Source organism: Sinorhizobium sp. Y406 (assembly GCF_058732025.1).
In genome coordinates, this window is the sequence record NZ_CM178974.1 from 113,167 (window position 1) to 169,854 (window position 56,688).

Annotated in this window: 50 protein-coding genes, 2 tRNA genes and 1 riboswitch (2 of these 53 cut by a window edge); of the genes, 29 read left to right on the plus strand and 23 right to left on the minus strand. The window is 62.7% G+C overall.

Features of this window, described 5'->3' with window-relative positions; genetic code table 11:
* Positions 1–340, plus strand: the 3' portion of a protein-coding gene (locus AC4P1R_RS00530) for a phosphatidate cytidylyltransferase (RefSeq protein WP_151610778.1). The gene continues 602 nt to the left of window position 1, outside the view; the window shows 340 of its 942 coding nt (coding positions 603–942); its start codon lies beyond the left edge, outside the window; it ends in the stop codon at positions 338–340.
* A 76-nt stretch (positions 341–416) separates the two neighbouring features.
* Here the strand turns inward: AC4P1R_RS00530 and AC4P1R_RS00535 are convergent.
* Positions 417–492, minus strand: a tRNA-Thr gene (locus tag AC4P1R_RS00535).
* Positions 493–569: 77 nt separating this feature from the next.
* Positions 570–1,580 carry an NAD(P)H-dependent flavin oxidoreductase gene (locus tag AC4P1R_RS00540; RefSeq protein ID WP_069459603.1) on the minus strand — a complete coding sequence of 337 codons (1,011 nt, stop codon included), beginning with the start codon at positions 1,578–1,580 and terminating at the stop codon, positions 570–572.
* Between the two features lie 280 nt (positions 1,581–1,860).
* On the opposite strand from AC4P1R_RS00540, the gene AC4P1R_RS00545 reads away from it, so the two are divergent.
* Complete coding sequence (locus AC4P1R_RS00545; protein WP_492177282.1) at positions 1,861–3,015, plus strand: biotin transporter BioY; 1,155 nt, start codon at positions 1,861–1,863, stop codon at positions 3,013–3,015.
* A gap of 299 nt (positions 3,016–3,314) precedes the next feature.
* On the opposite strand, the gene ppk2 is transcribed toward AC4P1R_RS00545, so the two are convergent.
* Positions 3,315–4,217: a polyphosphate kinase 2 gene (gene ppk2 / locus AC4P1R_RS00550; RefSeq protein WP_069459601.1), complete on the minus strand. Its 903-nt coding sequence runs from the start codon at positions 4,215–4,217 to the stop codon at positions 3,315–3,317.
* A gap of 145 nt (positions 4,218–4,362) precedes the next feature.
* Here ppk2 and phoR point away from each other — a divergent pair, with 145 nt between their 5' ends.
* The 7 genes from phoR (at position 4,363) to phoB (ending at position 12,082) form a co-directional block, all read left to right on the plus strand.
* Entirely contained in the window at positions 4,363–5,625 is a 1,263-nt protein-coding gene (phoR, locus tag AC4P1R_RS00555; RefSeq protein ID WP_151610780.1) for a phosphate regulon sensor histidine kinase PhoR, read from the plus strand.
* 196 nt (positions 5,626–5,821) lie between these two features.
* Complete coding sequence (locus tag AC4P1R_RS00560; protein ID WP_151610781.1) at positions 5,822–6,862, plus strand: substrate-binding domain-containing protein; 1,041 nt, start codon at positions 5,822–5,824, stop codon at positions 6,860–6,862.
* A 70-nt stretch (positions 6,863–6,932) separates the two neighbouring features.
* Entirely contained in the window at positions 6,933–8,393 is a 1,461-nt protein-coding gene (gene pstC / locus AC4P1R_RS00565) for a phosphate ABC transporter permease subunit PstC (protein ID WP_151610782.1), read from the plus strand.
* The gene (gene pstA / locus AC4P1R_RS00570) at positions 8,390–9,745 is read left to right on the plus strand and encodes a phosphate ABC transporter permease PstA (RefSeq protein WP_069459597.1); all 1,356 of its coding nucleotides are present in this window, start codon (positions 8,390–8,392) and stop codon (positions 9,743–9,745) included. The genes pstC and pstA overlap by 4 nt, the downstream gene beginning before the upstream one ends.
* Positions 9,746–9,790: 45 nt before the next feature.
* Positions 9,791–10,573 (plus strand): phosphate ABC transporter ATP-binding protein PstB, encoded by a 783-nt coding sequence (gene pstB, locus AC4P1R_RS00575; protein ID WP_225191362.1) that lies wholly within the window; start codon positions 9,791–9,793, stop codon positions 10,571–10,573.
* Between the two features lie 50 nt (positions 10,574–10,623).
* Positions 10,624–11,337, plus strand: coding sequence for a phosphate signaling complex protein PhoU (gene phoU / locus AC4P1R_RS00580; RefSeq protein WP_069459596.1), 714 nt, complete (start codon positions 10,624–10,626; stop codon positions 11,335–11,337).
* A 61-nt stretch (positions 11,338–11,398) separates the two neighbouring features.
* Positions 11,399–12,082 (plus strand): phosphate regulon transcriptional regulator PhoB, encoded by a 684-nt coding sequence (gene phoB, locus AC4P1R_RS00585; protein WP_069459595.1) that lies wholly within the window; start codon positions 11,399–11,401, stop codon positions 12,080–12,082.
* Between the two features lie 77 nt (positions 12,083–12,159).
* Here the strand turns inward: phoB and AC4P1R_RS00590 are convergent, their stop codons facing one another.
* Positions 12,160–12,678: a GcrA family cell cycle regulator gene (locus tag AC4P1R_RS00590; RefSeq protein ID WP_069459594.1), complete on the minus strand. Its 519-nt coding sequence runs from the start codon at positions 12,676–12,678 to the stop codon at positions 12,160–12,162.
* 417 nt (positions 12,679–13,095) lie between these two features.
* Between AC4P1R_RS00590 and AC4P1R_RS00595 the strand changes: the two genes are divergently transcribed.
* The 3 genes from AC4P1R_RS00595 to AC4P1R_RS00605 all read left to right on the plus strand — a co-directional run bounded on the left by AC4P1R_RS00595 (position 13,096) and on the right by AC4P1R_RS00605 (position 16,559).
* Positions 13,096–14,295: an aspartate aminotransferase family protein gene (locus AC4P1R_RS00595; protein ID WP_151610783.1), complete on the plus strand. Its 1,200-nt coding sequence runs from the start codon at positions 13,096–13,098 to the stop codon at positions 14,293–14,295.
* 69 nt (positions 14,296–14,364) lie between these two features.
* Positions 14,365–15,282 carry an ornithine carbamoyltransferase gene (argF, locus tag AC4P1R_RS00600; RefSeq protein WP_069459593.1) on the plus strand — a complete coding sequence of 306 codons (918 nt, stop codon included), beginning with the start codon at positions 14,365–14,367 and terminating at the stop codon, positions 15,280–15,282.
* A 281-nt stretch (positions 15,283–15,563) separates the two neighbouring features.
* Entirely contained in the window at positions 15,564–16,559 is a 996-nt protein-coding gene (locus tag AC4P1R_RS00605) for an Hsp33 family molecular chaperone (protein WP_069459998.1), read from the plus strand.
* 152 nt (positions 16,560–16,711) lie between these two features.
* On the opposite strand, the gene apaG is transcribed toward AC4P1R_RS00605, so the two are convergent.
* Positions 16,712–17,104, minus strand: a complete 393-nt coding sequence (gene apaG / locus AC4P1R_RS00610; protein ID WP_069459592.1) for a Co2+/Mg2+ efflux protein ApaG — start codon at positions 17,102–17,104, stop codon at positions 16,712–16,714.
* Positions 17,105–17,217: 113 nt separating this feature from the next.
* On the opposite strand from apaG, the gene AC4P1R_RS00615 reads away from it, so the two are divergent.
* Positions 17,218–17,832, plus strand: coding sequence for a CDP-alcohol phosphatidyltransferase family protein (locus AC4P1R_RS00615; RefSeq protein ID WP_069459591.1), 615 nt, complete (start codon positions 17,218–17,220; stop codon positions 17,830–17,832).
* 58 nt (positions 17,833–17,890) lie between these two features.
* On the opposite strand, the gene AC4P1R_RS00620 is transcribed toward AC4P1R_RS00615, so the two are convergent.
* Positions 17,891–19,075, minus strand: coding sequence for an O-succinylhomoserine sulfhydrylase (locus AC4P1R_RS00620; RefSeq protein ID WP_069459590.1), 1,185 nt, complete (start codon positions 19,073–19,075; stop codon positions 17,891–17,893).
* A gap of 43 nt (positions 19,076–19,118) precedes the next feature.
* A riboswitch (SAM riboswitch) is annotated at positions 19,119–19,197 on the minus strand.
* A gap of 75 nt (positions 19,198–19,272) precedes the next feature.
* On the opposite strand from AC4P1R_RS00620, the gene AC4P1R_RS00625 reads away from it, so the two are divergent.
* The 3 genes from AC4P1R_RS00625 to AC4P1R_RS00635 all read left to right on the plus strand — a co-directional run bounded on the left by AC4P1R_RS00625 (position 19,273) and on the right by AC4P1R_RS00635 (position 21,381).
* Positions 19,273–20,370, plus strand: a complete 1,098-nt coding sequence (locus AC4P1R_RS00625; RefSeq protein WP_069459589.1) for a 2'-deoxycytidine 5'-triphosphate deaminase — start codon at positions 19,273–19,275, stop codon at positions 20,368–20,370.
* A 49-nt stretch (positions 20,371–20,419) separates the two neighbouring features.
* A tRNA-Gly gene (locus tag AC4P1R_RS00630) sits at positions 20,420–20,494 on the plus strand.
* A gap of 44 nt (positions 20,495–20,538) precedes the next feature.
* The gene (locus tag AC4P1R_RS00635; RefSeq protein ID WP_425353242.1) at positions 20,539–21,381 is read left to right on the plus strand and encodes a transporter substrate-binding domain-containing protein; all 843 of its coding nucleotides are present in this window, start codon (positions 20,539–20,541) and stop codon (positions 21,379–21,381) included.
* A gap of 42 nt (positions 21,382–21,423) precedes the next feature.
* Here AC4P1R_RS00635 and AC4P1R_RS00640 read toward each other — a convergent pair whose 3' ends face one another.
* From AC4P1R_RS00640 to AC4P1R_RS00680, 9 genes are all read right to left on the minus strand, one after another.
* Complete coding sequence (locus AC4P1R_RS00640) at positions 21,424–22,245, minus strand: sterol desaturase family protein (RefSeq protein ID WP_151610784.1); 822 nt, start codon at positions 22,243–22,245, stop codon at positions 21,424–21,426.
* A 269-nt stretch (positions 22,246–22,514) separates the two neighbouring features.
* Positions 22,515–22,925, minus strand: a complete 411-nt coding sequence (locus AC4P1R_RS00645; RefSeq protein ID WP_069459587.1) for a tellurite resistance TerB family protein — start codon at positions 22,923–22,925, stop codon at positions 22,515–22,517.
* A 27-nt stretch (positions 22,926–22,952) separates the two neighbouring features.
* On the minus strand, positions 22,953–23,753 hold the full coding sequence (locus tag AC4P1R_RS00650; RefSeq protein WP_069459586.1) for a thermonuclease family protein: 801 nt from the start codon (positions 23,751–23,753) through the stop codon (positions 22,953–22,955).
* Between the two features lie 13 nt (positions 23,754–23,766).
* A complete protein-coding gene (locus AC4P1R_RS00655) occupies positions 23,767–24,405 on the minus strand; it encodes a S24 family peptidase (protein WP_069459996.1) in 639 nt (212 codons plus the stop codon).
* Between the two features lie 345 nt (positions 24,406–24,750).
* Positions 24,751–25,278 carry a winged helix-turn-helix transcriptional regulator gene (locus AC4P1R_RS00660; protein WP_069459585.1) on the minus strand — a complete coding sequence of 176 codons (528 nt, stop codon included), beginning with the start codon at positions 25,276–25,278 and terminating at the stop codon, positions 24,751–24,753.
* 131 nt (positions 25,279–25,409) lie between these two features.
* On the minus strand, positions 25,410–26,015 hold the full coding sequence (locus AC4P1R_RS00665; protein WP_492177283.1) for a LysE family translocator: 606 nt from the start codon (positions 26,013–26,015) through the stop codon (positions 25,410–25,412).
* A 113-nt stretch (positions 26,016–26,128) separates the two neighbouring features.
* Positions 26,129–28,342: an FAD-dependent oxidoreductase gene (locus AC4P1R_RS00670; RefSeq protein WP_069459584.1), complete on the minus strand. Its 2,214-nt coding sequence runs from the start codon at positions 28,340–28,342 to the stop codon at positions 26,129–26,131.
* Between the two features lie 21 nt (positions 28,343–28,363).
* Positions 28,364–29,572 carry an acetyl-CoA C-acetyltransferase gene (locus AC4P1R_RS00675; protein WP_069459583.1) on the minus strand — a complete coding sequence of 403 codons (1,209 nt, stop codon included), beginning with the start codon at positions 29,570–29,572 and terminating at the stop codon, positions 28,364–28,366.
* A gap of 108 nt (positions 29,573–29,680) precedes the next feature.
* The gene (locus AC4P1R_RS00680; protein WP_151610785.1) at positions 29,681–31,477 is read right to left on the minus strand and encodes an acyl-CoA dehydrogenase C-terminal domain-containing protein; all 1,797 of its coding nucleotides are present in this window, start codon (positions 31,475–31,477) and stop codon (positions 29,681–29,683) included.
* 381 nt (positions 31,478–31,858) lie between these two features.
* Between AC4P1R_RS00680 and AC4P1R_RS00685 the strand changes: the two genes are divergently transcribed.
* The 3 genes from AC4P1R_RS00685 (at position 31,859) to AC4P1R_RS00695 (ending at position 37,716) form a co-directional block, all read left to right on the plus strand.
* A complete protein-coding gene (locus AC4P1R_RS00685; protein ID WP_151610786.1) occupies positions 31,859–35,479 on the plus strand; it encodes a peptidoglycan-binding protein in 3,621 nt (1,206 codons plus the stop codon).
* 434 nt (positions 35,480–35,913) lie between these two features.
* Positions 35,914–36,840, plus strand: a complete 927-nt coding sequence (locus AC4P1R_RS00690) for a sulfite exporter TauE/SafE family protein (protein WP_069459580.1) — start codon at positions 35,914–35,916, stop codon at positions 36,838–36,840.
* Positions 36,841–36,900: 60 nt separating this feature from the next.
* Complete coding sequence (locus AC4P1R_RS00695) at positions 36,901–37,716, plus strand: TIGR02186 family protein (RefSeq protein ID WP_069459579.1); 816 nt, start codon at positions 36,901–36,903, stop codon at positions 37,714–37,716.
* 2 nt (positions 37,717–37,718) lie between these two features.
* On the opposite strand, the gene AC4P1R_RS00700 is transcribed toward AC4P1R_RS00695, so the two are convergent.
* The gene (locus AC4P1R_RS00700) at positions 37,719–38,660 is read right to left on the minus strand and encodes a choline sulfate utilization transcriptional regulator (protein ID WP_069459578.1); all 942 of its coding nucleotides are present in this window, start codon (positions 38,658–38,660) and stop codon (positions 37,719–37,721) included.
* 95 nt (positions 38,661–38,755) lie between these two features.
* Here AC4P1R_RS00700 and choX point away from each other — a divergent pair, with 95 nt between their 5' ends.
* From choX to AC4P1R_RS00715, 3 genes are all read left to right on the plus strand, one after another.
* Positions 38,756–39,706, plus strand: a complete 951-nt coding sequence (choX, locus tag AC4P1R_RS00705; RefSeq protein ID WP_425353239.1) for a choline ABC transporter substrate-binding protein — start codon at positions 38,756–38,758, stop codon at positions 39,704–39,706.
* A 137-nt stretch (positions 39,707–39,843) separates the two neighbouring features.
* Complete coding sequence (gene betC / locus AC4P1R_RS00710) at positions 39,844–41,355, plus strand: choline-sulfatase (RefSeq protein WP_492177284.1); 1,512 nt, start codon at positions 39,844–39,846, stop codon at positions 41,353–41,355.
* A 204-nt stretch (positions 41,356–41,559) separates the two neighbouring features.
* Positions 41,560–41,796, plus strand: a complete 237-nt coding sequence (locus AC4P1R_RS00715) for an Lrp/AsnC ligand binding domain-containing protein (protein ID WP_034859316.1) — start codon at positions 41,560–41,562, stop codon at positions 41,794–41,796.
* Positions 41,797–41,802: 6 nt separating this feature from the next.
* Here the strand turns inward: AC4P1R_RS00715 and pdeM are convergent, their stop codons facing one another.
* From pdeM to AC4P1R_RS00735, 4 genes are all read right to left on the minus strand, one after another.
* Positions 41,803–42,528: a ligase-associated DNA damage response endonuclease PdeM gene (gene pdeM, locus AC4P1R_RS00720; RefSeq protein ID WP_069459576.1), complete on the minus strand. Its 726-nt coding sequence runs from the start codon at positions 42,526–42,528 to the stop codon at positions 41,803–41,805.
* A gap of 7 nt (positions 42,529–42,535) precedes the next feature.
* Complete coding sequence (locus AC4P1R_RS00725) at positions 42,536–45,079, minus strand: ligase-associated DNA damage response DEXH box helicase (RefSeq protein ID WP_492177285.1); 2,544 nt, start codon at positions 45,077–45,079, stop codon at positions 42,536–42,538.
* A gap of 75 nt (positions 45,080–45,154) precedes the next feature.
* Positions 45,155–45,790: a YitT family protein gene (locus tag AC4P1R_RS00730; RefSeq protein WP_069459574.1), complete on the minus strand. Its 636-nt coding sequence runs from the start codon at positions 45,788–45,790 to the stop codon at positions 45,155–45,157.
* Between the two features lie 105 nt (positions 45,791–45,895).
* On the minus strand, positions 45,896–46,834 hold the full coding sequence (locus AC4P1R_RS00735) for a class I SAM-dependent DNA methyltransferase (protein WP_069459573.1): 939 nt from the start codon (positions 46,832–46,834) through the stop codon (positions 45,896–45,898).
* A 143-nt stretch (positions 46,835–46,977) separates the two neighbouring features.
* Between AC4P1R_RS00735 and AC4P1R_RS00740 the strand changes: the two genes are divergently transcribed.
* From AC4P1R_RS00740 to AC4P1R_RS00750, 3 genes are read left to right on the plus strand one after another with little or no spacing between them, the layout of a single operon-like run.
* Positions 46,978–47,244 (plus strand): DUF6460 domain-containing protein, encoded by a 267-nt coding sequence (locus tag AC4P1R_RS00740; RefSeq protein WP_069459572.1) that lies wholly within the window; start codon positions 46,978–46,980, stop codon positions 47,242–47,244.
* 2 nt (positions 47,245–47,246) lie between these two features.
* Positions 47,247–47,750, plus strand: a complete 504-nt coding sequence (locus AC4P1R_RS00745; protein WP_492177287.1) for a CAP domain-containing protein — start codon at positions 47,247–47,249, stop codon at positions 47,748–47,750.
* A 50-nt stretch (positions 47,751–47,800) separates the two neighbouring features.
* Positions 47,801–49,162 (plus strand): MATE family efflux transporter, encoded by a 1,362-nt coding sequence (locus tag AC4P1R_RS00750; RefSeq protein WP_151610791.1) that lies wholly within the window; start codon positions 47,801–47,803, stop codon positions 49,160–49,162.
* Here the strand turns inward: AC4P1R_RS00750 and AC4P1R_RS00755 are convergent.
* Both AC4P1R_RS00755 and AC4P1R_RS00760 read right to left on the minus strand, forming a co-directional pair.
* Entirely contained in the window at positions 49,138–50,226 is a 1,089-nt protein-coding gene (locus AC4P1R_RS00755; RefSeq protein WP_069459569.1) for a quinone-dependent dihydroorotate dehydrogenase, read from the minus strand. The genes AC4P1R_RS00750 and AC4P1R_RS00755 overlap by 25 nt on opposite strands.
* On the minus strand, positions 50,223–50,570 hold the full coding sequence (locus tag AC4P1R_RS00760; protein WP_492177288.1) for a DUF952 domain-containing protein: 348 nt from the start codon (positions 50,568–50,570) through the stop codon (positions 50,223–50,225). Before AC4P1R_RS00760 ends, AC4P1R_RS00755 begins: the two co-directional genes overlap by 4 nt.
* Before the next feature lie 165 nt (positions 50,571–50,735).
* Between AC4P1R_RS00760 and AC4P1R_RS00765 the strand changes: the two genes are divergently transcribed.
* Entirely contained in the window at positions 50,736–51,173 is a 438-nt protein-coding gene (locus AC4P1R_RS00765; RefSeq protein WP_069459567.1) for a hypothetical protein, read from the plus strand.
* A gap of 119 nt (positions 51,174–51,292) precedes the next feature.
* Positions 51,293–51,937, plus strand: coding sequence for a response regulator transcription factor (locus tag AC4P1R_RS00770; RefSeq protein ID WP_492177765.1), 645 nt, complete (start codon positions 51,293–51,295; stop codon positions 51,935–51,937).
* Positions 51,938–51,974: 37 nt separating this feature from the next.
* Here AC4P1R_RS00770 and AC4P1R_RS00775 read toward each other — a convergent pair whose 3' ends face one another.
* A complete protein-coding gene (locus AC4P1R_RS00775; protein ID WP_492177289.1) occupies positions 51,975–55,478 on the minus strand; it encodes a PAS domain-containing hybrid sensor histidine kinase/response regulator in 3,504 nt (1,167 codons plus the stop codon).
* Between the two features lie 222 nt (positions 55,479–55,700).
* On the opposite strand from AC4P1R_RS00775, the gene mscL reads away from it, so the two are divergent.
* Both mscL and AC4P1R_RS00785 read left to right on the plus strand, forming a co-directional pair.
* Positions 55,701–56,138 (plus strand): large conductance mechanosensitive channel protein MscL, encoded by a 438-nt coding sequence (mscL, locus tag AC4P1R_RS00780; RefSeq protein ID WP_069459564.1) that lies wholly within the window; start codon positions 55,701–55,703, stop codon positions 56,136–56,138.
* 147 nt (positions 56,139–56,285) lie between these two features.
* On the plus strand, positions 56,286–56,688 hold the 5' portion of the coding sequence (locus tag AC4P1R_RS00785) for a pyridoxal phosphate-dependent aminotransferase (protein WP_492177291.1). It continues 764 nt past the right edge of the window; the window shows 403 of its 1,167 coding nt (coding positions 1–403); it begins with the start codon at positions 56,286–56,288; its stop codon lies beyond the right edge, outside the window.

The following is a 56,688-nucleotide window of genomic DNA, read 5'->3' on the forward strand; positions in this document are numbered from 1 at the left end:
TGTCTTCGGCAAGCTGATGGGGTGGACAAAAGTTGCGCCCGCGGTGAGCCCGTCAAAAACCGTAGAGGGCCTCGTCGGCGGCGGGCTCTCTGCCGTACTGGCGGGAGCCGGACTCTGGTGGATCACGCCTTTCACGCCGCTCGAGGCAGCGGCCATGGCGCTGGCGATTGTCGCCATGGGTTTCCTCGGCGGGCTGGCGCTCTCCGCCGTCAAACGCTCCATGGGTGTGAAGGATTGGGGCACGATGATCAGCGGTCATGGCGGGGTACTGGATCGCATGGATTCGCTGAGTTTCGCCGCACCCGTCTTCTTCCACCTGACGCGGTATTTCTATACATGACTCACTCGCTGGAGCAGCCAGTCCTGTGAGCCGTAACCTTGCGTCACGACCTATACGGCGATGTGCTTGAAAAGAATGGTGCCGCTTACGTGACTCGAACACGTGACCCCATCATTACGAATGATGTGCTCTACCGACTGAGCTAAAGCGGCCCTTGAGGCGGTTCCGCAGATGGCCGCGGAACGGATGTGAGGCGCTGATAAACGCAAAGCGGCAAGAATTCAAGCCATCAGTTTCGAGAACCTGAAAATTCCTTGGAGGCGCGCCGCTCCCCTTGGGGCGAAAGCCCGAGGCGGGCGCGGGCGGCGTCGTATTCGCGCTTCAGCCGATCGACCATTTGGGCGACTGGACCGATCTCACGGACCGCTCCGATTCCCTGGCCGCAGCCCCAGATATCCTTCCACGCCTTGGCGCCGTCGGCGGCATTGCCGAAGTCCATCTTGGACGGGTCTGCCTCCGGCAGGTTGTCCGGGTCCATGCCCGCGGCGCGGATCGAGGCCTTGAGATAATTGCCGTGGATGCCGGTAAAATAGTTGGAATAGACGATGTCGGCGGCGGCGCTGTCGACGATCATCTGCTTGTAGGCGTCGCTGGCTCGGGCCTCTTCGGTGGCGATGAAGGGCGAGCCGATATAGGCCATGTCGGCGCCCATCGCCTCGGCAGCGAGGATTGCGCCGCCGGTGGCTATCGCGCCGGAGAGGAGCAGGGGCCCGTCGAACCAGGCGCGGATTTCCTGTACGAGTGCGAAGGGCGAGAGCGTGCCGGCATGGCCGCCGGCGCCGGCGGCGACCGCGATCAGTCCGTCGGCGCCCTTGCGGATCGCGGAGTTCGCATGGCGGTTGTTGATGACGTCATGCAGCACGATCCCGCCATAGGAATGGATCGCATCGTTCACCTCCGGCACCGCGCCGAGCGAGGAGATGACGACAGGCACCTTGTATTTGACGCAAAGCATCAGGTCGTGCTCGAGGCGGGCGTTCGACTTGTGGACGATCTGGTTCACGGCGAAAGGGGCGGCCGGACGGTCCGGGTTCTTGGCATCGTGCTCGGCGAGCGATTCGGTGATCTCGGCCAGCCAATCTTCGAGCTGCGCCTGCGGGCGCGCGTTCAGGGCCGGGAAGGCGCCGATGACGCCCGCCTTGCATTGGGCAATCGTCAGCTTCGGATGCGAGACGATGAAGAGCGGTGCTGCGACAACGGGCAGTCTCGTCGTTCCGGAAAGGATTGGCGGCAACGGCATCAGGCACCTCTATAAATTGACGTTCGCGTAAACGTCAAAACAGATAGCAGCAAGCGGCGTGCTTTGCTAGGCCCGAGCTCGACGGCAATCGTCTCCCCGAGCGTTATCGGTAGAAGGGAATATCCGCACGTGTCAGCTTTTTCCCGTGCGAGGCAGAGGAAGACGCAGCTGGACTTGCAGTTTGCGAAAGCAGCGGTTACCCAATCCTTAATGAAACCAATGGCGCCGGGAAAGAGACCGGTGATCGTTGGCCCGAGGTCGATGCGCAGAAGGAGCTGACGTGAGCGGACTTGAGACTGCCATCAGGAATGCGCTGGAGCGTTCGGACCGGAGCAATGCGGAGACCCGCGCGCGCATCTATCAGTCGGCACGCCAGGCGCTGGAAAACGGCCTGCAGAAGCAGCAGATCGAGGATCCGGAGATCATCGCCAAACAGCGCCATCGGCTTGAAGCGATCATCCATGCAATCGAGACGGAGGAGCGTGCCGCCCTGAAGGCGCGCACGACGGCACCGCCCGTCGTCAGTTTTGGAGAAGGACGGCCGGGACAGGTGAAGGCAGGCGGCGGTGCCGCCGGCGTCGAGCCGCCGACGCGTCGCGAGCCGGCGTTCGAGGGTGCCCGGCCGGCTGCGCAGGCCGATGCGGGGCTGCAGGCGCTGCGAGCGGACCGGGACGGGCCCATGGTTTCCACGCGCCCGGCCGCCGAGGAGACGAGGCAGGCCGCCGGTGCCCACTCCACTCCCGCGGCGTCCGACCTCGGCGTCACGGACAAGCGTCCGCGCAAGCGCCGGCGCGGACGCTTGCTATCCTTTCTCATGGTTTTCACGACGCTCGCCGCCGCGGCAGGTGCCGCTGTCTGGTGGGTTCAGACAAACGACCTTCTGAGGCCGCCCGCCGATACCAATGTCGCCAACCCGCCTCCGAGCGTCGAGACGGAGGACTTCAGCGGTGCGGCCCTGCCGACGCTTGGCGAGCAGGAGGGTTTCTCTTCCGATTGGATCGAGATATTCACGGCTGCAGAAGCCGCAGCAGTCAGGCCGGCTGCGCGCGCCAGGGCCGAACCAGTGGACGACGGCGGCGGCGCCCGCGTCCGCCTCACTTCGATGACCGTGACGGAAGACGGCGATGTGGCCATCGAAATTCCGGCGGATGTTTTGTCCGAACTCTCGGGCAAATCGTCTACTCTGGCCCTGAGCGTCAAGGCGTTGCCCGGCAAGGCGACGGAATTCGCCGTCGAGTGCGATTTCTCCACTCTGGGCGCCTGTGGCCGCCATCGGTTCACCGTTCACGACGAAAGGCTGGACATGCTGTTCAAGGTGTCCTTCGACCGGAGCCTCGCGCCGAACAGCCCCGGAAGGCTGCTGATTAACAGCGACGTCAGCGGCGGCGGCAACAGCCTCGAGGTCTACGCGATCCGCGTGCTGCCCGGACAGTGACAGGTGACCGCAGTCTCGCTGATCGAGTTCGAACCAAGCGCTGCGCGTCTGATCGGAGCATTCTGCAGTCAGGTGGAATCACCTGACGTCGCACAAATGCGGCAAAAACAAGCGGGTAGAGCGGCAGCGCGAACGTATGTGAGCGCGCGCCGCTCTAGCGCATCGGCCCGAAAATCGTACCCGATTTTCGGAAAGCTCGATGCTCAGATTCAAAGAGTTACAGCGACCTTTGCGCGTCCGAAACGACGTGCGGCGCTGTAAAGCCGCGCGCGGCCGCGGCCCCTGCGCCGTGCCGTGTATCACTTCAGGAAGCCCGGGCCGAAACCGAGGACCTTGTCGTCCACATCGCCTATCGCGGCCTTGTCCTTGCCGTCGTAATCGAGCGCCGAGAGCATGTGGCGGATCAGGTTGATCCGCGCACGGCGCTTGTCGTTGCCGCGGATCACGGTCCAGGGCGCGTGGCCCGTATGGGTATCCTTCAGCATCCGGTCGCGCTTCTCCGTGTAGTCGTCCCATTTTTGCAGGGCGGCGATGTCCATCGGTGACAGCTTCCAGATCTTCAGCGGATCGTGCCGGCGATCGTGGAAACGCTTCAATTGCATCTCGCGGCCGATATTGAGCCAGAACTTGAAGAGATGGATGCCGTCCTCGGTGATCATCTTCTCGAAACGCGGGACCTGCTTCAGGAAATGCTCGTACTGCTCCGACGTGCAGAAACCCATGACCGGCTCCACGCCGGCACGGTTGTACCAGGAGCGGTCGAAGAGAACCATTTCGCCCGCCGTCGGGAGCGTCGCGACGTAGCGCTGGAAGTACCACTGCCCACGCTCGGTCTCCGTGGGCTTCGTCAACGCGACGATTCGCGCCGAGCGCGGGTTCATATAGGCCATCGTGGCGTGAATGGCGCCGCCCTTGCCGGCGGCGTCACGTCCCTCGAATACGGCCATCACGCGCTTGCCGGTCGCCTGCAGCCAGAACTGCACCTTGACGAGCTCGATTTGCAGCTTCTTCAGCGTCTCCTCGTATTCCTCCTCCTCGAGCTTCTTCCGATAGGGATAGTCGTCCGAGGCGAAGGCTTCATCGTCGATCCATTTCGGCAGTTCCGGATCGTCGATGTCGAAAATCCGGGTCTTGCCGCCGATCTGGAGCTCGACCGACCGGCTTCCCGGCTCGGCCGCGTTCGTTGCCTGTTCAAGTGACATTTGACGGTCTCCCGCTGCCATCGGATTTCGCCGAGGAGGCCACAATCACGTTGCGGATTCAAGCATGACGTGAAAATCATGTCATGAAACGCCGCTATCTCTCTGCCTTTACCGGCGAATCGTCGCAGTTCTGGGAGGCGGCAAAGTGAGCGATGAGGGAATCGTGTTGGATAGCGCGAAGGAGCTCTGGCGGACCCTGCTGCCGAAGCTGAAGGCGGAACGCCCAATTCTCGGCCTTTCAGTGGTGCTGGCCCTGCTTGCGGCGCTTGCTGGCGTCCATGTCCTGGTCATTCTGCCGTTCTGGATTGTGTTCGTGGCGGTCATTCTCAACCGAAGCGAGCCGACGGAGCAGCCGTCGGCTCCTGCCGTGGCGGCTGCCGCCGAGGGCGGGAGCGATCCGCTGGTTCCGGTGTTGAACGCGCTCGATATGCCGGTGCTCGTCATCGCGGCGGACGAAACCGTCCTCTTCCAGAACAATGCCGCCGAGAAGACCTTTGGCAGGATCCCTCCCGATAGCTATCTTGCCGCCCGCGTGCGCTCCCCCGACATCCTAGACATGGTGCGCGAGACCATCGCCACGGGCCAGGTCAATCAGATCGAGCATGCGGAGCGGCTGCCCTCGGACGCCGTTTATGTCGTGCGGGTAGCGCCCGCCGATATCGGCGGTGGCGATTTCGGCCGGCGCGTTTTCCTGCTCACTTACCGCGATATCTCCCAGGCCCGGCGCATCGATCGGATGCGGTCGGACTTCGTTGCAAATGCCAGCCACGAGCTGCGAACGCCGCTCGCATCCCTGCGCGGCTTCATCGAAACGCTGCAGGGGCCGGCCCGCAACGACCTGAAGGCACAGGAGAAATTTTTCGGTATCATGCATGAGCAGGTCACGCGAATGAGCCGCCTCGTCGACGATCTCCTGTCCCTGTCGCGGCTCGAACTGAGGTCGCATATTGCACCGGACGAACCCGTCGACCTCGTTCCACTGCTCGGCCATGTCCGTGACGGCTTGGCGCCACTGGCCCGCGATCTCGATGTGACGATTTCGCTCGAGGCGCCCGAGACCCCGGTCGTCGTCAAGGGCGATCGCGACGAACTGATCGAGGTCTTCGAAAACCTGATCGAGAACGCCTGCAAGTACGGGCAGGAGGGCCAGAAGGTCGACGTGCGCCTGACCGGGGGCGGGGATGGGCAGGCGGAGGTGGTGGTCACGGACTACGGACCGGGCATCCCAGCCGAGCATGTGCCGCGCATTACCGAGCGCTTTTATCGGGTTAACGTGGAGGCGAGTCGTTCGAAGAAAGGGACCGGGCTTGGCCTGGCGATCGTCAAACACATTCTTACCCGTCATCGAGCCCGCCTGCTCATTCATTCCGAGATTGGCAAAGGCACGGTCTTTACGGTCCGCTTCTGACACAAAAATCCGGCGGGAAGCGGAGATATCTATAATTGCAAAGTATTTTCAATAACTTGGCCTGTCACAAATGTTTCACGAAATTGACATAAAAGATGTGGCCATCGGCAGCTAACTAGGGGCCGCCGACGACACGGCGAGAAGAGCGCTGGGAACTGAAGGCGCACCAACACGAGCCCACTCCGGGAGAACATCTATGAAAACTCTTAAATTCACTGTGGCGGCGCTGGCTGCCTCCGCCGTCTTCGCGGGCGTAGCAGCGGCTCGCGACCAGATCCAGATCGCTGGCTCCTCCACCGTTCTTCCCTACGCTTCCATCGTGGCCGAAGCCTTCGGCGAAAACACCGACTTCCCGACCCCGGTCGTCGAGTCCGGTGGTTCGGGCGCGGGCCGCAAGAAGCTCTGTGAAGGCGTGGGCGAAAACACCATCGACATCGCGAATTCCTCCTCGCGCATCAAGCAGTCGGACATCGACAACTGCGCTGCTAACGGCGTGAAGGAAATCCAGGAAGTCCGCATCGGCTACGACGGCATCGTCTTTGCCTCGGACATCAATGGTCCGGAATATGCCTTCACCCCGGCCGATTGGCACTCCGCTCTGGCCGCCAAGGTCGTGAAGGACGGTCAGCTCGTCGACAACCCGTACAAGGCCTGGAACGAAATCCGCGCCGAGCTGCCGGCTCAGCCGATCCTCGCGTTCATCCCGGGCACGAAGCACGGCACCCGCGAAGTCTTCGACGAGAAGGTCATCGTCGCAGGTTGCGAGGAGAACGGCACGCTCGAAGCGCTGAAGGCGGCCAACAGCGGCGACGAGAAGGCAGCTGAAAAGGGCTGCATGGCTCTGCGCACCGATGGCGTTTCGGTCGACATCGACGGCGACTACACCGAGACGCTCGCTCGCGTCGACGCCAACAAGAACGGCATCGGCGTTTTCGGTTTGTCCTTCTACCAGAACAACACCGACAAGCTGCGTGTCGCCACCATGGGCGGCGTGACGCCGTCCGTAGAGACGATCGCTTCCGGCGAGTATCCGGTTTCCCGTCCGCTGTACTTCTACGTGAAGAACGCTCACCTGGACGTCATCCCGGGCCTGCAGGAATATGTCGAGTTCTTCGTATCGGACGAAATGGCTGGTCCGGAGGGCCCGCTGTCTGCCTACGGCCTGGTCTCCGATCCGGAACTTGCCAAGACGCAGGAAGCAGTCAAGGCGCGCACGCCGATGGGCCCGCTGAACTAAAACTTGAAAATGCCTGGCGGCGCAATGATTGCGTCGCCAGTCTTCAACCTTGTCAAAGGATGCGGGCAGGATGAGTGTGAGCATCATTATCCTTGTCGTGCTGGCGCTTTCAGCACTCGGCTATTTCCTCGGCAGGCGGCGCGCCCTGTCTCTTGCGGCCGAGAGCGGCAGAAAACTTCACTCCCTTCCCGGCTATTACGGTCAGACCGTCGCCCTGTTCGTCGCGGTTCCGGCCTTTCTGCTCATGATCGCCTGGCTGTTCGTCCAGCCAATGGTTATCGACGCACGCGTCGACGGCATGATCCCGGACAGTGTCATCCCCGAAGGTGGCGCGCGAAGCCTGGTCATTTCGGACGTGCGCCGCATCGCCGGCGGTCTTGATGCGGTGCTGGCCAGGAACTCTCTGGATGAAGGCGCGCTCACCGATGGCAGAGTCGACTTCTCCACCGTCCGCGGCCGCCTCGCCGAAGTCGGCATTGCGCTCGGGAACGACGTGCCGACCGAAGTCTTCGAAGCTGCAAAAGCTTATCGCCAAGGCGCCAAGATCGGCACGTTGGCCATGACTCTCGCTGTCCTCGTCCTCTCCGTCGGGCTTGGAGCTTGGTCCTTCACGCGCATCCGCCCCGACATGCGCGCCCGCAATATCAGCGAGGCATTTATCAAATCCCTGTTGATCGGATCCTCGACGATCGCCATCCTGACCACCGTAGGCATCGTCGCGTCGCTGGTCTTCGAGAGCATCAACTTCTTCCGGATGTATCCGGCATCCGAGTTCTTCTTCTCCACCGTTTGGAACCCGCAGTTTCGCGGCGGTTCGGAGCTTGGCATCCTGCCGCTGCTCTGGGGCACGCTCTACGTATCGTTTGTGGCCCTCCTCGTGGCCGTCCCGATCGGTCTTTTGATTGCAATCTACCTTTCCGAATATGCGAGCAAGTCGCTGCGGAGCGTTGCCAAGCCGGCGATCGAGGTTCTCGCCGGCATTCCGACGATCGTCTATGGTCTCTTCGCCCTGATCACCGTCGGTCCTTTCCTGCGCGACTGGTTTGCCCAGCCGCTTGGCCTCGGCAACTCGTCCTCTTCGGTGCTGACTGCCGGTCTCGTGATGGGCATCATGATCATCCCATTCGTCAGTTCGCTTTCCGACGACATCATGAACGCGGTGCCGCAATCGCTGCGCGACGGGTCCTATGGCCTTGGCGCGACGCAATCCGAGACGATCAAGAAGGTGATCCTGCCGGCAGCCCTGCCGGGCATTGTCGGCGCCATCCTGCTGGCGGCAAGCCGCGCGATCGGCGAGACGATGATCGTGGTCCTTGGCGCGGGCGCGGCCGCGAAACTTGATCTCAATCCCTTCGAGGCGATGACGACCGTGACGGTCAAGATTGTCAGCCAGCTGACCGGCGACACCGAATTCGCAAGTCCCGAGACGCTGGTCGCTTTCGCCCTCGGTCTCACCCTCTTTGTCTTCACGCTCGGGCTGAACGTGCTGGCCCTCTACATCGTTCGCAAATACCGGGAGCAGTACGAATGATCGACATATCCGTGCCAGCCGATCGCGAAACAGTCTCGCCGTCGAAATCTATCCTGACCGTAGATGCGCGGACCCGCCAACGCCATGCGGCGGAAGCCCGGTTTCGCCTGATGGGCAAGATCGCTGTGGCCATCAGTGTGCTCGCCCTGGTCGGCCTTTTGACGTCCATTCTCTCCAACGGGCTGTCATCCTTCCGGCAGACCTACATAACACTGAACGTCTACCTCGATCCGGCCAAGCTGGACAAGCAGGGCAATCGCGCTCCCGAGGCTATCGCAAAGGTCACCACTTTTTCTTACGCGCCCCTGATACAGAAGGCGCTGACCGATGCCATGGCTGCAAAGGGCATTGCCATCGAGGGATTGAACGCCAAAAGCGCGTTCGAGCTGATTTCCAAGGAAGCCCCGGCCCACCTGCGCCGTTACGTGATTTCCGATCCGTCGGTCATCGGCGAAACGGTTTCCTTCGACCTCCTCGCCTCTGGTCGTATCGACGGGTACTACAAGGACCGCGTGACGATGGAGAGCGCTGAGCTCGACCGCAACATCTCCCCGGAGCAACTGATGCTTGCGGACGCGTTGAGGCAAGCCGGGATTCTGACGACAAAATTCAACTGGGATTTCTTCACGGCACCTGACTCGTCCGACACCCGTCCGGAAGCGTCCGGTCTGGGCGTCGCCATTCTCGGCTCGGCTTACATGATGCTGATCGTGCTGGTATTGTCGCTGCCACTCGGCGTGGCCGCTTCGATTTATCTCGAGGAATTTGCACCGCAGAACCGCTTTACCGACCTCATCGAGGTCAATATCGCGAACCTCGCAGCCGTCCCCTCGATCGTATTCGGTATCCTGGGTCTGGCCGTGTTCATCAACTTTGTGGGGCTGCCTCAATCGGCTCCGATCGTTGGCGGGCTCGTCTTGACCCTGATGACCCTGCCGACGATCATCATCGCCACCCGCGCCGCGCTGAAGGCCGTGCCGCCCTCGATCCGCGACGCGGCACTCGGCGTCGGCGCATCGAAGATGCAGTCGATATTCCACCACGTGCTGCCGCTCGCCATGCCGGGAATCCTGACCGGTACCATTATCGGTCTCGCCCAGGCCCTCGGCGAAACGGCACCGCTGCTGCTGATCGGCATGGTCGCCTTCGTTCGCGAATATCCCGCTGGACCGCCGGAAGGCTTTTTTGACCCGGCTTCCGCCTTGCCGGTTCAGGTTTATAACTGGACACAGCGCGGTGACCCCGCCTTCGTGGAGCGTGCTTCGGGTGCAATCATCGTGCTGCTGGTATTCCTGGTCGCAATGAATTTGATTGCAATCATTCTTCGCCGCCGCTTCGAGCGCCGTTGGTAGAAAAGGAGCGCAATGATGAACAATATGTCCGCTACGACAACGACGATGACGATGAAGGCCGCCGCCATGAACCAATCGAAAGTTTCCGCCCGCGGTGTGCAGGTCTATTATGGCGACAAACACGCCATCAAGGATGTCGCCATCGAGATCCATCCCCGCTCCGTAACCGCCTTCATCGGCCCGTCCGGTTGCGGCAAGTCGACGTTCCTGCGCTGTATCAATCGTATGAATGACACGATCAGCAGTTGCCGGGTCGAAGGCCATATCGCAATCGACGGGGAAGATATCTACGATCCGAAGGTGGATCCGGTGCAACTGCGTGCCAAGGTCGGCATGGTGTTCCAGAAGCCGAACCCGTTCCCGAAGTCGATCTATGAAAACGTCGCCTACGGTCCGCGCATCCATGGCCTCGCTTCGAGAAAATCCGAACTCGACGACATCGTCGCATCCGCCCTTCAAAAGGCCGGCCTCTGGAACGAAGTGAAGGATCGCCTGGATGCGCCGGGCACCGGCCTCTCCGGCGGCCAGCAGCAGCGCCTCTGCATCGCCCGGGCCGTTGCCGTCAGCCCGGAAGTCATCCTCATGGACGAGCCTTGCTCGGCGCTCGACCCGATCGCGACCGCCAAGGTCGAGGAACTGATCCACGAGCTTCGCGAGAACTTCACCATCGTTATCGTAACCCATTCGATGCAGCAGGCAGCCCGCGTGTCGCAGCGCACGGCGATGTTCCACCTCGGCAACCTGGTCGAAGTGGACGATACGGATAAGATCTTCACCAATCCGGACGACCAGCGCACGCAGGACTACATCATGGGCCGGTTCGGCTAGCGAACCCGACTCCACCGACGATCAATCGAGCGCGTCCCGAGGAATATAAGATGACCCATCCACACATAATGTCCGCCTTCGACGACGAGTTGAAGTATCTCACGCGCCGCATCTCCGAGATGGGAGGGCTCGCCGAGCAAATGGTGGCCGACTCCGTCCGGGCCCTGGTCAATTCCGACCTGGCGCTCGCCCAGAAAGTCATCTCGGACGACGCCCTCCTCGACGAGGCCGAACGCCAGATCGGCGAGAAGGCGATCGTCACCATCGCCAAGCGCCAGCCCATGGCATCGGACCTGCGCGAAATCATGGGATCGATCCGTATAGCGGCCGACCTGGAGCGCGTCGGCGACCTCGGCAAGAACACCGCGAAACGCGTGATTGCGGTTGCCGGCTCTGGAATCCCGCGCAAGCTCGCGCGCGGCCTCGAGCATTTGGCCGAACTCGCTTTGGTCCAGCTCAAGGAAGTGCTTGACGTCTTTGCCTCGCGCTCGCCGGAGAAGGCCAACAGCATTCGCCAGCGCGACGAGGAGATCGACGCGATCTACACGTCGCTCTTCCGCGAATTGCTCACCTACATGATGGAGGATCCGCGCAACATAACACCCTGCACGCATCTTCTTTTCTGCGCCAAAAACATCGAGCGGATCGGCGACCATGCGACCAACATCGCCGAGACGATCTATTACATGGCGACAGGCGCCCAGCCGGAAGGCGAGCGGCCGAAGGATGATACGACAGCAACGATGGGGTCGGTGACGGACTGACACCGAAAGGGGAGAGGGGCGCCTTCCAACTGATGGACCGAGGCAAGGAGTTGTAGCTTAGATGTTGCCGAAGATAGCTGTTGTCGAAGACGAGGAGGCGCTGAGCGTGCTGCTGCGCTACAACCTCGAAGCCGAGGGCTTCGAGGTCGATACTATTCTTCGCGGCGACGAGGCTGAAATCCGCCTGCAGGAACGTCTGCCCGACCTCTTGATCCTCGACTGGATGTTGCCCGGCGTTTCCGGCATCGAGCTTTGCCGCAGACTTCGACAAAGACCGGAAACGGAGCGGTTGCCGATCATCATGCTGACGGCGCGCGGCGAGGAAAGCGAGCGCGTGCGAGGGCTCGCGACCGGCGCCGACGACTATGTCGTCAAGCCGTTTTCGACTCCGGAACTGATGGCGCGGGTCAAGGCGATGTTGAGGCGCGCCAAACCGGAGGTCCTGTCGACGGTGCTCCGCTGCGGCGACATCGAACTCGACCGCGAGACGCATCGCGTCCATCGCCGCAGCCGTGAGGTTCGGCTCGGGCCGACGGAGTTCCGGCTGCTGGAGTTTCTGATGTCTTCGCCGGGACGCGTCTTTTCCCGCTCGCAACTGCTTGACGGTGTCTGGGGCCACGACATCTACGTGGACGAACGCACGGTCGATGTCCATGTCGGCCGCCTGCGCAAGGCGCTGAACCTCTCCAACATGCCCGACGTGATCAGGACGGTGCGCGGCGCCGGCTACTCGCTCGAGGGGTAAGTTCGAAAATCAATGCTGTTTCCAACAAAAAAGGGCCCATGGGCCCTTTTGCGTTGTTGCGCGATCGAGATCGAACGTCAGCGGATGCGCCGGCGTTCCGCCGAAGGCTGGTAGGCAAGCCGCGCATGATAGTTGCAATAGGGCGAGGATTCCGGCGAGTCGTTGCCGCAGAAGTGAAACTCCTCCTTTAGCGGATCGCCGATCGGCCACTTGCAAGTCCGTTCGGTGAGCTGCGTCAGCTCCAGGCGGCGCGACATCGGCAGGACGATGTTGGCATCGGGTGCGAATTCCTGTTCGGCGACTAGGTCGACCGCCACCTCTTCCTTGAGGACGGTCGCACCGGCAGGGCGGGCGACGGTGCGGGTGACGGCCCGAGCGGCGTAATTCGGTGCACGCGGCGCCGAGGTCGCTCGCTTGGGGCGCGCGGGGGTCGTGGTCCCGCCCGCCTTTGCGCGGCCCGGCAGGCTCAACCGGTGTACCTTGCCGATGACGGCATTGCGACTGACGCCGCCCAGTTGAGCCGCGATCTGGCTGGCGCTCAGGCCCTCGGACCACAGCTTCTTCAGTTTCTCCACCCGCTCGTCAGTCCAGTTCATATCTGCACTCCCCGTTCTCGGCGCTGGGATGGGCAGAATCCATCACCGTCCTCCAGAAAACCCCTGGAGTCACAACGCGATAACTATTTTGGTGACTAGGTCCGCCGCATGCGTCTAGTAATTAAATCTTAACCTACCGGCAGGGTGACTCTGTGGCAAGAGTCGCCGGAATCGCGCCGAATCGATTTCGCGGTTTTCCCCAACTTGCTGGCTCATAGTTGCATTTTTGCAAGCCCCGCGACGCGATTTTTTTGCGACGCGGAATCCGAGTTCGCAAGGTGGCCGCAGCCCTTGGTTTTCTTGACATTGCGCTGCGAAATGGGAATAGTGCCTCCGGCCGCCGAAAGGCGGCATTTTGATTTTTTCGGGCCGGATATCGAACGGTCCGCCTGCGATGCTGAGGAAGGAGAAGCCCGGATGGCCGCAACGCCGCCGCTCTATGATACCTATTTGCGTGCGCCGTTGCGTTTCGAGCGGGGCGAGGGCGTCTGGCTGATCGCGGAAGACGGTACCCGCTATCTCGACTTCGCCGCCGGCGTCGCCGTGAACTCGCTCGGGCATGCCCATCCGCATCTGATCGATGCGCTGAAGGCGCAGGCGGAGAAACTCTGGCACGTCTCCAATCTCTATGATGTTCCCGGGCAGGAGAGCCTTGCGCGGCGCTTGACGGCGGTCACCTTTGCCGACCGGGTGTTTTTCACCAATTCGGGCGCCGAGGCGCTGGAATGCGCGATCAAGACGGCGCGCCGCTATCACTTTGCCAAGGGCCATCCGGAGCGGTTCCACGTCATCACCTTCGAAGGCGCATTCCACGGCCGTACCATCGCCACGATCGCCGCCGGGGGGCAGCAGAAATACATTGAAGGCTTCGGACCCAAGGCGCCCGGTTTCTATCAGGTGCCGTTCGGCGATATCGCCGCCGTAAAGAGCGCGATCAACGACGAGACCGCGGCTATCCTGATCGAACCGATCCAGGGTGAGGGTGGGGTGCGCCTGGCCCCGAAGGAGTTCCTGCAGGAATTGCGCGCGCTCTGCGATGAATTCGGGCTGCTGCTGATCCTTGATGAAGTACAGTGCGGCGTGGGCCGCACCGGCAGGCTCTTTGCCCACGAGTGGGCAGGTATCCGGCCCGACATCATGGCCGTCGCCAAGGGCATTGGCGGTGGTTTTCCGCTCGGCGCGTGCCTGGCGACGGAGGCGGCCGCCGCAGGCATGGTGGCCGGGACGCACGGCTCGACCTACGGCGGCAATCCACTGGCAATGGCCGTCGGTAATGCGGTCCTCGACGTCGTCCTCGCCGAGGGGTTCCTTGACAATGTGCGTGACGTCGCGCTCGTGTTCCGCCAGGGGCTCGCTTCGCTCAAGGACCGTTTCCCCGATATTATCGAAGAGCTCCGCGGCGACGGGCTGATGCTTGGCATCAAGGCGAAAGTGCCCTCACCCGACCTTTTGAAAGCGATCCGGGCCGAAAAGCTGCTCGTTGTTCCGGCAGGCGAGAACGTGCTGCGCCTCCTGCCGCCGCTGATCGTCACCGCGGCTGAAGCGAGGGAAGGGCTCGCGCGGCTCGAGCGCGCCGCAGAGGCTGTGAGGGCCGCGGGCGGCACAGCTGCCGCCTAACTGCGGCGAGGCGCCTCCGCGGTGCCGATGCCCTAAGATCCACGGAACTATCACAGGAAATACAGCAATATGACCGCCACCAGACATTTTCTCGATCTTTCGGCCATGACGTCCGTCGACCTCAGGACGATCATCGACGACGCCCGGATGCGCAAGTCGGCGACAAAGGCCGGAACGGCCGACAAGCCGCTTGCCGGCAAGATGCTGGCGATGATTTTCGAGAAACCGTCCACCCGTACGCGCGTCTCCTTCGATGTCGGGATGCGGCAGCTCGGTGGCGAGACGCTGTTTCTTTCTGGCACCGAAATGCAGCTCGGTCGGGCCGAAACCATCGGCGACACGGCGAAGGTCCTCTCGCGCTACGTCGACGCGATCATGATTCGCACCACTGACCACCGCCGGCTCCTTGAATTGGCCGAGCACGCGACCGTGCCGGTCATCAATGGCCTTACGGACGACACGCATCCCTGCCAGATCATGGCGGACATCATGACCTTCGAGGAACACCGCGGGCCTGTCGGGGCGAAAACGATCGCTTGGACGGGCGACGGCAATAACGTGTTGCACTCTCTGATCGAGGGATCGGCGCGCTTCGGCTATCGGATGAACATGGCGGTCCCGTTCGGCTCCGAGCCGCAGGACAAGTTCCTCAACTGGGCTCGGAACAACGGCGGAGAGATTCTGCTGTGTCATGAACCGGAGCAGGCCGTCGCCGGCGCCGACTGCGTCGTCACCGACACGTGGATCTCGATGAACCAGGAGCACCGCGCCCGCGGCCACAACGTTTTCCAGCCCTATCAGGTCAACGAGGCTTTGATGAAGCACGCGGCACCCGATGCCTTGTTCATGCATTGTCTGCCGGCGCATCGCGGCGAGGAGGTCACGGATGAGGTGATCGACGGGCCGCAATCGGTTGTCTTCGACGAGGCGGAAAACCGGCTTCACGCGCAAAAGTCGATCCTCGCCTGGTGTCTCGGCGTCGTTTGAAGGGGCCTTCGCTGGTCGAAGTGAAGCGGTCGGCGGAGGCTTGAATCCGGCCCGGATCGACACAATCTAGGCGAAATGGAGGGTGGCTCCGGCATGAGTGCTGCGAGTGCCGCCCATAAAACCAGCGTCCGGACGAGCGAGGCTGCTTCTGCAGTGGCGCCGTCGGCGGGCCGTGAATTCTGGACAAATCCGTTCACAACGGGATCAAATGGGATAACGGGCAGGTTGCACGAGGGCATTCGATGCCCGGCGACCAGCGCCTGCGAGACAAGGAGCAAGCGATGACGGAGATAGCACCGGGGCTGGGCGAGTTCGATTTCGCCGGTGACGATCATGTCGTGCCCTTTCATGTCGAGGATCTCGACGTCCGCGGCCGCGCCGTTCAGCTTGGTCCGATGCTCGACGCGATCCTCGAGCGGCACAACTATCCGCTTCCGGTTGCCCGGCTGCTCGCGGAGACGGTGGTGCTGACGGTTTTGCTCGGCACCTCGCTGAAATTCGAAGGCAAGCTCGTCGTGCAGACGCAGAGCGATGGCCCGGTCGACCTCGTCGTTGCCGATTTTTCGACGCCCGACCGGGTGCGTGCCTATGCGCGCTTTGACGAGGAGGCGCTTGCGGCAGCCGAGAAGGGCGGCCGTACTCAGCCGCACGAGCTCCTGGGCAAGGGCATCCTGGCCTTCACCATCGATCAGGGCGCCCACACGCAGCGCTACCAGGGCATCGTCGCGCTTGATGGTGCGACGCTCGAGGAGATCGCTGGCGTTTATTTCCGCCAATCGGAGCAGATCCCGACCAAGGTGCGCCTCGGCGTTGCCGAGCTACTCGACCGCGACGAAAACGGCAAGCCGCGGCACCGCTGGCGCGCCGGCGGCATGGTGGCTCAGTTCCTGCCCGAGGCTCCGGAGCGGATGCGCCAGCCGGACCTGCACGGCGGTGACGGCGACGATGGCAGCAGCAACGGCCTCTTTGAGGAGGATGATCTCTGGACAGAAGCCAAGGTAATGGTCGAGACGATCGACACCGACGAACTCACCGACCCGACGGTCGGCACCGAACGCTTACTCTACCGGCTGTTCCATGAGCGCGGCGTCCGCGTCTATCAGCCCCAGGCTGTCTACGATCGATGCAGTTGCTCGCGCGATAAGATCCGCAACGTGTTGGAGGGGCTCAGTCAGGAGGACATTGAGAGCAGCATCGAGGACGGGCTGATCAAGGTGACCTGCGAATTCTGCTCCACCACCTATCGCTTCGAGGCGACCGAGGTGCACTCGCGGTAGCAGACGGACGGGGCGCCTGTGCGCCCCGCTCCAGCTCTCGAATGGGGGAGTAAGGGGCAGGACCACAGCGCCGCGCGTCTTTTCAGGCGCGCTGATGTCGCTGTAATTCATTGGATCTGCGCATCGAGCTCTCCGAAAATCGGGCCGATGCGCTAGTTCAGTGTGCGAACCTGCCCGGGGGTGTCCAGCGAGAAGGCGGGGATCGCGACGTTGAAGGTCTCTCCGTCCTCCGCCTCCATGCTGTAGTGGCCGAACATGACGCCAGAAGGCGTGTCCAGCGGACAGCCGGAGGAATATTCGTAGGTATCGCCGGGATTGAGCAGCGGCTGTTCGCCGATAACGCCGGATCCGCTGACCTCGTCGACCTGCCCGTTCTCGTCGGTAATATGCCAGTAGCGGGTCACCAGCCGAACGGCGATTTCGGAATGGTTCGATATGACGATGCGGTAACCCCAAACATAACGGCTGTCGTCGGGATCAGACTGCTCTTCCAGATAGTACGGCTCTACCGTGACTTCTATGTCGCGAGTGAGTGCGCGATACATGTTTCGACATCCTGTTCCAATTCCGTGCGGATATCCTATAGCAATAAGGTTTCGTGAAGAATAACGGCAATATCGCCCGAGTCGTACACAATTTTCACTTGAAGGACTGAGACATGCTCGACGGGGCTGTGCGCAGGCGGCTCGAGCCAATACTGGATCGGATCGGAATGGCGCTTGCAAACCATGGCGTCGGGGCCGATACGGTGACCATTGCCGGTTTTCTGCTCGGTCTTCTGGCCGCCGTCCTGATCGCCTTTGAATTCTATTTCTCCGGCGCAGCCTTGATCCTGTTCAGCCGGCTATGTGATGGCCTCGACGGTGCCGTCGCCCGCGCCAGCCGCAAGACGGATCTCGGGGGCTTTCTCGACATCGTCCTCGACTTCGCCTTCTACGGCGCGATCCCGCTCGCTTTCGTCATTGCCGACTCGGCCGCCAACGGCCTCGCCGGCGGCTTCCTGCTGTTTTCCTTCTATCTCAACGGCGCCACCTTTCTCGCATTCGCCGTCATGGCGGAAAAGCGGGCGATGACGACCGAGGTAAGAGGCGCGAAATCGCTCTATTTCACCACGGGGATCGCCGAGGCGACGGAGACGATCGCCTTTTTTCTCGCCTGCTGTCTTTTCCCTTCCTGGTTTCCAACTCTTGCCGCGTTCTTCGCCGCTGTCTGTCTTTACACCGCTTTGTCCCGGATCGTGCTGGCGCGTCTCGCTTTCCAGGACAAACAATGAAAAGCCGCCCGCGCGTGACGCAGGCGGCCAAAGCTCCTTCGGGTTCAGGCTGAGCGGATCAGGCTTTGACGCCCTTCAGCGCCTGCGCAAAATCCTCGATGAGGTCGTCGCCGTCCTCGATGCCCGCCGAAAGGCGGACGGTGCCGGCGGAAATGCCGAGTTCGGCCCGGGCTTCATCGGAGAGGTTCTTGTGGGTCGTCGTTGCCGGATGCGTGATCAGGCTCTTGGCGTCGCCGAGATTGTTGGAAATCCTTATGATCTCGAGCGCGTTCTGCAGCGCGAAGGCCGCCTCCTTGCCGCCCTTGAGTTCGAAGGCAACAAGCGTCGAACCGCCGCTCATCTGCTTGGCGATGATGTCGGCCTGCGGATGATCCCTGCGGCCCGGATAGAGAACACGAGCGACCTGCGGCTGCTCGGCAAGGAAATCTGCAATTCGACGCGCATTATCCGTCTGCTGTCTTACACGCAGCGGCAGGGTTTCGACGCCCTTCAGCAGCGTCCAGGCGTTGAAGGGAGACATGGCCGGACCGGTGTGGCGGAAATAATCGTGCAGGTTCTCGTCGATCCACTCCTTGCTGGAGAGCACCACGCCGCCAAGACAGCGACCCTGGCCGTCGATGTGCTTCGTCGCGGAATAGACGACGACATGGGCGCCGAGTTCCAGCGGCTTCTGGAAGAGCGGCGTCGCGAAGACGTTGTCGACGACGAGCTTGGCGCCGACCTGGTCGGCGAGGCGGGCGACGCCGGCGATGTCGATGACCTCCAGCGTCGGATTGGTCGGGCTTTCCAGGAAGAAGACCTTGGTATTCGGGCGGATCGCCTTCTCCCAATTGGCAAGATCGCGGCCGTCGACGAGGGTGCATTCGACGCCATATTTCGGCGCAAGCGTCTCCACGACCCAGCGGCAGGAGCCGAAAAGCGCCCGCGCGGCAACGATGTGATCGCCGGCCTTCACCTGGCAGAGGATCGCCGCGGATACGGCCGCCATTCCGGAGGCGGTGGCGCGCGCATCCTCGGCGCCTTCGAGCATGCACATGCGCTTCTCGAACATGTCGTTGGTCGGGCTGCCGTAGCGGGCGTAGATGAAGCCGTCGGTCTCGCCCTTGAAGCGCGCTTCCGCGGCTTCCGAGCTCTCGTAGACGAAGCCTTGCGTCAGGAAGATCGCTTCGGAGGTTTCGCCATACTCAGAGCGGAGCGTTCCACCGTGGACGAGTTGGGTTGCCGGGCGCCAGTTCTTGCTCATCGGACAATCACTTTCAAAAACAAAAAAACCGGCCGCAAAACGGCCGGTTCGAAACCCGGCCTTTTTAGCTATTTGTTTAACGTGGCTGCAAGCCGACCGGCCAAATCACCACGGGATAAAGCTGCAATACTGCTTGGCTGTGCTTGCGTCAATTCCCGGAGTTTGGTTTTGTCTGGCAGATTGAGAAGAGGAACGCAATGGCCCGCGAAACAGGGATATTGGCCGACCGCGCGATTGCCGCGCTGCACGCTTCGGGACGGTTGAAGAGCGAAAGGGCGCTGGATCATGACCAGATCCAACCGGCCAGCCTCGATCTTCGCCTCGGTTCCAAGGCCTTCCGGGTGCGCGCGAGCTTCATGCCTGGGCCGGCGCATCTTGTCGCCGACAAGCTCGATCGGCTGAAACTGCACGTCGTCGATCTCAGCGAAGGCGCGGTGTTGGAAACGGGCTGCGTCTACATCGTGCCGTTGATGGAAAGCCTTGCGCTGCCGGAGAACATGTCGGCCTCGGCCAACCCGAAAAGCTCGACCGGACGGCTCGACATCTTCACCCGCGTCATCACCGACCGGGCACAGGAGTTCGATAAGATTCCGGCCGGTTATAGCGGCCCGCTCTATCTTGAAATCAGCCCACGGACTTTCCCGATCGTCGTGCGCCGCGGCTCGCGGCTCTCGCAAATCCGCTTCCGTGTGGGGCAATCGCTGCTTTCCGAACGGGAATTACTGGCGCTGCACGAGAGCGACACGCTCGTTGCCAGCGAGCAGCCGAACATCACGGGCGGCGGCATCGCGCTATCGATCGATCTCAAGGGCACCGGTCCGGATGGGCTGATCGGCTATCGCGGCAAGCACCACACCTCTGTCGTAGATGTCGACAAGAAGGCCCAACACCCCGTCTTCGACTTCTGGGAGCCACTCTATAGCCGCGGCCGCGACGATCTGATCCTCGATCCGGACGAATTCTACATCCTCGTCTCGCGCGAGGCGGTGCACGTGCCGCCTCTCTATGCCGCCGAAATGACCCCCTTCGATCCGCTTGTCGGCGAATTCCGCGTCCACTATGCCGGCTTTTTCGACCCGGGCTTCGGCCATGCCTCCGCAGGGGGCAGCGGCAGCCGCGCGGTGCTCGAGGTCCGCAGCCACGAGGTGCCCTTCATTCTCGAACACGGGCAGATCGTTGGGCGCCTGATCTACGAGCACATGCTGGAGCGACCCGACGGGCTCTACGGCCTTGATCTCGGGTCGAATTACCAGGCGCAGGGGCTCAAGCTCTCAAAGCATTTTCGCGCCGAGTGAGCATTGTGCTTGACAGATCGCGGCCGTTGAGGAAATTTCCGCTTCTGACGCGGGTGTAGTTCAGTGGTAGAACGCCAGCTTCCCAAGCTTGATGTCGTCGGTTCGATCCCGATCACCCGCTCCATTTCTTCCCCCCGTGGGCGTGGGGCCGTGGCAAGTGGAATTCAAATCCTGCTTCGGGCCATAGTCGGATTCGTGGCCGTTTGCACGTCGCTTGCCGCCGGTACGGCGCTGGCCGAGCCGAAGGGCCTCCCTTTGCTTTTCGACGCCCGCGAGCGCATCGCCAAACCCGACTTGAGCGCGCTACCGCGATTGCGCTTTCTCACCACCGTCGATTTTCCACCCTTCAACTTCATCGACCAGTCCGGAAAACTCTCGGGCTTCCATGTCGACCTCGCCCGCGAAATTTGTCGGGAACTCGAGATCGAGCCGAAATGCCAGATCCAGGCGGTGACTTATGAGGAATTGGCCCCCGCTCTGGAAGAGGGGCGGGGGGAGGCGGTCGCCGCCGGCATCGCCGTCACGCCGGAACTGCGGCGGAGCTTTGCATTTTCCAGGGCTTTCATGCAATTGCCGGCCCGCTTCATTCTCAACACGAAGGCGGCAAACGGCTTGGAAAGCCCAGCCGATCTCGCCGGCAAGCCCATAGGCGTCGTCTCCGCTACGACGCACGAGGCTATGTTCAAGGCCTTCTTCCCTCGGCTCAAAGCCCAGGCCTTTTCCGATCGGGATGCGATGCTCTCCGCCCTGCGGGAAGGCTCGATCGCGGCCGCCTTTTCCGACGGTATGCAACTCTCCTTTTGGGTTTCCGGCAGCGGGGCCGCCGGCTGCTGCAGTCTGATGGAAGGCGCCTATTTCTCGCACCGCTTCCTTGGCGAAGGGCTGACGATCGTCAGCCGCAAGACCGAGCCCGCCCTGGCCCAGGCGATCGACCATGCCCTGCTGGCACTTTCGCGCAGCGGCGGGCTCGAAGAGATCTACCTGCGCTATTTCCCGAATGGGATCTATTGAACGGCTGAATGCCTGGCCGGCGGCGCCGCGCGCCTATGCGGGCTATTCTCGCCGAAACGGCAGGAGCATCGACCAGACAAGCTTCGTCGGGTCGACCCGCCCATAGACCTTCAAGCCCGTTTCGATCGCGTCACCGCTTGCCGGGTGCGCGACATAGGTCGCAAACAGCCGGTCCCAGATGGAAAGGTTGAAGCCGTAATTGGAATCGGTTTCGCCCCTCTCGACGGAATGGTGAATGCGGTGCATGTCCGGCGTGACGATCACCCGCCGCAAGAACCGGTCGGCCTTGCCTGGCAGCCGCAGATTGGCGTGGTTGAACATTGCGCAGGCATTGAGAACGATCTCGAAGATCAGGACGGCGAGCGCCGGGGCGCCGAGCAGCATAATGACGAGGCCCTTCCAGACCATCGAGAGCAGGATCTCCAGCGGATGGAAGCGAAGCGCCGTCGTCACGTCCACCCCGGGGTCGCTGTGATGGACCCGGTGGACGCGCCACAGCAGAGGGACTTTGTGGAACACCACGTGCTCCAGCCAGACGGCAAAGTCGAGCGCAACGAAGGCGATGATCCCGCCGAGAAGCTGCGTGACGCCGAAGCCGGGCAGGATGCCGATCCCGCGCGCTTCAGTCCAGATTGCGACGCCGACGGCGGCTGCCGGAAAGGCGATGCGCAAAAGCACGGAAGACGCAACGAAAATTGCGAAATTCGTCGCCCAGCGACGGCCCTTCAGCATGCGCGTCAGTTCCGGCCGTTCGAGCCGCGGGTGCAAGAGCTCGAGGACGGCCAGGGCAGCGAAGGCAGTCGTAAAGGCCACCAGCCGCCAGACCGGTTCAGCGAAACCCAAGAAAAGCTGTTCGTCCGTCATTCCTGATCAACCCGCTACAGCGCCGCGCGTCTCTTCAGACGCGCAAAGGTCGCTGTAACGCTTTGAATCTGCGCATCGAGCTTTCCGAAAATCGGGTACGATTTCGGACCGATGCGCTACTGCATGTCTCCTTTAATCGACCTCGATCAAAGGACAAAGACATGCAGCAATTCAAAGTGCTACAGCGACCTTTGCGCGTCCAATAGACGCGCGGCGCTGTAGACGATAGGATGCGTCGCGGCGTGCTGTCAAAGACCGGTCCGCCGGCGCTATCTGCGGAAGCGCGCGATTGCGCCGCGTTCGATCGCAGCACAGGTGAGTTTGTCCAACTGCAGCCGGTCACGCAGCAACTGGAGGAGGCGGATCTCCTCGTTGCGGATGCGCTGATCGGCGGCAGCGATTTCCACGGCAAGCGCATAGGCCGTATCATGAAGCCGCTGCGGCAGTGCCTCGCGCAGCATCTCGAGGGTGACATCAAGGCCCTCGGGAGCGGCAAGCTGGGTTGCGCACTCGCGACCGATGTGAATCAGTTCGTTCTCGTCGAAGCCGTCGAAGGCCGGCAGGAACCGCACGAGCCCGCCGATACGCGCGAATTCATCATCGGTCATGTCGCGGTCGACGGCAGACATCATCACCATGACGTAGACAAGGGCTTCATGTTGGCTGAGGCTTGAGGGCATCGGGTCACTCCAGGAAGGTAACAGCGGTTAGTTGGGAATCTCGCTTCCGGCTTGCAAGCCTCCCGAGGCCGATCCGCGATCCCTCGGATCCTCGCCATAGATGCCACGCCTCGCTTTTCGCGCGGCGTTTGTCGCCGCCTCGAGAGATGTGCCCGGCAGAGCAATGGCCCAGCCGTTCGCCGCAAGCCATTCGGCAGCGTTCCGACCGCCGACGGAGCAGGTGGCGACCGCGGCTCCGTCCGGCTTCTCTTCCATGTGATCGCAAACGAGCGCTCGACCCCTGAGGAAATTGCGGAACGCCGTGCGCGCGATCATACCGCAAGGCCAGGCCTCGCCATTTCCCCCGCAGACCTTTTCGACGCCTTCCGGCTCTATCTCCCTGAATTGCAGCGTGAGGTCGCCCGATTTGACCAGCCCCGCGGCAAGGGCGACGGGGCGGTGAAGAACGATCGGCGAAGGCTTATGGACTTTATCCGGCCCGGACAGTGGAGGGCGCGGCGCGATGCGTTCAAGCGGCCGCGCAAGCTGGTCTTCCGGAAGGGCGAATAGGTCGGGATCGACGGAGCGTAAGGGCAGGCGGGCGGTCTTTTCGGTTGCGCCCTGTCCGGCAGCGCCTTCCTTTTCGGCAGCGGGTGACCTGGGCGAGGCGGGCACGTCCTGCAACGGGGTGGTCTCTTCCGTGGCAGCAAGATCCGGCGTATCGAGAACGAAATCTTGCGGCAAAGCGCGTTCGCGGTCGCGAATGGCGACGGCGCCACCCATCAGGAGACCGGCAAAGAACAGAATGGCGGCGAGTGCGCCAGCGATGGTGAAGAGTTGCTGCCGCATCGGCAAGAATGTCCTACTGGCTGGCCCAGAGGATCCGGGCAATCCATTCGACGTCCTTCATCTCGAAACTGCGATCGGGGTGTTCGGGGTTGAGCGACATGAGCTCGATGCCGCGTGGTGTCTGTCGCGCCAGGATCTTGGCCATGACTTCGCCCCCTTGTGTCCGGACGACAACGCGGTCGCCGCGCCGCACGTGGGCGCTCGGGTCGATAATAAGGATGTCGCCGTCACGGTAAAGCGGCAGCATGCTGTCGCCCTGGACTTCGAGCGCATAGACCCCCGCCCTATCCCCATCAGAGACGGGAAAGTCGATCTCATCCCAGCCTTGCCCGGCCGGAAAGCCGCCGTCATCGAAATATCCGCCGGAACCGGCCTGGGCGAAGCCGAGCAGCGGAATACCCGCCGGGCGCGCAGCCCCACTCCCGGGCTGCAGGAGTGCAGTGAACTGCTCAACCGTCGCGCCGGTTGCATCGAGGATTTTCGAGATCGATTCCGTCGAGGGCCAGCGATCGCGGCCGTCGCGGGATTTGCGTTTCGAGCGGTTGAAGGAGGTCGGATCAAGGCCGGCCCGGCGCGCGAGCCCCGAAGGCGAAAGCCGATGACGCTCTGCCAGCGCGTCGATCGCGCGCCAGATGCTGTCGTGTGAGAGCATGTCGAATTCCATCCCCGAACGCGATCGACGCCGTCCCTTGCCATCGCTCCCAATGCACATCGCCCAGCTGTGCCTGGCGCTCGAGGGGGGAGACGACGCTATAAAAACTGGTGCGCCTTTCATCAAACCGATCAGGTGCAACGTTCGTCCTTTGGAGCGCACAAAGGACGCCGTAGGCCTAGACTATCCGAGCAGTGGAAGGCCGTAAAGAACGCACAGGAAAATAGTCCTCGAACTTTGCCGTAGTACAGCGCCGCGTGTCTTTTCAGACGCGCAAGGGTCGCCGCAGCTCTTCGAATCCGGCATAGGCCTTCCGAAACGCACTTCCGATTTCGGGCCGATGCGCTATCCGCTGGGTTCGTCGAGCTCCCGTTGCATTGTCTTGCGGCCGACAACTTCCTCATAGGCCGACTGCAGGGCGCGGCGAACGGAAATCTCCTCCGACGGCTTCGCGACAGGGCCGAGATGTTCCGCCCTGAGTTCGTCCATGAAGCGCTCCCATAGCTCCGGTCCGCCTTCTTCCATCAGTCGCGCGCGGATGCTGAGCTCCTCGCTCACAGGCAGGTAGCGCCGACCCCAGGCGCCGAGATGCGCCATGATCGGCACCAGCGCGATCGCCTTTTCCGTGAGGCTGTAGATTGCCTTCTGCTTATGGCTGGGATCGGCGCTCTTCGTGAGCATACCGGACTCCGTAAGCGTCTTCAGTCGATCGGCGAGGATATTAGAGGAAATCCCTTCCTCGGAGCGCAACAGCTCGCGGAAATGCCGCTTGCCGCCGAAGATCATGTCGCGGATGATCAAGAGGCTCCATTTATCCCCGAAGACTTCGAGCGAGAGGTTGATCGGGCAGCCCGAGCGATGGTCGTCAGTCATGTTGGCCTCCAGCGGGCGGGTACGGCGCTCTCTCTCCATGCCGCTCGGAACTGCTTGTACTATTGCACCAGTTGTGTGCCCCCGCAACGGCGTTCGGCCGCTGGGAGACGTGCGGCCACGCCCGCTGAAGATCAGACAACCGTGGCAAGCGCGCTGCCCGCCATCGCGAGGGAGAAGAAGGCGAGGAAACCGGCCGCGATTCGGCGGAACAGTTGCTGACCGGCCTTGCGAGTGGGACCGCGGCCGAGAATTGCGCCGGCGCCGATCCAGAGCGAGCCGGCAGTGAGCGTCAGCACCACGAACCAGGCGAGCCAGGGCAGCATTGCCATCAAACCCACCTGTGGCATGATGACCAGTGCCACGACCAGAGCCTTGGGGTTGAGAAGCGTCGTCACGAAAACCTGCCCCGCCCCGATCGGCCGCTCAGCGGCCCCCGACGCCGACGTCAGCCAGAGTGAGCGCGCTAAGAACAGGACCCAGACCGCGGCTGCAAACCTCAGCAGTATCCCGAGTTCAGGCAGGGCTATTAAGAATGGCCTGGCGAACATCGATATCGGAATGGTTACGGTGAGATAGCCGCAGACCTCGGCTACGAGCAGGCGAATGGAACGGCGCGGGCCGGCCGTCGCGCCCGATAACCACAGCAGCGTGTTGGTCGGACCCGGTGTTGCGAGTAGCAGCGAGACGGCGAGAACGAAGGGGAGCGGCTGCATGATTGCTTCTGCAAATTTGTTCACTTCCTCATAGCCCGGTCGCCCGTCGACCCGTTTGATCCTGCTCAATTTGACGCCAGGCTGACGAAGGGCCGCGGTTGACGGGCGGCCCTCGCTTCGTTCGGGAGGCGCGCAGCCTATGCCGCCCGCTGCGCCTCGCCATAGGGGTTGAAGCGGCCATAAAAGGTCTCGCCTTTCTCGGCCATGTCTTTCAGAAGCGGCGTCGGCTTGAAGTGGTCGCCGTAGTCTTCGGCGAGCTTTTCGCAGAGTTCGACGAAGGCATTGACGCCCATGCCGTCGATATAGGAGAGCGTACCGCCGGTATACGGCGCAAAACCGAAGCCTAGGATAGAACCGACATCGGCCTCACGCGGGTCGGTGACGATGCCTTCCTCAATCGTGCGGGCGGCTTCCAGCGCGATGGTCGCGAGGAAGCGCCGCTTCAGCACCTCGACATCGATCTTCTCGGCGTCCTTCTGCGGATAGAGCTCCTTAAGACCCGGCCAGAGATACTTCTTCGCCGGCTTTGCCGGATATTCGTAGAAGCCCTTGCCGTTCTTGCGTCCGCGGCGGTCGAACTCGTCGACCATCTTGTCGATCAACGCCATGTGGCGCGGATCGACGGCTTTCTCGCCGAGATCGGCAACGGTCGCTTTCAGGATCTTTTGGCTGAGGTCGATCGCCACCTCGTCGTTGAGCGACAGCGGCCCGACCGGCATGCCGGCCATCTTGGCGGCGTTCTCGATCATCGCCGGCGGCACGCCCTCTATCAGCATGTCATAGGCCTCGTGGATATAGCGGAAGACGCAGCGGTTGACGTAGAAGCCGCGCGTGTCGTTGACGACGATCGGTGTCTTCTTGATCGCTGCGACGTAGTCGAGCGCCGTCGCGAGCGCTCGGTCGCCGGTCTCCTTCCCGAGGATCACTTCCGTCAGCATCATCTTCTCGACTGGCGAGAAGAAATGGATACCGATGAACTGGTCCGGCCTTTTGGAGTTCTTGGCGAGGCCGGTGATCGGCAGCGTCGAGGTGTTCGAGGCGAAGATCGCATCCTGGGCGATTACCGCTTCCACATTCTCGATTACGTCTTTCTTCACCTGCCGGTCTTCGAAGACCGCCTCGATCACGAGGTCTGCGTCCTTGAGATCGCCATAATCGGCCGACGGCGTGATGCGCGAAAGCAGGGCCTCGCCCTCGCCCTTCGTTAGCCGGCCTTTGCCGATCGAGTCCTTGACCAGCCCCTCCGAATGCGCTTTGCCCTTTCCGGCCGCTTCCATGTCGCGGTCGATAAGGGTGACGGGAATCCCGGCGGCGGCCGTTACGTAAGCGATCGAGGCGCCCATGAAGCCTGCGCCGATGACGCCGACCTTTTTCAACTCGGTCTTCGGCACGCCGGCCGGCCGGCGGGCGCCCTTGCCGAGCTCCTGCATCGAGATGAACAGCGAACGGATCATCGAAAAAGCTTCGGTCGTCTGCAGGATTTCAGTGAAATAGCGCTGCTCGATCCTGAGGCCCGTATCGAAGGGAACCTGCAGTCCCTCGTAGACGCTTTTCAGGATGGCGATGGCCCCCGGATAATTGCCATAGGTCTCGCGGCGCAGGATGGCCGAGGCCGCGGGCCAGAGCTGCGCGGAAGCCGGCGTCCAGATGCCGCCGCCGGGCAGCTTGAATCCCTTTTCGTCCCAGGGCTGAACCGGCTTCAGGCCGTTCTTGATCATCCCCTTGGCGGCGTCGATCAACTTGTCTGGATCGACCACTTCGTGCACGAGACCCATGGCCTTCGCGCGGGCGGCCGTCAGCGACGAGCCGGTCGTCATCATCTGCAGCGCGTCCTGCGTATTGGTCAGGCGCGGCACGCGCTGAGTGCCGCCGGCACCGGGAAAAATGCCGACCTTGACCTCAGGCAGCGCGATCTTCACAGATTTCGCATTGGAGGCGACACGCCCATGGCAGGCGAGCGACAGCTCGAAAGCGCCGCCCATGCAGGTGCCGTTAATCGCGGAGACCCAGGGCTTGCCGGAGGTTTCAAGCTTGCGGAAGAGGCCGCTCAGCCGGCCAGCGAGATCGAAGAGCTTTTGCGACGCATTGGCCGGATCCTTCGCCTTTTCTTCGGCCTGGATCGCGAACATCGACTTGATCATCGTGAGGTCGGCACCGCCGGAGAAGGAGGATTTGCCGGAGGTGATGACGACGCCCTTGACGGCCGGATCACCACTCGTCTGATCGACAATGGCGTCGAGCTCCGCCATCACCTCCTGAGTGAAGACGTTCATCGTCTTCTCGGGCATGTCCCAGGTGACCAGCACGATGCCGTCGGCGTCGGTTTCGATCTTGAAGTTCGTATAAGACATATTCTCTCTCCCGGGATCGGATCAGACGCGTTCGATGATCGTGGCGGTGCCCATGCCGGCGCCGATGCAGAGCGTAACCAGGGCGGTGTTGAGGTCGCGGCGCTCGAGCTCGTCGAGCACGGTGCCGAGGATCATGGCGCCGGTGGCACCGAGCGGATGACCCATGGCGATCGCACCGCCATTGACGTTGATCTGGTCGTGGGGGATGTCGAAGGCCTGCATGAAGCGGAGCACGACGGCCGCAAAGGCCTCGTTGAGTTCGAAGAGATCGATGTCGGACAGCTTCATGTCCGCACGCTTCAGGATCTTCTCGGTGACATCCACGGGGCCGGTCAGCATCAGCGCCGGATCCGAGCCGATATTGGCGAAGGCGCGAATGCGGGCGCGGGGCTTCAATCCCATGGATTCGCCGCCGGCCTTCGAGCCGAGCAGAACTGCCGCGGCGCCGTCGACGATCCCCGAAGAGTTTCCGGCGTGGTGGACGTAGTTGATCCGCTCGATCTCCGGATGCGCCTGGATCGCGACGGCCTCGAAGCCGCCCATCTCTCCGGGCATCTGGAAGGACGGATTGAGCGAGGCAAGCGCCTGCATGTCGGTGCCCGGACGCATGTGCTCGTCGCGGTCGAGGATGGTCAGACCGTTCCGGTCCTTGACCGCCACGACAGAGTCCTTGAAGTAGCCCCTGTCCCAGGCATGGGCCGCACGCTGCTGGCTTTCGACGGCATAGGCGTCGACGTCGTCGCGGGAGAAACCGTATTTGGTGGCGATCAGGTCGGCGGAGACGCCCTGCGGCATGAAATAGGCCGGCAGATTGACCGACGGGTCCATGAACCAGGAGCCGCCCGACATGCCGAGGCCGATGCGCGACATCGATTCGACGCCGCCGGCTATGACGATGTCGTCCGCCCCCTGGGCGATCTTGGCAGCGCCGAAATTCACCGCGTCGAGACCGGAGGCGCAGAAGCGGGAGATCTGCATCCCCGGCGCCCGCGTCGAATAGCCGGCCTCGAAGGCAGCCGCCTTCGGGACCACCGCGCCCGCATCCATCACCGGATCGACGCAACCCATGATGACATCGTCGACGGTCGACGTGTCGAGCCCGTTGCGGTCGCGCACCGCCTCGAGCACCTTGGCTGCAAGGCGGACGGAGGGCACTTCGTGCAGTGCGCCGTCCTTCTTGCCACGGCCGCGCGGCGTGCGCACGTGGTCGTATACGAAGACTTTCGTCATCTCTTGATCTCCTGTTCGGCGGCACTCCCGGCGCCGGCATATGAAAACTTGGAGCCGGATGCGGACAAAACGCTGCACGCTTCTCCTCAAGCCAGCTCCAGCTTGAAATCAGAATGCGGCAGCGTCCAGTGCCATCATCGAGTCGGCACCGGTTTCGATGCGGGCCTTGCGAAGCGCCGTCTCGGGCATGATGCGTTCCATGAAAAACCGCGCCGTGATCAGCTTGTTCCTAAGATAATCGGCATTGTCTGGTGCTCCTGCCGCGAGCTTTTCCTCCGCGGTCTTCGCGATCTTCGCCCACATGTAGCCGAGCACGACGAGGCCGAAGAGGTGCATGTAATCGGTCGAACCGGCGCCGGCATTGTCGGGCTTGGCCATGGCGTTCTGCATGAACCACATCGTGGAGGCCTGCAGGTCGCTCAGTCCCTTCTTCAGGCTCTTGGTATAGCCGGAGAGCCTGTCGGCGCCGCGGTTCTCCTCGCAGAAATCGCCGATTTCCTTGAACAGAGCCATGACCGCGCGGCCGCCATTCATCGCCAGCTTGCGCCCGACGAGGTCGAGCGCCTGGATACCGTTCGCCCCCTCGTAGATCATGGCGATGCGGGCATCGCGCACATACTGGCTCATGCCGTGCTCTTCTATATAGCCGTGGCCGCCGAAGACTTGCTGCGCCATGACCGCATGGTCGAAACCCTTGTCGGTCAGCACGCCCTTCAGGATCGGCGTCATCAGGCTGAGCAAGTCATCGGCCATTTGCCGGTCCGCCTCGTTGTCGGAACGGTGGGCGATGTCGGATTGCAGCGCCGTCCAGAGCGTGAAGGCGCGGCCCGCCTCGTTGAAGGCCTTGATCGTCATCAGCGTGCGGCGAATGTCGGGATGGACGATGATCGGGTCCGCCTTCTTGTCCGGCTCTTTGGCGCCGGAGAGCGATCGGCCCTGCAGCCGCTCGCGGGCATAGTTCACGGCATTCTGGTAGGCGATCTCGGCGATCGACAGCCCCTGCATGCCGACGCCGAGGCGAGCTTCGTTCATCATCACGAACATGGCGTTGAGGCCCTTGTTCTCCACGCCGATCAAGTAGCCGGTCGCATCATCGTAGTTCATGACGCAGGTGGCGTTTCCGTGAATGCCCATCTTGTGTTCGATCGCACCGCAGGAGACGCCGTTGCGCTCGCCGGGCTCGCCATTCGCGGCGAGCTTGAACTTCGGCACGATGAAGAGCGAAATGCCCTTGACGCCTTCCGGGGCACCTTCGATGCGGGCCAACACGAGATGGATGATGTTCTCCGACATGTCGTGCTCGCCGGCGGAGATGAAGATCTTCTGCCCGGAAATCCGGTAGCTTCCGTCACCGTTCGGCACTGCCTTGGTACGCAGCAGTCCGAGATCTGTACCGCAATGCGGCTCGGTGAGATTCATGGTTCCGGTCCAGTTGCCGTCCACCAAGTTCGGCAGGTAAGCCCGTTTCTGTTCGTCCGACCCATGTGCCAGGATGGCGGCAATCGCGCCTTGCGTCAGGCCGGGATACATCATCAGCGCCATGTTGGCAGAGGACATGTATTCGCCGACGGCAGTATGCAGCGTATAGGACAGGCCCTGGCCACCGAACTCCTCCGGCGCCGCGAGACCGAGCCAGCCCCCCTCACGGTAGAGATCATAGGCCTCCTTGAATCCCTTCGGCACGGCGACCGATCCGTCCTCGTGGCGCCTGCAGCCTTCCTGGTCGCCCGAAAGATTGACCGGGAATAGCACTTCCTCGGAAAGCCTGGCTGCTTCGCCGACGATCGCCGCGAGCATGTCCGGCGTCGCATCCGCGAATCCCGGCAGATTGCGGTAGCGTTCGATCCCGAGCACGTCGTTGAGGATGAACAGGGTGTCTTCAACCGGAGCCTTGTAGATGGGCATTCTTTCCTCGCCTTGATATCCCGTCGGGCCGCGCCGCGCGGCTTGCCCGTTTCCTGCCTTTGAGCACGCACCACGAGCATCGCGTGCGGCAACGTGTACAGGATGCTACAAAACTTTGACGTTTGCGTAAACGTCAAAAATTAGAATCCGAAAAGTTTCGTCCGTGGGAGCCTATGCAGCCTGACAAATCGTTAAAAATCGAACCAGTTAACGGCTTGTTTACCACGTTCGCTGAATTGTGCGCTTTGAGATGGTCAAGGCTGCAACCGGTCCGATTCGCCCGTGTTGCGGCATTGCCCGCATCGGCTGAGCGCCGCTGAATGTAAGGGCACTTCCCTCCTATGGCGCTCTCGATGATGGTCACGACAGGGGCGAGAGACAATGAACGGATCGCGAGCCAATTCTCAGCGCATGGGCAACCCGTCCTATGGCGACAGGTCTTCGCTCGATGCCCTCAATCGCACCATCGAGGGGCTCGAGGCACGCATCGAAGGCCTGATGAGCAGCGTCAGCCGTGAACCGCCTCAGGGGGAGAGGCCGCGCGCACCGGCTGACAATCCCGTTTCCGAGATACTCCAGCGCCAACGGGTACTCAGTGCCGGCCGCGAACGCTCGCCATTGCGAGAGCGCTTGGCCGCGCGCGAAGCAGAACGTTCGGCCCCCCGGTCTCCGGAAGAGACGCGATATCAACCGCATTCGCTCCGGCCCTCCGCAGCTACCGATATCGCCGAGGCGCTCGTGGGCTTGCGCCAGGATCTGAAGCGAGAAATCGGCGATGGTCTTGTCCGCGAGATGCATGCGCTTCGCTCGGAAATCCGCAGCATCAAGTCCGAGGTGGCGCAGGATCGCGGCTTTGCCGCCGACGTCCGGACCGATATGCAGCGGCTTGCCGAGAGCATCGGTCAGCTCGGCAGGCATGCACCATCGGCCCAGGCGGAGGCGCTCCGGGCCGAATTCGACGACCTTCGCGCGACGCTTGACGGCCTGGCGCGCGAAGACAGCATGCGCCGCATGGAGAATCGCTGGAGCGGGGTCGAGGACCGGCTGAACGCCTTCGACCAGAACCGCGACGATGAACTCGTGGCGCTCGCCTACCGACTCGACGAGATCAAGACGCAGATCGCGTCCCTGAACAAAGGCCCCGGTATCGACGCTTTGGAGGATAAGCTCGTGGCGGTTGCCCAGGCGGTCGAACTGCTCGGCCGCCAGATTCAGCCGGACGACCGCCGCCTGTCCACGAAATTTTCCGATCTCGATGCGCGGCTCGACGAAATCAGCCGGGCGATTGCAGTCAACAGCCGCAATGCCGGCACGGACACGTCCTTCGTCAATCGCCTGGAAAGCAGGCTCGGCGATCTCTCGCGCCAAATCGACCATCTCTCCCGCCCCTCCGATTCCGGACTCGGTGCCAGGATCGAGGCACTGTCGGCGCGCGTCGAGGACTTGGCCGGCGAGAGATCGGCCGCCCGGCTCGAGGAGCGTCTCGATCATCTTTCAGCTCTTCTCGAGCACGGCCAACGCACCGCCGATCCCGAGCTCACCGGCTATCTTGCCGATATTTCGCGCAAGATAGAGGCGCTTGACCAGGGCAGCCTCAATGGCGGGCTCGTCGAAAGGCTCGATTACCTCGCCCGCCGCATCGACGAGCTGGATGCGCAAGCCGAAGCGCCGATGAGCGATACTCGCTTCGACAGGCTCGAAGACCGTCTTGCCGACATCGCACAGCGCCTCGAAGAAACGCAGGCCGCTCCCTTCGACGATCGCGAGGCCCTGCGCAATCTCGAGGCGCAGATCAGCAATCTCTCCACGCTTGTGAGCCAGCCGCATGGGGAGTCCGGTCAGGCGGCGTCGGCGGAGTTCGAGAGCCGCATGAACGCGCTTGAAGACTATCTGGCCACAAGCGACGAATATATTATCGAAGCCGCTCGGCAGGCGGCTGAAGCGGTGATGGAGGCCTATTCCAAGAACGTCTCGTCGCACACGTCGGCAGGCGCCGACATGGCCGCAATCTCGGCCCTTGCCGAAGACCTGCGCGCGCTCGAAGAGCTCAGCCGTTCGAGCGACGACCGGACCGCGCGTACCTTCGAGGCCCTGCACGACACGCTCGTCCACATCGCTGAAAAGCTCGAGCGGCTGGAGGAGAACCGGCCGCAACGGAGCGTCGGCGCACCGGCAATGCCGAAGGCCGCCCAGCCCGACTTCGAAGAACCGTCTCCGGCTGCGGATCCCGACTACCGCGACGGCGAGTTGCAGCGCAGCGTACGGGCGCTGCAATCCGAGAGCAGAGATTTCGTTGCGGAGCCGGCTGCGGCCGAATCCATGGTTTCGCTTGATATTTCGACCGTGGAGCGGGTGGAGGAACAGCCTGCAAAGGCGGGCCTCCTGGCCGGCCTGACCCGGCGTTTTTCTTCCAAGCGCAATGCGGCGCCACCGGCGCAGGCGCGACAGCTTGTCGAACCGGCCCCGTCGATCGACCCCTCCGAAATGCTTGCGACCGAGGAAGCCAATCTGCTCCTTGAGCCCGGTTCCGGTGTTCCCGACGTCAAAAAGATCCTCGAACGGGTCCGCGCCGGTCAAATGGCACGTGGCGGTCAGCAGGCACCCGGTGGCGACAAGGCGGATTTCATCGCCGCCGCGCGCCGTGCGGCACAGCTTGCCGTGGAAGAGGCCGACATGCATAACCGGGCCAGGGACAACAGGGCGCCCTCGGCGTTCTCCGGCGCTTTGGCCCGTCATCGCCGCCCGATCCTGATGGCGGTCGGCGCGGTGCTGTTGGCGATCATGTCCTATCCGCTCGTCAGCACGATGCTGAAGGGCAAGGAAGCACCGGCTCAGCCGGCAGTGGCGATCGAACGTCGGGCGGAACCTGAAGGCGCGCAGCCGAACGCCGCAACTGCGGTTGAAACAGCTCCCGCCGCAACTTCTGAAACGGCCGCTGAAGAGCCGGCGGGCGATGCGCCGGCAGGGGCGGCGCAGGCCGCCTCCGCTGCTGACGAGGAAGATGCTGCAAGTCCCGCCGCCCGCGGCGCGGGTGCTGCACCTCTGCTGCAGCCGGCGGCAGGGACAACGGGTCCCGTTTCATCATTCGAACATTCCTCGCATGAGGCGTCCGGGGTTCCGGCGCTCGAACAGGCGAAGGCGATCGACGTCGTTCTGCCGGAAGGGTTCGGACCGCCGGCACTGGTGACGGCGGCCAAGGGCGGTGACCCGCTGGCATTTTATGAGATCGGCGCCCGCTTCACCGAGGGCCGCGGCGTGAAGGAGGATCTCGCCGAGGCCGCCAAATGGTACCAGCGTGCGGCCGATGCCGGTGTCGTGCCGGCGGATTACAGGCTCGCCAATCTTTACGAGAAAGGGGCCGGCGTCGAGCGCGATGCCGCCAGGGCCAAGGTGCTCTACCTGAAGGCTGCGGAAGCGGGCAATGCGAGTGCGATCCACAATCTCGCAGTCATGCTCGCGAGCGGACGCGACGGCGCCCCGGATTTCGTGGAGGCGGCAAGGTGGTTCGAGAAGGCCGCCAACTTCGGCGTCCGCGACAGTCAGTTCAATCTCGCCGTGCTCTATGCCCGCGGCAATGGCGTCGCTCAGAGCCTCGAGGAGGCGTACAAGTGGTTTGCCATCGCAGCCCGTGACGGCGACAAGGACGCGGCCGAGAAGCGGGACGAGATCGCCAGGGCGATGAACCCGGACGTGCTTTCGAGCGCCAAGGCGAAGATCGACGCATGGAAGGCACAGCCGGTCGACGCCAAGGCCAATACGGTCGAGGTGCCGGACGCCTGGGTCGGGAACTCGACAAAAACGGCGTCGGTCGACATGACAAAAGCCGTGCGCAACATCCAGGCCATCCTCAACAATAACGGCTTCGATTCCGGTCCGGCGGATGGGCAGATGGGCAGGAAGACGATCGCCGCGATCAAGGCCTTCCAGAAATCGATCGGTCATGAGCCGACCGGGGAGATCACGGACGCGCTGGTGAGAGAGCTCTTGAAGCGCAACGCGTAACGAAACCAGCTCCGGCGCAGTACGTCCAGGCGCACACAGAACCCCAGTCGCACTTGCCCGCCGGCCCGGCTACGCTCTTTCCGCAGCCGCGAGAAAAACGCCCCAATAATGCCGCAGATAGGCGCCACAGCGCTGTCAGCACGGAAGTTGCGCGCCATTTGCCTGCCATGTGCCCGGCAAGGTTGACAGTTTCGGACCTGGGGCGCATGAGGGGAGGTGCAGTCTGCTGTCCCTCGGAGGTGGGCCGTCTGCCGCTACATCCCTGCTCGTGGTGAATCACCATCCGCTTCGACGCATCGCGCCGCGCCTCTTGAAGGCGTGAGCCATGCGGAGAATTCAAGGCATGCACAATTCCTAAATCGTTTCCGGTTTAGGGGTTGTGAAGTTGCAGTTGCCGCCCGCGCCGCGGGCTGTTGATACATCGAGGTTCGGCCGTGACGGTCTATCTGCCCATTGCAGAGTTGTCGGTGAATATTTTCGTCATTCTCGGCATGGGCGCGGCTGTCGGTTTTTTGTCGGGCATGTTCGGGGTTGGCGGCGGTTTCCTGATCACGCCGCTGCTGATCTTCTACAACATTCCGCCGGTGGTGGCGGTGGCGACAGGCGCCAACCAGGTAGTTGCCTCCTCGATCTCCGGCGCGATCACGCATTTCCGCCGCGGCACGATCGACGTCAAGCTCGGCACAGTGCTGCTCGGCGGCGGCCTCGTCGGGGCGACCGTCGGCGTCTGGCTGTTTTCGTTGCTGCGCCGCATGGGCCAACTCGATCTGGTGATCTCTTTGCTCTATGTCGTGCTGCTCGGCTCCGTCGGCGGGTTGATGCTCTGGGAGAGCCTCGGCGCCATGCGCAAGGCTGCCAAGAATCTGCCGACTGCCTTGCGCCGGCCCGGGCAGCATATCTGGATCCACGGCCTGCCGCTGAAGATGCGCTTCAAGAAGTCGAAAATCTATCTGAGCGTCATTCCGGTCGCCACGCTCGGCTTCTCGATCGGCATGTTGACCTCGATCATGGGCGTCGGCGGCGGCTTCATCATGGTGCCGGCGATGATCTATCTCTTGCGCATCCCGACCAATGTCGTCGTCGGCACCTCGTTGTTCCAGATCGTGTTCGTCTCCGCCTACACGGTTCTCGTCCAGGCGTCGACGAACTACACCGTCGATATCGTGCTCGCCTTTGTGCTGATGATCGCCGGTGTCATCGGGGCGCAATACGGCGTGCGCGTCGGCCAGCGGCTGCGTGGCGAACAGTTGCGGGCGCTGCTGGCGCTGCTCGTGCTCGCCGTCGGCATCCGGCTCGCGATCGACCTCGTCATTCCGCCGGAGAATGTCTATTCGGTCGTCTCGGGGGGGTTCGGATACTGATGGTCACTAGCCCGTATCCAACTCGCCACAGTCCAACGCAGGGCCCAAGGAGTGTGAGAAATGCGGGCTAGCCTCCGCCTTTTGCTGACGGTCCTTGTTCTGGCCGCTGCCGCGCCGGCCGCGGCGCAGGCGCCGGTACGGCCCCTGGAGCGGCAGATCACGAATTTCAACGAGAAGCTCGAGATCGGTATCTCGACCGACGAGATCGCCATCACCTCCGACTTTCGCGGCGCCGACCTGACGATTTTCGGCGCCATCGACGGCTTCGATCCCAACCTTCTCGCCCAGGGCAAATACAACGTCGTCGTCGCCCTCGAAGGCCCGAAGGACAATGCGACGGTGCGCAAGAAGGAGCGGGTCTTCGGCATCTGGGTCAACACGCAGTCGATGACCTTCGAGCTGGTTCCCGAAGCCTACTCGCTGTCAAGCACGCGCGACATTGCAACGATCGCACCGCCGCGCGACATTGCCAATATGGGGATCGGCGTCGATCACATGCGCCTGGTGCCGCTCGGTTTCTTTGGCGACGGCAGCAATCTCGGCGAATTTCGCAATGCCTTCCGGCGCCTGCGGGAGGAAAGCGGCGTCTACCAGCGGGATCCGGGCGGCGTGCAGTTCATCAGTTCGAGCCTGTTCAAGGCCTCCGTGCGGCTGCCGGCCAACGTACCGAACGGCATTCACGTCGTGCGCGCCTATCTGTTCCGGGACGGGCTGTTCGTCGCCGCCAAGGCGCTGTCGCTCCGGGTCGTCAAGACCGGTCTCGAACAGGCCATCACCCGGGCCGCGCATGACCAGCCCCTCGCCTATGGTCTCCTTGCCGTGGCGCTGGCTGTCATCACCGGCTGGGGCGCAAGCCTGCTCTTCCGAAAGGACTAGGGTCAGGAGGTCTTTCCCGCTTCGCAGCCATCCTGAAGTGCGGTCTGTGCTTCCGCCTCACTCAACAGCCAATTGCCGAGGCGGCTGACCGGTTGGCTCGCCCGCGCAGGCCGGACCAGGCAGTAGCCGCGCTCGCGGACCTCGAGAGTGGGGCCGACGGGCACCAGAAGGCCCGAGGAAATGTGTTCATCCACGAGGCCCCTCCACCCGATCGCAATTCCCTGGCCGCCGACGGCGGCTTGCACGACAAGCGAATAGGTGTTGAAGCTCAGATCGACATGTCCCGACTGCACGTCCCTGACCGCCCTGAAATGCGATAAATAGGTGCGCCATTCGAACCAGGGCGAAGGCGCCGAGCTATCGAGATGTATCAAGGTTGATCTCGCGAGCGACGAGACATCTGCGAAGGGGCCGTTCTGTTCGGCGAAAGCCGGTGTGCACACGGGCGTGACCGCTTCCGGTAAGAGCAATATGACATCGTCGCCGAAATCGCGCTGCGCGCCGAAAGCGACGGCGATGTCGTTATCTCTCAACAGTTCCCGCTGAAGCCTTTGCGTCGCGACGATCTGGATGTCCAACTCCGGATATAGAAGCCGGAATGCATGCATTCGAGGCATCAGCCAGAGCGACGCAAATGCATAATCCGTCAGCAACCGGATCGTCGATCTTTCCTGGTCGGCGCGAAAAGCGCCAACGGCATCGTCGATTTCGTCGACCGCCCGTTTCGCAATGTCGTAAAGCCTCTGGCCCGCGGGCGTGAGTTCGACACCGCGGTGGACGCGGGTTAGCAGATCCACTCCGATCTGGTCCTCTATGCGTCGAATTTGGTAGCTGATCGCCGGCTGCGAAATTCCAAGCGCAGCCGCAGCGGATGTCAGGTTGCCACGCTTTGCCACCTCCACGAAAAGCCGCAGCCAGCCAAGATCGACCACTCTCTGTCTCATAGAAAGGCCTTATGGGAAGAATCAAGAAAACCCGACTTCACAGGGATTTAGAATAGCGGCACGAATACGGAAATCAAATAGTTCAGGGGAGTAACATGATGATGAATGCAGTCAGCACCTGCCTCGCCTTGGGATTGTTCCTGTCGCTTGCCGGTATGGCGCCAGTCCAGGCCGCGGAGGATGAGGCCTGCAAGGTGATCCGCATGTCTGACCCGGGCTGGACGGACATCACTGCAACGAATGCCGTCGCGCGCGTCCTGCTCGAGGCACTTGGCTATGAGCCCGACATCAAAACGCTCTCCGTGCCTATCGGCTACGAGTCGATGAAGAACGGGGAGATCGACATCTTCCTCGGCAACTGGATGCCGGCCCAGAGCGCTTTCATAGAGGACCTGCAGAAGGCTGACGCCGTCGAGATCGTCAATCGTAACCTCGATGGCGCTAAGTTCACGCTGGCTGTACCATCCTATGTCGCGGAACGCGGCATCAAGGACTTTTCTGATCTCCAGACGCATGGTGAAGAGTTCGAGCGACTGATCTATGGTATCGAGACGGGGGCACCGGCCAATGCCAGCATCGAAAAAATGATCGGCGCAAATGATTTCGGGCTTGGAGACTGGCAGCTGGTCCAGTCGAGCGAACAGGCGATGCTGGCCCAGGTGGAGCGCGCTGCACAGAAGGAGGCGGCAATCGTTTTTCTCGCCTGGGCGCCGCATCCCATGAACAACCGGTTTGACATCACCTATCTTTCGGGTGGCGACGCCTATTTCGGGCCCAATTACGGTGGCGCGGAGGTCTATACGCTCGCGCGGACCGGCTGGACGAAGATGTGCCCCAACGGTGCCAACTTGTTCAAGAATCTCACCTTCGACATGGCAATGGAAAACACGTTGATGGGGAAGATCCTGGAAGGCGACAAACCGGAGGAAGCCGCAGCGGCGTGGCTCAGCGAGAATCCGCAGTCGCTCGACAAGTGGCTCGCGGGCGTTACGACCTTCGACGGTGGTCCCGGATTGGACAGCGTGAAAGCCTCTCTCGGACTCTAAGCAGACGTGCGTGACTGCCAGCGCCGCGCGTCTTTTCAGACGCGCAAAGGTCGCTGTAATTCTTTGAAATTGTGCATCGCACTTCCGAAAACGGGTACGATCGCCGGGGCGATGCGCTAGACTGAAGGAAGAATCCAATGACGCGGCCAAACATCCTGATCCTGATGGTCGACCAGTTCAACGGAACTCTGTTTCCCGATGGTCCCGCCGATTTTCTGCATGCGCCTCATCTCAGGGGCTTGGCAGAGCGCTCGGTTCGCTTTGCCAATACCTACACCGCCAGCCCGCTTTGCGCTCCGGCACGGGCGTCCTTCATGTCCGGTCAACTCCCGAGCCGCACACGCGTCTACGACAACGCTGCCGAATTTGCCTCGGACATACCGACCTATGCGCACCACCTCAGGGCCGGAGGATATCAGACTTGCCTCTCGGGAAAGATGCATTTCGTCGGCCCCGATCAACTGCATGGTTTCGAGGAGCGGTTGACGACGGATATCTATCCGGCGGATTTCGGTTGGACGCCGGACTACCGTAAGCCGGGGGAGCGCATCGACTGGTGGTATCACAATCTCGGCTCCGTCACGGGTGCCGGGGTGGCCGAGATCACCAACCAGATGGAATACGACGACGAGGTTGCCTACAACGCCACCCGCAAGCTCTACGATCTTGCGCGCGGCAATGACGATCGACCGTGGAGCCTGACGGTTAGTTTCACCCATCCGCACGATCCCTATGTCGCTCGCAAGCGCTTCTGGGATCTTTACGAGGGCTGTCCTGCGCTGGACCCGAAGATCGGACCCATTCCCTTTGAACAGCAGGACCCGCATTCGCGGCGCCTCCTGGAGGCTTGCGACTACCGGTCATTCGACATTTCGGCGGATGACGTACGGCGCGCACGGCGCGGCTATTTCGCCAGCATCTCCTACGTGGACGAGAAAATCGGCGAGATTCTCGACGTGCTCGAGCGGACCGGCATGGCCGGGAATACCGCCATACTGTTCGTATCCGACCATGGCGACATGCTGGGCGAACGTGGCCTCTGGTTCAAGATGAGCTTCTTCGAAGGCTCGGCGCGCGTGCCACTGATGATCTCGGCGCCTGGCTGGAAGCCCGGCAGGGTCGACGCACCGGTGTCGACGCTCGACGTAACGCCGACTGTCGCCTCGATCGCCGGCTTGGACATCGCTTCGATCCTCCCTTGGACCGACGGCGAAGATCTCGCGCCGCTGGTGCGGGCTGAGGCCGACCGGGGTCCGGTGCCGATGGAATACGCGGCAGAAGGCTCAGTGGCGCCGCTCGTGGGGTTGCGATCGGGAGCATACAAATTGACGCTCTGCGACGAGGATCCGCCGCTGCTGTTCGACGTCAGCTCTGATCCCGATGAATTGACGGACCTTGCGTCAAATGCGGAACACAGCGAAGTCCTCACCAGCTTGCTCGCCGAAGCAAACAAGCGTTGGAGTCTCGCCGCCTTTGACGCTGCGGTGCGTGAAAGCCAAGCCCGTCGCTGGGTGGTGTATCCGGCGCTGAGGAACGGCGCCTACTACCCTTGGGATTTCCAGCCGTTGCAGAAGGCCTCCGAGCGATACATGCGCAACCACATGGATCTCAACGTGCTCGAGGAAAAGCAGCGGTTTCCTCGGGATTGAGGCGCGATGCTCGTCCCACAGATATGATCTAACGTCTTCGCCTCATTCAGCTGGACAGTGGCGCCGGCTGAAGCGGACGCATTTCCTTTTGCCCTGTTGCGGTTTATGGAAGCGCACGACAGTATCCCAGACGGTCCTGACCGATCGACGCGAACGGGGAGGAGTTGGGCCACGGATCCGCTCCCGGAAAAGCAGAGGAAGCCAATGAAGCCGATTTTCGTGCAATTGCAATGCGCCCCCGGCAAAACCTACGAAGTTGCCGACGAGATCTACCGCAAGGAAATCGTCTCGGAGATGTATTCGACCAGTGGTGACTACGACCTGCTTCTGAAGATCTATGTCGAGGAGGGTCAGGACGTCGGCAAGTTCATCAACGACAATATAGCCAGCGTGCCGGGCATCTCCCGTTCCTTGACGACGCTCACCTTCAACGCGTTCTGAAGGCTTCTATCCGAGCAGGTTGGCGAAGCGGACGGAATAGATCCGGTCGCGTCCCATCATATGGGCGACGAGGTACTGGCGATCGAAGAGCCCATTCATGGCGCGGTGCCGGAGGTCCAACCCGCCGGTGATCACACCGAAGGCGGGCATGAGCAGCCGTTTGCCGTCCGCCGCGAAACAGGGCCGGCGAACCGATCTCTCGCGGCGCCGCACGGTAGCCGAGGGATGCAAGTGGCCGGCGATCTCGCCGAGGCCGTCCTTCAGGGATGGCTCGTGTCGGAAGACGAGCCCCGCGTGCCGCAGTTCATCCATGAAGGCGCCGGGCAGTCCGAATGCGCCGTCCGGATCGTGGTTGCCGTTGATCCAGATCCAGTCGCGCCCGTGCGCCATGGAGCAGATCATCTGGCGAAAGTTCTCCGGCATCGCCGCCGAGCCCCTGCGGTCGTGGAAGTTGTCGCCAAGACTGATGACAGTCTTCGGATCATGGCGCGCGAGAACCGCCTCCAGGATGCGTAGCGTCGCGATCGTGTCGTAGGGCGGCAGCATCATGCCGCGGCGGGCGAAGGCGGAGCCTTTTTCCAGGTGAAGGTCGGAGACGACGAGCGTTCGGCTCTCGGGAAGATAAAGACCCCCCAGCGCATCGCAGATGGCCGCGACGCCGTTGATCGTCGTGCGCGCCTGGAAAAGAGCACACCCAGCAGGGGCCGATGTCGCGTGGACGAGCCGATGCATTCCTGTCCTATTCCTCTGTGAGGCCCATCGCCTCGCTGATCAGCTCATCGGCCGCTTCCGTGAGCAGGAAGTCCTGTGCTTCTCCATGGACCGATTCCCGCCCGATTTCCAGCATCACCGGGATGGCGAGCGGCGAGATGCGATCGAGCCGGCGATGGGCGACGTGGCCTTTGATTCGCTTCAACATGGAGCCGAGCCGGTCGATGTCCAAGAGGCCCGTCGCCGCGTCGTTCCTGGTTGCCTCCAGGAGAATGTGATCCGGCTCGTGAATCCGCAATACGTCGTAAATGAGGTCGGCGGAAACCGTGATCTGCCGGCCGGTCTTCTCCTTGCCGGGGTGGCGTTGCTCGATGAGGCCGGCGATGACTGCGCAGTTGCGGAAGGTACGCTTGAGAAGGAAGGACTGGTTGAGCCAGGCCTCGAGGTCGTCGCCCAGCATGTCCTCGTCGAGGAGGTCTCCAAGCGAGGGTGCGCCGGTGCGGAAGGCCGAGCCCAAATCATCGAGCGCCCAGACGGCGAGCGAATAGTCGGTGGCGACGAAGCCGAGCGGCTTCAGCCCGGCGCGGTCGAGCCTGCGGGTGATGAGCATGCCGAGCGTCTGGTGCGCGAGCCGCCCTTCGAAGGCATAGATGACCATGTAATGGCGGCTGCCGCGCGGAAAGGTCTCGATCAGGAGCTGGTCCTCCGGCGGCAGCATCGAGACATCCTGCTGCAGCGCCAGCCAGTCGCGCACCTGATCGGGAAGTGGCGCGCGGCGGGCGGGATCGGCGAGCATTTTTCGCACCTGCGTCGCGAGATAGGTCGAAAGCGGGAACTTGCCGCCGGCATAGCTCGGCACCTTCGGATCGAAGGAAAAGGCTTGCGAGACGAGGCACTCGCTCTCGCGGATGCCTTCGAAGCGCAGAACCTTGCCGGAGAAGAGAAACGTGTCGCCCGGCGACAGCAATTCGAGAAAGTACTCCTCTACCTTGCCGAGCGACATGCCGCCGCGGCCGAGCGAGCCGCGGGCATTGCGTTTCACCAGCCGGACGTTCAGCATCGGCGATTCCACGATCGTCCCGACATTCAGCCGATATTGCTGCGCCACCATCGGGTTCGAAACTCGCCAAAGGCCCTCCTTCGTCTTGCGGATACGAGCGTAACGCTCATAGGTCCTGAGCGCATAGCCGCCGGTGGCGACGAGATCGACGACCCGTTCGAAGGTCTCCCACGAGAGGTCGCGGTAGGGCAGGGCGGTGGTGATTTCGTCGTGCAGCTCGACCGCATCGAAAGGGCCGGCACAGGCCCTGCCGAGCACATGTTGCGCGAGCACGTCGAGCGCACCCCGGCCGATCGGCGGCGTATCCTGCGCGCCGATATAGTTGGCGTCGAGCGCGGCCTGGCATTCCATCACCTCGAAGCGGTTGGCCGGCACGAGGAGGGCGCGGCTCGGCTCGTCCATGCGGTGATTGGCGCGGCCGATGCGCTGGGCGAGCCGGCTCGCGCCCTTCGGGGCGCCGACATGGACCACCAGGTCGACATCGCCCCAATCGATGCCGAGATCGAGCGTCGAGGTGGCGACGACGGCGCGCAGCCGGTTCTCGGCCATTGCCGCCTCGACCTTCCGGCGCTGGGCGACGTCGAGCGAGCCGTGGTGCAATGCGATCGGCAGGTAGTCGTCGTTGATGGTCCAGAGCTCCTGGAACAGCATTTCCGCCTGGCTGCGCGTGTTGACGAAGAGCAGCGTCGTGCCATGCGCCTTGATCGCCTCGTAGACATCGGCGATCGCATAGCGGGCAGAGTGCCCGGCCCAAGGCACGTGTTTGTCTGAGCGCAGGATCGAAATCTCCGGCTTGGCGCCGCCGGAAACGGTGATCAGGCCGGCATGGCCATCGCCGTCCGGAGGCTGCGCCACCAGCCAGCGCTGCAGTTCCATCGGCTCGGCGACCGTTGCCGAAAGCCCGATCGATTGCAGGCGGGGCGCCAACCGCCGCAGCCGCGCGAGCCCGAGGGAAAGCAGATGCCCGCGCTTCGAAGTTACCAGCGAATGCAATTCGTCGAGCACGACATAGCGCAGGTCCTTGAAGAAGCGTCCCGCCTCGCCATCGGCGAGAAGCAGCGCGAGCTGCTCGGGGGTCGTCAGCAGGATGTCTGGCGGGTTCGCCTTCTGCCGCTGGCGCTTGCCCTGCGGCGTATCGCCAGTGCGGTTTTCGATCCGGACGGGAAGTCCCATCTCGCCGACGGGCTTCATCAGGTTGCGCTCGATGTCGACGGCGAGCGCTTTCAGCGGCGAGATATAGAGCGTGTGGATGCCGACGAAGGCAGAGCCCGGCGGGATCCTGCCGCGCCGCGTGAGATCGATGAGGGATGGCAGGAAGCCGGCAAGTGTCTTGCCTGCGCCGGTCGGAGCTATCAGAAGTGTGCTCTCCCCGGCTTCCGCGCGGGAGAGCAATTCGAGCTGATGCGCGCGCGGTCGCCAGCCCTTGTCGGCGAACCACCGGAGAAAGGGCGCCGGCAACGTCAAAGCATCACGCTTCGGCAAAGGGGAATCGATCCTGTTCACGGGGAACAAAGGTAGATCATGTGCGGCAAAAGAGAAGCGTCGATCCGCCGGCCGATCGGTTCATCCCGGCCGTGGCGGCTCTTTTCAGAGCGCGATGTAGCGATCGGCGCGGTGGTTGATCGCCACGAAGAGATTGAGGACGATCGCGCCGAGCACAGACCAGGCGACGACCCCGGGCGTGGTGACCGCGAAGGCGACGGCGAGAACGGCCATGTCGATTACAAGCTGTACAAGCCCGGCGCGAATGCCGAAGCGTTCCTGCAGATAGATGCCGAGGATGCCGACGCCCCCGAGGCTGGCGCGATGGCGGTAGAGCGCCAGCAGGCCGTATCCGAGCAGTAGGCCGCCGATGAGCGCCGCCCAGCCCGGATGGATCTGGCCAATCTGAAAGAGCCGCGATTGCGCGTCGGTGAGGAACGAGGTGAGTCCGATGGCGATGAAGGTCTTTACGGTGAAAGCGGGGCCGAGCCGCTTCAGCGACAGATAGAAGAAGGGCAGGTTGAGAAGGAAAAAGGCGAGGCCGAAGTTCACGCCGGTTGCGTAATGCAGCAGAAAGGCGATGCCGGCGGTGCTGCCGGTCAGAAGGCCGGCGCTTGCGAGAAAATAGAGGCCCAGAGCGGCAATAAGGCTGCCGGAAAAGATGCCCTGCACATCCTCTATCGGCGTATGCCTGGTGGGACTGGTGTTCCAGAGACCGAAAACACTGCTGCCTTGTGCCATGACCAATCCCCTGCTCGTGCTGGCATGACAATGCTGCAGTGCACAAAAATAATCAAGAAAAATATGTAAGCAATGCTGACCTATTTCGCATGGCAGCGTTGCGCGTCAGGCGCCTTTGCGGGCGAGAAACAATATGCCGGACACCGGCAGGCCGGCATCCATGCGAATGAACGTGCGTTCGACCGCGATCAGCGAAAGCCCGTGTCCGGCGCAGAGCGAAGCGACATAAGGCTCCGAATGCGCATAACGCAGCGACGGCCGGAGCACGAAGCCCTCCTCCGCTGCCGCCTTCTCTACCGAGAAGGCGAAGAAACCCTCTGGCTTCAGCAACCGGTCGATGATGAGGAACACGCTTTCGAGATTGCCGAGATACATCAGCACATCCGCGGCGCTGGCGAGATCGGCACGCCGCTCCTCCAGTTCGCCGAACAGGCCGCACACCTCGGGCAGCAAAGAGAGGTCCGCCTGGCTCAGCCGATCGTAAATCGCCTTCCCCTCGGCCTTGGCGAGCATGTTGGCCGATAGATCGAAGCCCTCGAGAAAGTCCGAGCGGTCGCGGACGCGCTCACCGAAAAGCCCCGTTCCGCAGCCAAGGTCCGTGACGTGACGGAAGCGCTGCCTGCCGCTCGTCCGATCGATGAGTGCGGCGAGCTTTTCCGGCACGCTGTAGTTCAGCTTCTCGGTAAGCGCCTCGTCGAAGCGTTCTGCATAGTCGTCGAAGAGCCGCTCGACGTAGGTGCTCGGCGGCTGCTCCGGCGTCTCGGCGGCGCCGAGGAGTGCAAGCTTGAGACTGGCACCGAAAATGTCGTCCGGGTTGAGGCGGAGCGTATTGCCAAGGGCCTCGATGGCTGCCTCTTTTCGGCCCGATTTTTCTTCATAGTCCGCCAGCCGGAACCAGCCGGCCGCCCAGTTCGGTGCGAGCTCGAGGGCCTGGGCCATGAGTTCGGCCGCGGCTTGCAGTTCGCCGCCTTCGGCGAGCATATTTGCGTAGTCGGCACGTCGGTCGGCGATCAAGTCACCGGAGGAGAGCTGGTTGAAGATCATGACGGTGGCGGTTCCGTTGCGACGGACGCTTCTGGGGCCGGGCGCGACAAAACACAAGCGGAATCTGGATGGGCCCCTTGCTCGCGGGTTGCGGGGGCAGGAATGTCGGCTTATGTGAGGGAAAACAGGAGAATTCTTCGCCCATGTCGGACGGCATAAATAGATTCCTGGGTGACTCGCCGCTGCGCGTGCTGGTCAAGCTCGTCGTCGTGTCGATCCTGGTCGGCTTCGTCATGACCTTCTTCGACTGGTACCCTGTCGATATCTACTACGGCATCCGCAACTTCCTGCTCGACGTCTGGTACAAAGGCTTTGCCGCGCTCGGTAGGGTCGGGGACTATCTCCTCGTCGGCGCCGCCGTCGTTATCCCGGCTTTCCTCCTCCTTCGTATCCTGAGCTATCGGCGGTAGGCATGGCGGATTCGATTTGTCTTCCCCGCAGAGTGCTGATCCTGCGCGCCGGTTCCGTGATCTCGCTCGGCTTGATCGCCGGTTGCTCTGCCTACGATGGGCTCGTCTCCGACGAGGGCGCCCGCAGCGACCAGACGGAGACGACGCTCGGCTACGTCAACGCGCTGCGTGAGGGGAAGGGGCTTTCGGCGCTCGCGCGCGACCCGGCAGCGTCCCTTGCAGCGATGCACCAGGCGGTGCGAATGGCCAGAGCCGGCAAGATGCAGCACAATATCGGCTGGCGCGACGACTTCTACGACCGCATGAAGGGCGAAGGCGTCACCCTGCCCGCAGCCGAAAACATCGCCATGGGCCAGGAAGACGCCGAGCGCGCCTATCGGGCTTGGGTCAACTCGCCGAACCATCTGAAGAACATGCTCGGCAACTATCGCGGTCTCGGCGTTGCGACTGCACAAAATTCCGCTTCCGGAAATCGTCCCTATTGGGCCATGGTGCTCTGCGGCTGAGCTGATTCCCCGAGACGGACCTTGCGGGAGTGGCCGCATGGGATGAAACGATGACTGCCATGGAAAGCCTGGAACCCGCCGGCGATAGTGCCGGCCCGTTTCACGTCAGCAACCGGCTGATTTTTTCCATCGCGCTGCCGATGACGCTCGGTTTCCTGACGACACCGCTGCTCGGCCTTGTCGATACGGCCGTGGTCGGCCGGCTTGGTCGGGCGGAGATGCTCGCCGGACTTGCGGTCGGCGCAGTCATGTTCGACCTCATCTTCGCCACTTTCAATTTCCTGCGCGCCGCCACGACCGGCCTCGTCGCCCAGGCCTGTGGCCGGGGCGATCGGCGCGAGCAGCAGGCGGTCTTCTGGCGGTCCATGGCTATCGCGCTCGTTTGCGGGCTAGGAATCCTGCTCCTCTCTCCGCTGCTGCTCCTGGTCGGCCTGTGGCTGATGGCGCCCGGGCCAGAGGTCGCGGCGGTCACCAGCACCTATTTCTTCTATCGGATCCTCTCGGGTCCGGCGGCGCTTGCCAATTACGCGATTCTCGGATTCGTGCTCGGCCGTGGCCAGGGTACGCTCGGCCTCCTGTTGCAGACGATCATCAACGGAACCAACATCGTGCTTTCGATCCTGCTTGGGCTCGTTCTCGGCTGGGGCGTGGCCGGCGTTGCGATCGCCACGGTCACTGGCGAGGTGGTCGGTGCGGTCCTTGGCTTCCTGATCGTCTTCGGCCGCTTCGACGGGCAGGACGCGCCCGGCTGGGCGGCCGTTTTCGCGCGGAACCGCCTGAAGGCGCTCTTCGGCCTCAACCGCGACATCATGATCCGTTCTTTCGTGCTGCTCGCCGCCTTTGCGCTGATGACGCGGATAGGCACCGCTCTGGGCCCGGTAACGCTTGCCGCAAATGCGGTGCTGATGAGCATCTTCCTGGTTGCCGGCTACTATCTCGACGGGCTTGCCAATGCGGCCGAGCAATTGACGGGGCGCTCGATCGGGGCGGCCTACAGGCCGGCTTTTGACCGCGCCCTGCGGATGACCGTCGCCTGGGCGCTCGGGCTGGCCGCGGCGACGACGCTCGCGTTCCTCGCCTTCGGCAATGCGCTTGTCGATCTGTTGACGACGGTGGCGGTGGTGCGCGCAGCGGCGTACGAATACATGCCCTGGGCGGCCCTCACGGCGCTGACCGGCGCGCTCGCCTTCCTGATGGACGGAGTCTTCATCGGGGCCACCTGGTCGCGCGACATGCGCAATATGATGATCGCCGCCTTCCTCGTCTATTGCGCCTCGCTCGCCGCGCTCGTGCCCCTGTTCGGCAATCACGGTCTCTGGGCGGGGCTCAACCTCTTCCTGCTGATGCGAGGGCTTTCACTGCTCGCCCTGGTGCCGCGCCGGGCGGCTCAGACTTTCCGTCCGGCCCAGTAATCGGTGCGGCTGTCGCGGATCTCGCGGATGGAGGCAAGTCCGTCGCGGTCGCAGAGCGCGGAAAGCCCCCGCACGATCCGACCCGGAAGACCCGGTCCCTGGTAGACCATGCAGGAATAGAGCTGGACGAGATCGGCGCCGGCACGGATCTTTTCCGCCGCCGTTTCGGCCGAACCGACACCGCCGACGCCGATGATCGGCATGTCGGGCCCGATGCGCTTGCGCATCCGCGCAAGGACCGCCGTCGACTTCTCGAAGAGCGGCCTGCCGGAAAGTCCGCCGGTCTCCTTCGCCTGCCGCTGGTCCTTGAGCCCCTCGCGCGAGAGCGTGGTGTTCGATACGATCAGTCCATCGAGATCATGCGCCAACACTTCCGCCGCAATGTCGTCCATCCCCTCGTCGGTCAGGTCCGGGGCGATCTTGAGAAAAACCGGGATGCGCCTACCGGTCTTTCCTGCTTCCTCCTCGCGTGCGGCAAGCACGGCCGAAAGCAGCGCCGCGAGGCTTTCGCGCGCCTGGAGATCGCGCAAGCCCGGCGTATTGGGCGAGGAGATATTGGCGGTGAAATAGCGTGCGACCGGGTAGAAGGTGCGAATGCCCGCCACGTAGTCGGCAATGCGGTCGGCGCTGTCCTTGTTGGCACCGATGTTGACGCCGACCAAAGCCTCCCGCGAATAGCCCCGAAGCCTCGCCAGCGCCGCCCCGTGCCCTTCATTGTTGAAGCCGAGCCTGTTGATCACAGCCTCGTCTTCCACGAGGCGAAAAAGCCGAGGCCTGTCGTTGCCCGCCTGCGGACGCGGCGTGACCGTGCCGATCTCGGTAAAACCGAAGCCGAGCTTCAGAAGCGCCTCGGGCACTTCGGCATTCTTGTCATAGCCCGCCGCCATACCGATCGGATTGGCAAAGGTCAGGCCCGCCACGGTTTGCACCAACCTTGGGTCTGCGGGCGCTGCACAGCTCCGGACGAGACCGCTCTTCAGCGCCCGGATCGAGAGGCCATGGGCGGACTCGGGGTCGAGCAGAAACAGGCCGCGACGGGCGAGGCTTTCGAAAGGTCTGGTCATGGGGCAAGCTCTGGAAACACGCGGTCGCCGTCGTCGTCAAGCGGCAGCGGCTTTTCCCACAGCACCGCATCGAGAGTGAGCGGCGCGTAGAGATGCGGAAAAAGTGCGCCGCCACGCGATGGTTCATAGGTGAGCTTGTCCCCGAGCACGGCCGCGTTCACCGCGACCAGCAGGAGGTCCGTCTGTCCCTCGAAATGGCGCGCGGCCGTTTCGGTCACCTGATCACGGGTCGAAAAATGGATGAAGCCGTCGGCGAGATCGATAGGTGCGCCATCGAATCGTCCCGTGCGCCGCGCCTCCTGCCAAAGCAGTGCCGGAACGATCTTGTATATGGTAGCGTTCATGCTGTCCGCTCGTCCGTCGTGAAAACCGAGCCATGGCCTTGCCGCAAATATAGCCGCATGTCCACCGTGCAACACCAGATCGAGGCGGATTTCTCTACGGCGCCGAGCGTCCCTTTGGGCGTGCGAGGATGAACGTAGCACAGGAGGCTTCCGGAAGAGGGTGTCATGAAGCAAGCAACCGCAGCATTGGTGTTCGGCCTGAGTCTTGGATGGGCGCTTTCGGTGACCGCCCAGGAATCGTCGCCTGGACGCTACACGATGCAGAAATCCGAGACGGGGTTCGCCCGGCTCGACACCGAAACCGGCGAGGTTGACCTCTGCCAGGAGAAGAACGGAGAACTCGTCTGCCGGATGGCGGCCGACGAGCGCGCAGCCTTCGAGAGGGAGCTCGATCTTCTCACCAGGCGCGTCGAAGCGCTGGAAAAAGCCGTTGGGAGAGGAGCGGCAGCAAGCAAACCGGATCTTCCGACCGACGAAGAGATTGACCGGACAATGAGCATCATGGAAAGAGTGATGCGGAAGTTCATGGGGATCGTGAAGGAATTCGACGACAAAGGGAAGTCGCCCGCCGAGGAGGGTGGGCAGGTACCCGACCGGACGTGAATTCGCCCCTGGGCGACACGGGCTGCGGCATGCGTCCTTATGTCGATGCCGATTCGGTGGTAATAAGATTGCTGCAGCAGGTACTGTTGCAGCCGAGGCTCTTGGGAGGGGGCGTCACCATGCCGGACATGACCATCATCATTGCCGACGACCACCCGCTATTTCGAGGCGCGATGCGCCAGGCGCTGAGCGGCATGACCGGCGCCCCGGCCATTGTCGAGGCGGGCGACTTTTCAGCGGTGCGCAAGGCTGCGGCCGACCACCCGGACGCGGATCTGATGCTCCTCGACCTGACGATGCCGGGTGTCAGCGGTCTCTCCGGCCTGATTGCGCTGCGCGCCGAATTCCCCAGCCTGCCGGTGATGATTGTCTCCGCCCATGACGATCCGGCCACCATCCACCGCGCTATAGACCTCGGCGCTGCAGGCTTCCTGTCGAAATCCGCGGGCATCGAAGAGATTCGCGACGGCATCGCCAAGGTGATGGCCGGCGAAGTATTCGTGCCGGCCGACTACGACCGGAATCAGCAATACGAGCCGGAGGTTGCCGATCTGATGCATCGGCTGCAGACCCTCACGCCGCAACAATCTCGCGTGCTGTCGATGCTTGCCGAGGGCCTGCTCAACAAGCAGATCGCCTACGAACTCGGCGTGTCCGAGGCGACGATCAAGGCACATGTGTCGGCAATCCTGCTAAAGCTCGATGTCGACAGCCGCACGCAGGCCGTTATCCAGTTGCAGAAGCTCGGAAGCGTCGCGGCCTGACGCGTCCGCTCGATCGTGCAAACTCGGTGCGACTATTCTACTCCGCCGCAGCCCTTGATGCAGCGGCGAGCTGCGTCAGCCAGGCACGCAGGGCGGCGGGACGTACCGGCTTGTGCTGCAGCGAGACGCAGTCGCGTTCGGCGGCACTGCGGACTTCAGGCGTGCGGTCCGCCGTCACCATCAGCGCCGGAATGTTCTCTTTCCAGAGCGCGCGGATGCAGGCGATTGCCTCGATGCCGGTGCCGTCGCCGAGATGATAGTCGGCGACGATGGCGTCCGGCCGCACGGCAAGCTTCTCCGGTCCCATCCCCGCACAGGCGGAGAGCGATTCCGCCGTGGTCACCGTGCAGCCCCAGCCGCCAAGCAGCAGCGCCATGCCGTCGAGGATCTTCAACTCGTTGTCGATGCACAGCACATTGAGCCCGGTGAGCGCATCGGCCGACTTCGTGGCTGCGACCGGTTGGACCGCCGCTTTGCCGGCACTGACGGCCATCGGAACGCTCACCTTGAAACGGGTGCCTTTGCCCGGCTGCGATTGCAGGCTGACCGGATGATTGAGCACGTGCGAGATGCGGTCGACGATCGACAGCCCGAGCCCGAGGCCGGCTGCGGTGCGCGCGCCTTCGTCGAGCCGCGCGAATTCCTTGAATACGGTACGGAACTTCGACGGGGGAATGCCGATGCCGGAGTCGAGCACCTCGATTGCCGCCGTTTGTCCACGCCGACGGACGCCGACCAGAACCTTGCCCTGAAGCGTGTACTTTATGGCGTTGGAAACGAGGTTCTGAACGACGCGCCGCAGGAGGTTCGGGTCGCTGTGCACGACGAGCGAAGTCGGCATGATGACGAGCTTGATCTCTTTCGCCCGGGCCATCGGCGCAAAATCCGTCTCGATGCGCCTGAAGAGTTCATTGAGCGGCACCGACTGCAGCCGCGGTTTCATCGCGCCGGTGTCGAGACGCGAAATGTCGAGTACGGCACCGAGAATGGCCTCCACCGATTCGAGTGATGAATCGATGTTCTGCACCAGCGCACGGTTGTCAGAGTCGCCCAGTCGCTCGACGAGCGAGGAAGAATAGAGGCGTGCGGCATTGAGGGGTTGCAGAATGTCGTGACCGGCGGCGGCGAAGAAGCGGGTCTTGCCGATATTGGCCTCTTCGGCCGCTGCCCGCGCCTCTGCCAGTTCCCGATTCACCAGCGTCAATTCACCCGTCCGTTCGGCGACGCGCATTTCCAGCGTCTCGTTCGCCTGTTTCAACGCCATGTCGGCGGCCACGCGCTGTGTGATGTCCGTATAGGTCGTGACGATGCCCTTGTCGGGCATCGCATTCGTCCTCACTTCGATGATGCGCGTGCCATTGGACAGTTCCAGCAGGAAAGGCTTGTCGAGCGTCAGGAAGTTGGCGATCAGCGCCTTCTCGTCCTCCTTACGCAGATCACCGCGGCGGGCGAGGATCGCGACGATGTCGGCAAGCGGGAAGCCAACCTGGCCGGTTGACTCCGGCAGATCGAGCAATTGACGGAAACGGCGGTTCCAGATGATCAGGTTGTTGGCGTTGTCGAAGACGGCGATGCCCTGATCCATCTGAGAAAGCGCGGTGTGCAGCATGTCCTGGTTATATTGCAGCGCCTCGCTTGCCTGGTCGAGCAGCCAGGCCGTGTCCGAGGAGGCATCGTCAACGCGCTGGAGCACGAGCGAGAGAACCAGTCGCGCAGATGAGGAGCCGATGGCGCTGCCGAGCAGTTGTTCGGAAAAATGCACGAGGGCCATGTCCGCGGAGGCGTTGTCGTCGAGCCAGCGGCCGGATTGCTGTTCATAGGTGTGGAACGAGCGCTGCATGCGTTCCTCGCCCATGTAGCGGGCGATCGTGGTCTTCAGATCACGCACCGTCACTTTGGTCTTGCGCCCGCGGAAGGTTCCTTCCGTGCGGGACCGGCGGGTGATGAAAACACCGGCCTGGATGCGCTCCAGGGGTTTCGGTGCGCGCGTCAGCGAGCCTAGGACGTAGGCTGACGCATTGACGAGCATGCTCAGCGCCGTTGCGCTGACGAGCGGATCCGACTGCGGCCCGGAGAAGAGATCGGTGAAGGGCAGCAGGAAGCTCAACACCGTCGACGCGACGTGGGAGTTGTCCGGGCCGCCGAGGCTCGGCAGGAACAAGAGGTAGGCCCAGACGAGAAAGCCCGACACCATGCCAGCGATCGCGCCGCGGGAGTTCGCCTGCCGCCAGACCAGCCCGCCGAAGAGCGCCGGTGCCATCTGCGAGACCGCGGCGAAGGAGAGCAGGCCCAGCGAAGCGAGGCCGGCACTGATGTCGGCGGAGCGGTAATAACCATAGCCGAGCAGCAGCACGAAGAGAATTGCCGTGCGGCGGATGTTAAGGAGCGTGCCGGCCATGTCTTCCTGCAGCGAGCCGCGAGTCCCCAGCCGGCGACGCAGGAATACAGGCATGACGATGTCGTTGGAGACCATGATCGACAGGGCGACCGAGGCGACGATGACCATCGCGGTTGCGGCGGAGAAGCCTCCGATGAAGGTTGTCAATGTCAAGAGCGGCAGATCGCTCGCCAGCGGCAGCGTCAACAGATAAAGGTCCGCGTCGCCGGAGCCGGAAAACGTCAGAATCCCGGCAATCGCGATCGGCAGCACGAAGAGATTGATGGCGATCAGATAGAGCGGAAAAAGGATGCCCGCCGTGCGCAGTTCCGTGTCCGTGCGGTTCTCGACGACGGTGACGTGGAACTGCCGCGGCAGCATGATGATCGCGAACGCCGACAGCGCGATCAGCAGGATCCAGCGCGCCGCCGGCGTCTCGTAGGCAAGCGCGGAGAGGACTTCCGGGCTTTGCTGCGCCCTTTCCATGAGTTCGGCGGGGCCGCCGAAGAGTACGAAGACGACATAGACGCCCACCGCCAGCATGGCCGCGAGCTTCACCACCGATTCCATCGCGATCGCGAGGATCAGGCCGTCCTGGTGCTCCGTCGCATCCGTGTGGCGCGTGCCGAACACGATTGCGAAACAGGCGAGGAAGAGCGTGACCAGTAGAGGCAGGTCGATGAAATGCTCCCCCGAACCGATGCCGTATTCGCTGGTGTCGATCATCGCGGCGACGGAGCTCGACACGGCCTTGAGCTGAAGGGCGATGTAGGGGATCGCCCCGACGAGCGAGATCAAGGCCACAATCGCTGCGACGGTGGGATTCTTTCCGTAACGCGCGGCCAGGAAATCGGCGACCGAAGTCAGCCTCTCCGTCTTGGCGAGCCGGACGATGCGGCGGATCAGCGGCAGGCCGACCGTGAACATCAGGATGGGACCGATATAGATGCCGGTGAATTCGAGGCCGCGTTCGGCCGCGAGCCCGACGCCGCCGAAATAGGTCCATGAGGTGCAATAGATCGCCAGGCTGAGCGCATAGACCAGCGGTCTGCCCTTACTGGCGATCTTGTTTTTTCCGGCCTGGCGGTCGCCATAGCTTGCGACCGCAAAGAGCAGCAGCAGATAGGCGAAAGCGGAGGCAAAGATGATTGAACCCGAGAGCATGCCTCACTCCTCGACGGGCAGCATAGGGCAAGTCCATGCCATTGAGAATTGGTTGCATATTCGTCTTAAGTCCAAGTCCGCGCGGAGCGCCGGCGTCTGCGGGACCGTTGACTGCAGGTGTATCAGGGAGAGTTCCATCGCGCCCGCCTTTGGTCTAAGGTCCTGCCGCCGGTTGCCGACAGGTCAGGCGGCGATCGCTCGTAACCTTACCGAGAGGTGCGCATGCTGAACGAATTCAAGGAGTTTATCGCGCGCGGCAATGTGATCGACCTTGCGGTCGGCGTGATCATCGGCGCCGCTTTCAGCAAGATCGTCGATTCGGTCGTCAACGACCTCGTCATGCCGATCATCGGTGCGATCACCGGCGGTGGCTTCGACTTCTCCGATTACTTCCTGGCGCTTTCGCCGAGTGTCACGGCGCCGACCCTTGCCGCTGCCCGTGAGCAGGGCGCCGTCTTCGCCTATGGCAACTTCATAACCGTGCTTATCAATTTCCTCATCCTCGCCTGGATCATCTTCCTGATGATCAAGCTCGTGAACCGCGTGCGTGCGTCGGTCGAAAGAGAAAAGGCCGCTGCTCCGGCTCCCCCGGCTGCCCCGCCGCCACCGGACATCCAACTGCTGTCGGAAATCCGTGATCTGCTGAAGCAGCGCACCTGAGCGACAGATGCCACAGTTCGCGGCCGGCGCCTGGGTTCGTCCCCGGCCGGCCGCGAAAGCATCACAGAAATCGATCGATAAGTCAGAGAAAATCGCGTGATCGTCGGCGCCAATGCGTCTAGAAGCGGCGGGCAACAGGAGCCTCCGATGACGATCATGTCCAGCCTCAGTCCCCGTGCCCTGTCGGCGCCCGAAAGCGGCATCGTCGAAGTGGTGAACTATGCGCGCGGTCGCGAAGGGCTCATCCCGCTCTGGGTCGGCGAGGGCGATCTTCCGACCCCCGACTTCATCAGCCGGGAGGCGGCGGAAGCGTTGACGGCCGGCGAGACCTTCTACACCTGGCAGCGCGGCATCCCTCCGCTCCGCGAAGCACTGGTGCGCTACTATCAGCGCCGCTTTCAGAAGACGCTGTCGCCCGAGAATTTCTATGTTGCCGGATCGGGCATGCAGGCGATCAAGCTTGCGATCGAGGCGATCACTTCCCCGGGCGACGAGATGATCCTGCTGACGCCGGCCTGGCCGAATTTTGCAGCTGCCGCCGATCTCTCCG

Coding starts and splice junctions, on each gene's coding strand:
- AC4P1R_RS00540 (WP_069459603.1), bottom strand. CDS start 1,580: ATGCCGTTGCCGCCAATCCTTTCCGGAACGACGAGACTGCCCGTTGTC.
- ppk2 (WP_069459601.1), bottom strand. CDS start 4,217: ATGTCACTTGAACAGGCAACGAACGCGGCCGAGCCGGGAAGCCGGTCG.
- AC4P1R_RS00560 (WP_151610781.1), top strand. CDS start 5,822: ATGAAAACTCTTAAATTCACTGTGGCGGCGCTGGCTGCCTCCGCCGTC.
- pstC (WP_151610782.1), top strand. CDS start 6,933: ATGAGTGTGAGCATCATTATCCTTGTCGTGCTGGCGCTTTCAGCACTC.
- pstA (WP_069459597.1), top strand. CDS start 8,390: ATGATCGACATATCCGTGCCAGCCGATCGCGAAACAGTCTCGCCGTCG.
- pstB (WP_225191362.1), top strand. CDS start 9,791: ATGACGATGAAGGCCGCCGCCATGAACCAATCGAAAGTTTCCGCCCGC.
- phoU (WP_069459596.1), top strand. CDS start 10,624: ATGACCCATCCACACATAATGTCCGCCTTCGACGACGAGTTGAAGTAT.
- phoB (WP_069459595.1), top strand. CDS start 11,399: ATGTTGCCGAAGATAGCTGTTGTCGAAGACGAGGAGGCGCTGAGCGTG.
- AC4P1R_RS00590 (WP_069459594.1), bottom strand. CDS start 12,678: ATGAACTGGACTGACGAGCGGGTGGAGAAACTGAAGAAGCTGTGGTCC.
- AC4P1R_RS00595 (WP_151610783.1), top strand. CDS start 13,096: ATGGCCGCAACGCCGCCGCTCTATGATACCTATTTGCGTGCGCCGTTG.
- argF (WP_069459593.1), top strand. CDS start 14,365: ATGACCGCCACCAGACATTTTCTCGATCTTTCGGCCATGACGTCCGTC.
- AC4P1R_RS00605 (WP_069459998.1), top strand. CDS start 15,564: ATGACGGAGATAGCACCGGGGCTGGGCGAGTTCGATTTCGCCGGTGAC.
- apaG (WP_069459592.1), bottom strand. CDS start 17,104: ATGTATCGCGCACTCACTCGCGACATAGAAGTCACGGTAGAGCCGTAC.
- AC4P1R_RS00615 (WP_069459591.1), top strand. CDS start 17,218: ATGCTCGACGGGGCTGTGCGCAGGCGGCTCGAGCCAATACTGGATCGG.
- AC4P1R_RS00620 (WP_069459590.1), bottom strand. CDS start 19,075: ATGAGCAAGAACTGGCGCCCGGCAACCCAACTCGTCCACGGTGGAACG.
- AC4P1R_RS00625 (WP_069459589.1), top strand. CDS start 19,273: ATGGCCCGCGAAACAGGGATATTGGCCGACCGCGCGATTGCCGCGCTG.
- AC4P1R_RS00640 (WP_151610784.1), bottom strand. CDS start 22,245: ATGACGGACGAACAGCTTTTCTTGGGTTTCGCTGAACCGGTCTGGCGG.
- AC4P1R_RS00645 (WP_069459587.1), bottom strand. CDS start 22,925: ATGCCCTCAAGCCTCAGCCAACATGAAGCCCTTGTCTACGTCATGGTG.
- AC4P1R_RS00650 (WP_069459586.1), bottom strand. CDS start 23,753: ATGCGGCAGCAACTCTTCACCATCGCTGGCGCACTCGCCGCCATTCTG.
- AC4P1R_RS00655 (WP_069459996.1), bottom strand. CDS start 24,405: ATGCTCTCACACGACAGCATCTGGCGCGCGATCGACGCGCTGGCAGAG.
- AC4P1R_RS00660 (WP_069459585.1), bottom strand. CDS start 25,278: ATGACTGACGACCATCGCTCGGGCTGCCCGATCAACCTCTCGCTCGAA.
- AC4P1R_RS00670 (WP_069459584.1), bottom strand. CDS start 28,342: ATGTCTTATACGAACTTCAAGATCGAAACCGACGCCGACGGCATCGTG.
- AC4P1R_RS00675 (WP_069459583.1), bottom strand. CDS start 29,572: ATGACGAAAGTCTTCGTATACGACCACGTGCGCACGCCGCGCGGCCGT.
- AC4P1R_RS00680 (WP_151610785.1), bottom strand. CDS start 31,477: ATGCCCATCTACAAGGCTCCGGTTGAAGACACCCTGTTCATCCTCAAC.
- AC4P1R_RS00685 (WP_151610786.1), top strand. CDS start 31,859: ATGAACGGATCGCGAGCCAATTCTCAGCGCATGGGCAACCCGTCCTAT.
- AC4P1R_RS00695 (WP_069459579.1), top strand. CDS start 36,901: ATGCGGGCTAGCCTCCGCCTTTTGCTGACGGTCCTTGTTCTGGCCGCT.
- AC4P1R_RS00700 (WP_069459578.1), bottom strand. CDS start 38,660: ATGAGACAGAGAGTGGTCGATCTTGGCTGGCTGCGGCTTTTCGTGGAG.
- choX (WP_425353239.1), top strand. CDS start 38,756: ATGATGATGAATGCAGTCAGCACCTGCCTCGCCTTGGGATTGTTCCTG.
- betC (WP_492177284.1), top strand. CDS start 39,844: ATGACGCGGCCAAACATCCTGATCCTGATGGTCGACCAGTTCAACGGA.
- AC4P1R_RS00715 (WP_034859316.1), top strand. CDS start 41,560: ATGAAGCCGATTTTCGTGCAATTGCAATGCGCCCCCGGCAAAACCTAC.
- pdeM (WP_069459576.1), bottom strand. CDS start 42,528: ATGCATCGGCTCGTCCACGCGACATCGGCCCCTGCTGGGTGTGCTCTT.
- AC4P1R_RS00730 (WP_069459574.1), bottom strand. CDS start 45,790: ATGGCACAAGGCAGCAGTGTTTTCGGTCTCTGGAACACCAGTCCCACC.
- AC4P1R_RS00735 (WP_069459573.1), bottom strand. CDS start 46,834: ATGATCTTCAACCAGCTCTCCTCCGGTGACTTGATCGCCGACCGACGT.
- AC4P1R_RS00740 (WP_069459572.1), top strand. CDS start 46,978: ATGTCGGACGGCATAAATAGATTCCTGGGTGACTCGCCGCTGCGCGTG.
- AC4P1R_RS00745 (WP_492177287.1), top strand. CDS start 47,247: ATGGCGGATTCGATTTGTCTTCCCCGCAGAGTGCTGATCCTGCGCGCC.
- AC4P1R_RS00750 (WP_151610791.1), top strand. CDS start 47,801: ATGACTGCCATGGAAAGCCTGGAACCCGCCGGCGATAGTGCCGGCCCG.
- AC4P1R_RS00755 (WP_069459569.1), bottom strand. CDS start 50,226: ATGACCAGACCTTTCGAAAGCCTCGCCCGTCGCGGCCTGTTTCTGCTC.
- AC4P1R_RS00760 (WP_492177288.1), bottom strand. CDS start 50,570: ATGAACGCTACCATATACAAGATCGTTCCGGCACTGCTTTGGCAGGAG.
- AC4P1R_RS00765 (WP_069459567.1), top strand. CDS start 50,736: ATGAAGCAAGCAACCGCAGCATTGGTGTTCGGCCTGAGTCTTGGATGG.
- AC4P1R_RS00770 (WP_492177765.1), top strand. CDS start 51,293: ATGCCGGACATGACCATCATCATTGCCGACGACCACCCGCTATTTCGA.
- AC4P1R_RS00775 (WP_492177289.1), bottom strand. CDS start 55,478: ATGCTCTCGGGTTCAATCATCTTTGCCTCCGCTTTCGCCTATCTGCTG.
- mscL (WP_069459564.1), top strand. CDS start 55,701: ATGCTGAACGAATTCAAGGAGTTTATCGCGCGCGGCAATGTGATCGAC.